45 protein-coding genes (1 of these 45 only partly in view) are annotated in these 44,202 nt (G+C 70.2%); 40 read left to right on the top strand and 5 right to left on the bottom strand.

Annotation, left to right across the window (positions count from 1 at the left end):
- The 11 genes from BGO45_RS16370 to dapF form a co-directional block, all read left to right on the top strand.
- On the top strand, positions 1 to 2,515 hold the 3' portion of the coding sequence (locus BGO45_RS16370) for a DNA translocase FtsK (RefSeq protein WP_292696271.1). The gene continues 179 nt to the left of window position 1, outside the view; 2,515 of the gene's 2,694 nt are visible here — the last part of the coding sequence; the start codon falls outside the window, past its left edge; the stop codon is at positions 2,513 to 2,515.
- Entirely contained in the window at positions 2,515 to 3,102 is a 588-nt protein-coding gene (pgsA, locus tag BGO45_RS16375; RefSeq protein ID WP_292696273.1) for a CDP-diacylglycerol--glycerol-3-phosphate 3-phosphatidyltransferase, read from the top strand. Before BGO45_RS16370 ends, pgsA begins: the two co-directional genes overlap by 1 nt.
- The gene (locus tag BGO45_RS16380; protein ID WP_076490832.1) at positions 3,099 to 3,626 is read left to right on the top strand and encodes a CinA family protein; all 528 of its coding nucleotides are present in this window, start codon (positions 3,099 to 3,101) and stop codon (positions 3,624 to 3,626) included. Before pgsA ends, BGO45_RS16380 begins: the two co-directional genes overlap by 4 nt.
- Before the next feature lie 161 nt (positions 3,627 to 3,787).
- Complete coding sequence (locus BGO45_RS16385; protein WP_076490831.1) at positions 3,788 to 4,096, top strand: helix-turn-helix transcriptional regulator; 309 nt, start codon at positions 3,788 to 3,790, stop codon at positions 4,094 to 4,096.
- Between the two features lie 9 nt (positions 4,097 to 4,105).
- Positions 4,106 to 4,330 (top strand): DUF3046 domain-containing protein, encoded by a 225-nt coding sequence (locus BGO45_RS16390; protein ID WP_292696276.1) that lies wholly within the window; start codon positions 4,106 to 4,108, stop codon positions 4,328 to 4,330.
- 309 nt (positions 4,331 to 4,639) lie between these two features.
- The gene (gene recA / locus BGO45_RS16395) at positions 4,640 to 5,692 is read left to right on the top strand and encodes a recombinase RecA (RefSeq protein ID WP_076490829.1); all 1,053 of its coding nucleotides are present in this window, start codon (positions 4,640 to 4,642) and stop codon (positions 5,690 to 5,692) included.
- The gene (locus tag BGO45_RS16400; RefSeq protein ID WP_292696279.1) at positions 5,692 to 6,456 is read left to right on the top strand and encodes a regulatory protein RecX; all 765 of its coding nucleotides are present in this window, start codon (positions 5,692 to 5,694) and stop codon (positions 6,454 to 6,456) included. The genes recA and BGO45_RS16400 overlap by 1 nt, the downstream gene beginning before the upstream one ends.
- Positions 6,457 to 6,530: 74 nt before the next feature.
- Positions 6,531 to 8,081: a tRNA (N6-isopentenyl adenosine(37)-C2)-methylthiotransferase MiaB gene (miaB, locus tag BGO45_RS16405; protein ID WP_292696281.1), complete on the top strand. Its 1,551-nt coding sequence runs from the start codon at positions 6,531 to 6,533 to the stop codon at positions 8,079 to 8,081.
- Entirely contained in the window at positions 8,078 to 9,010 is a 933-nt protein-coding gene (gene miaA, locus BGO45_RS16410; protein ID WP_292696282.1) for a tRNA (adenosine(37)-N6)-dimethylallyltransferase MiaA, read from the top strand. Before miaB ends, miaA begins: the two co-directional genes overlap by 4 nt.
- A complete protein-coding gene (locus BGO45_RS16415; protein WP_292696283.1) occupies positions 9,007 to 9,447 on the top strand; it encodes a GNAT family acetyltransferase in 441 nt (146 codons plus the stop codon). Before miaA ends, BGO45_RS16415 begins: the two co-directional genes overlap by 4 nt.
- Positions 9,448 to 9,493: 46 nt before the next feature.
- Positions 9,494 to 10,348: a diaminopimelate epimerase gene (gene dapF, locus BGO45_RS16420; RefSeq protein ID WP_292696285.1), complete on the top strand. Its 855-nt coding sequence runs from the start codon at positions 9,494 to 9,496 to the stop codon at positions 10,346 to 10,348.
- Positions 10,349 to 10,370: 22 nt separating this feature from the next.
- On the opposite strand, the gene BGO45_RS16425 is transcribed toward dapF, so the two are convergent.
- Positions 10,371 to 11,024 (bottom strand): methyltransferase, encoded by a 654-nt coding sequence (locus BGO45_RS16425; RefSeq protein WP_292696286.1) that lies wholly within the window; start codon positions 11,022 to 11,024, stop codon positions 10,371 to 10,373.
- Between the two features lie 90 nt (positions 11,025 to 11,114).
- Between BGO45_RS16425 and hflX the strand changes: the two genes are divergently transcribed.
- Complete coding sequence (gene hflX, locus BGO45_RS16430) at positions 11,115 to 12,632, top strand: GTPase HflX (RefSeq protein WP_076490824.1); 1,518 nt, start codon at positions 11,115 to 11,117, stop codon at positions 12,630 to 12,632.
- Positions 12,633 to 12,690: 58 nt separating this feature from the next.
- On the opposite strand, the gene BGO45_RS16435 is transcribed toward hflX, so the two are convergent.
- From BGO45_RS16435 to lexA, 3 genes are all read right to left on the bottom strand, one after another.
- Positions 12,691 to 14,577: a prolyl oligopeptidase family serine peptidase gene (locus BGO45_RS16435; RefSeq protein WP_292696289.1), complete on the bottom strand. Its 1,887-nt coding sequence runs from the start codon at positions 14,575 to 14,577 to the stop codon at positions 12,691 to 12,693.
- A gap of 99 nt (positions 14,578 to 14,676) precedes the next feature.
- A complete protein-coding gene (locus tag BGO45_RS16440; RefSeq protein WP_292696291.1) occupies positions 14,677 to 15,681 on the bottom strand; it encodes a hypothetical protein in 1,005 nt (334 codons plus the stop codon).
- 144 nt (positions 15,682 to 15,825) lie between these two features.
- The gene (gene lexA / locus BGO45_RS16445) at positions 15,826 to 16,515 is read right to left on the bottom strand and encodes a transcriptional repressor LexA (protein WP_292696292.1); all 690 of its coding nucleotides are present in this window, start codon (positions 16,513 to 16,515) and stop codon (positions 15,826 to 15,828) included.
- 260 nt (positions 16,516 to 16,775) lie between these two features.
- Between lexA and BGO45_RS16450 the strand changes: the two genes are divergently transcribed.
- From BGO45_RS16450 to BGO45_RS16475, 6 genes are read left to right on the top strand one after another with little or no spacing between them, the layout of a single operon-like run.
- On the top strand, positions 16,776 to 17,126 hold the full coding sequence (locus tag BGO45_RS16450) for a LysM peptidoglycan-binding domain-containing protein (protein ID WP_292696294.1): 351 nt from the start codon (positions 16,776 to 16,778) through the stop codon (positions 17,124 to 17,126).
- A gap of 24 nt (positions 17,127 to 17,150) precedes the next feature.
- Positions 17,151 to 18,245: a histidinol-phosphate transaminase gene (locus BGO45_RS16455; RefSeq protein ID WP_292696296.1), complete on the top strand. Its 1,095-nt coding sequence runs from the start codon at positions 17,151 to 17,153 to the stop codon at positions 18,243 to 18,245.
- Entirely contained in the window at positions 18,242 to 18,856 is a 615-nt protein-coding gene (gene hisB, locus BGO45_RS16460; protein ID WP_292696298.1) for an imidazoleglycerol-phosphate dehydratase HisB, read from the top strand. The genes BGO45_RS16455 and hisB overlap by 4 nt, the downstream gene beginning before the upstream one ends.
- Positions 18,853 to 19,500 carry an imidazole glycerol phosphate synthase subunit HisH gene (gene hisH, locus BGO45_RS16465; protein WP_076490818.1) on the top strand — a complete coding sequence of 216 codons (648 nt, stop codon included), beginning with the start codon at positions 18,853 to 18,855 and terminating at the stop codon, positions 19,498 to 19,500. Before hisB ends, hisH begins: the two co-directional genes overlap by 4 nt.
- Positions 19,501 to 19,545: 45 nt before the next feature.
- Entirely contained in the window at positions 19,546 to 20,292 is a 747-nt protein-coding gene (priA, locus tag BGO45_RS16470; protein ID WP_076490817.1) for a bifunctional 1-(5-phosphoribosyl)-5-((5-phosphoribosylamino)methylideneamino)imidazole-4-carboxamide isomerase/phosphoribosylanthranilate isomerase PriA, read from the top strand.
- Positions 20,276 to 21,055, top strand: coding sequence for an SseB family protein (locus BGO45_RS16475; RefSeq protein ID WP_292696302.1), 780 nt, complete (start codon positions 20,276 to 20,278; stop codon positions 21,053 to 21,055). Before priA ends, BGO45_RS16475 begins: the two co-directional genes overlap by 17 nt.
- A gap of 52 nt (positions 21,056 to 21,107) precedes the next feature.
- On the opposite strand, the gene BGO45_RS16480 is transcribed toward BGO45_RS16475, so the two are convergent.
- On the bottom strand, positions 21,108 to 21,503 hold the full coding sequence (locus BGO45_RS16480) for a DUF1844 domain-containing protein (protein WP_292696340.1): 396 nt from the start codon (positions 21,501 to 21,503) through the stop codon (positions 21,108 to 21,110).
- Positions 21,504 to 21,755: 252 nt separating this feature from the next.
- Between BGO45_RS16480 and infC the strand changes: the two genes are divergently transcribed.
- From infC to BGO45_RS16590, 22 genes are all read left to right on the top strand, one after another.
- Positions 21,756 to 22,382, top strand: coding sequence for a translation initiation factor IF-3 (infC, locus tag BGO45_RS16485; protein ID WP_076490814.1), 627 nt, complete (start codon positions 21,756 to 21,758; stop codon positions 22,380 to 22,382).
- Positions 22,383 to 22,428: 46 nt separating this feature from the next.
- On the top strand, positions 22,429 to 22,623 hold the full coding sequence (gene rpmI, locus BGO45_RS16490; protein ID WP_013583375.1) for a 50S ribosomal protein L35: 195 nt from the start codon (positions 22,429 to 22,431) through the stop codon (positions 22,621 to 22,623).
- Positions 22,624 to 22,652: 29 nt separating this feature from the next.
- Positions 22,653 to 23,036 (top strand): 50S ribosomal protein L20, encoded by a 384-nt coding sequence (rplT, locus tag BGO45_RS16495; RefSeq protein WP_063257942.1) that lies wholly within the window; start codon positions 22,653 to 22,655, stop codon positions 23,034 to 23,036.
- Positions 23,037 to 23,136: 100 nt separating this feature from the next.
- The gene (locus BGO45_RS16500; RefSeq protein WP_076491850.1) at positions 23,137 to 23,934 is read left to right on the top strand and encodes an RNA methyltransferase; all 798 of its coding nucleotides are present in this window, start codon (positions 23,137 to 23,139) and stop codon (positions 23,932 to 23,934) included.
- 77 nt (positions 23,935 to 24,011) lie between these two features.
- Positions 24,012 to 24,773, top strand: a complete 762-nt coding sequence (locus tag BGO45_RS16505; RefSeq protein WP_292696307.1) for an amino acid ABC transporter ATP-binding protein — start codon at positions 24,012 to 24,014, stop codon at positions 24,771 to 24,773.
- Between the two features lie 103 nt (positions 24,774 to 24,876).
- Entirely contained in the window at positions 24,877 to 25,788 is a 912-nt protein-coding gene (locus BGO45_RS16510) for a glutamate ABC transporter substrate-binding protein (protein ID WP_292696309.1), read from the top strand.
- A gap of 56 nt (positions 25,789 to 25,844) precedes the next feature.
- A complete protein-coding gene (locus tag BGO45_RS16515; RefSeq protein ID WP_292696310.1) occupies positions 25,845 to 26,501 on the top strand; it encodes an amino acid ABC transporter permease in 657 nt (218 codons plus the stop codon).
- The gene (locus BGO45_RS16520; protein ID WP_292696311.1) at positions 26,498 to 27,400 is read left to right on the top strand and encodes an amino acid ABC transporter permease; all 903 of its coding nucleotides are present in this window, start codon (positions 26,498 to 26,500) and stop codon (positions 27,398 to 27,400) included. Before BGO45_RS16515 ends, BGO45_RS16520 begins: the two co-directional genes overlap by 4 nt.
- Before the next feature lie 49 nt (positions 27,401 to 27,449).
- Positions 27,450 to 28,490 (top strand): phenylalanine--tRNA ligase subunit alpha, encoded by a 1,041-nt coding sequence (pheS, locus tag BGO45_RS16525; RefSeq protein WP_292696313.1) that lies wholly within the window; start codon positions 27,450 to 27,452, stop codon positions 28,488 to 28,490.
- Positions 28,490 to 31,015 (top strand): phenylalanine--tRNA ligase subunit beta, encoded by a 2,526-nt coding sequence (gene pheT, locus BGO45_RS16530; RefSeq protein WP_292696315.1) that lies wholly within the window; start codon positions 28,490 to 28,492, stop codon positions 31,013 to 31,015. The genes pheS and pheT overlap by 1 nt, the downstream gene beginning before the upstream one ends.
- Positions 31,016 to 31,418: 403 nt before the next feature.
- Complete coding sequence (gene argC / locus BGO45_RS16535; protein WP_292696317.1) at positions 31,419 to 32,468, top strand: N-acetyl-gamma-glutamyl-phosphate reductase; 1,050 nt, start codon at positions 31,419 to 31,421, stop codon at positions 32,466 to 32,468.
- On the top strand, positions 32,465 to 33,622 hold the full coding sequence (argJ, locus tag BGO45_RS16540) for a bifunctional glutamate N-acetyltransferase/amino-acid acetyltransferase ArgJ (RefSeq protein WP_292696319.1): 1,158 nt from the start codon (positions 32,465 to 32,467) through the stop codon (positions 33,620 to 33,622). Before argC ends, argJ begins: the two co-directional genes overlap by 4 nt.
- On the top strand, positions 33,619 to 34,521 hold the full coding sequence (gene argB / locus BGO45_RS16545) for an acetylglutamate kinase (RefSeq protein ID WP_076490805.1): 903 nt from the start codon (positions 33,619 to 33,621) through the stop codon (positions 34,519 to 34,521). Before argJ ends, argB begins: the two co-directional genes overlap by 4 nt.
- Positions 34,518 to 35,789, top strand: coding sequence for an acetylornithine transaminase (locus BGO45_RS16550; RefSeq protein ID WP_292696321.1), 1,272 nt, complete (start codon positions 34,518 to 34,520; stop codon positions 35,787 to 35,789). The genes argB and BGO45_RS16550 overlap by 4 nt, the downstream gene beginning before the upstream one ends.
- Complete coding sequence (gene argF, locus BGO45_RS16555) at positions 35,786 to 36,709, top strand: ornithine carbamoyltransferase (protein ID WP_292696322.1); 924 nt, start codon at positions 35,786 to 35,788, stop codon at positions 36,707 to 36,709. The genes BGO45_RS16550 and argF overlap by 4 nt, the downstream gene beginning before the upstream one ends.
- On the top strand, positions 36,688 to 37,827 hold the full coding sequence (locus BGO45_RS16560; protein WP_292696324.1) for a heparan-alpha-glucosaminide N-acetyltransferase domain-containing protein: 1,140 nt from the start codon (positions 36,688 to 36,690) through the stop codon (positions 37,825 to 37,827). The genes argF and BGO45_RS16560 overlap by 22 nt, the downstream gene beginning before the upstream one ends.
- 41 nt (positions 37,828 to 37,868) lie before the next feature.
- A complete protein-coding gene (gene argH / locus BGO45_RS16565; RefSeq protein WP_292696326.1) occupies positions 37,869 to 39,299 on the top strand; it encodes an argininosuccinate lyase in 1,431 nt (476 codons plus the stop codon).
- Between the two features lie 51 nt (positions 39,300 to 39,350).
- Entirely contained in the window at positions 39,351 to 39,998 is a 648-nt protein-coding gene (locus BGO45_RS16570; RefSeq protein ID WP_292696327.1) for a SatD family protein, read from the top strand.
- Positions 39,995 to 40,702: a hypothetical protein gene (locus BGO45_RS16575; RefSeq protein ID WP_292696329.1), complete on the top strand. Its 708-nt coding sequence runs from the start codon at positions 39,995 to 39,997 to the stop codon at positions 40,700 to 40,702. The genes BGO45_RS16570 and BGO45_RS16575 overlap by 4 nt, the downstream gene beginning before the upstream one ends.
- A 63-nt stretch (positions 40,703 to 40,765) precedes the next feature.
- Positions 40,766 to 41,689, top strand: a complete 924-nt coding sequence (locus BGO45_RS16580) for a DUF2510 domain-containing protein (protein ID WP_292696331.1) — start codon at positions 40,766 to 40,768, stop codon at positions 41,687 to 41,689.
- Between the two features lie 52 nt (positions 41,690 to 41,741).
- Complete coding sequence (gene tyrS / locus BGO45_RS16585) at positions 41,742 to 43,055, top strand: tyrosine--tRNA ligase (protein ID WP_292696333.1); 1,314 nt, start codon at positions 41,742 to 41,744, stop codon at positions 43,053 to 43,055.
- Positions 43,055 to 43,852 (top strand): DUF4184 family protein, encoded by a 798-nt coding sequence (locus tag BGO45_RS16590; protein ID WP_292696335.1) that lies wholly within the window; start codon positions 43,055 to 43,057, stop codon positions 43,850 to 43,852. The genes tyrS and BGO45_RS16590 overlap by 1 nt, the downstream gene beginning before the upstream one ends.
- The last annotated feature ends 350 nt before the right edge of the window (positions 43,853 to 44,202 follow it).

The following is a 44,202-nucleotide window of genomic DNA, read 5'->3' on the forward strand; positions in this document are numbered from 1 at the left end:
CGAGACCCTCGAGCGTGAGCAGCGCCGCGACGGGTTCCCCTTCTTCCTCGTCCTGCTCGCCGTCGCCGGTGCCGTGGTCGAGTGGTTCTTCATCGGCAACGACGTCGCCGCGACCATCAGCGCGTACAGCTTCGGCGCGATCATCGGCCGCGTCGCGTTCGTCTTCCCGGTGCTGCTGCTCCTGCTCGCGGGCTGGCTGTTCCGGCATCCTTCGTCCGTCCACGACAACGGGCGCATCGGCATCGGGTTCGCGCTGTTCGTCATCTCGATGGCCGGCTTCTGCCACGTCGCGGGCGGAGGGCCGGCACCGAGCGAGGGCCTGCCGCGGTTGAGTCTCGCCGGGGGCCTCGCGGGGTGGATGAGCGGCGAACCCCTGTCTCTGCTGCTCACCGACGTCGGCGCCTACGTCGCCCTGTCCGTCCTGACGATCCTCAGCGTTCTGATCCTCACGAAGACGCCGCCGAACCGGATCGGTCAGCGTCTCGGGGACCTGTACTCGTGGATGTTCGGTGCCGAGCGGGTCGAGAAGGACGCGACGACCGCCGTGCTTCCGACGGACGCCGACGACGACGCGCCGGCGGAGAAGTCGCTGCCGTGGTGGCGGCGCAACAAGTCCGGGCGCGAAGAGGACGTCGACGGCGACCTCGGCTCCGACGATCTGACGACCCTGCTCTCGCCCGCCGCGACGCAGGGGGGATTCGAGTCGGCGTTCGTCGCGCCGGCCGCACCCGCGGCTCCGCCGGCGCGACCCCCGATGCCGCCCGCGCCCGATGCGCTCACCGAGATCATCGACCCCGCGGCTCTGGCGGGCATCGCCACCGGTCGCGGACTCCACGACGACTCGCCGACGCTCGACGAGCCCGGCGACGACGACCTGCCCGGCATCTCCGGCCTCGGCGGCGACAACGCGGGGCTGCCGCCGTCGGCGAACTACCGCCTGCCGTCGGTGGCCGCCCTCGCGGCGGGCACACCGCCCAAGGAGCGGTCGTCGGCGAACGACGCGGTCGTCCGGGCCATCGAAAGCGTCATGGAGCAGTTCAAGGTCGACGCGCGCGTCACCGGATTCTCCCGTGGCCCGACGGTGACCCAGTACGAGATCGAAGTCGGCCACGGCGTGAAGGTCGAGCGCATCACCGCGCTCACCAACAACATCGCCTACGCCGTCGCGTCCAACGAGGTGCGCATCCTCGCCCCGATCCCCGGCAAGAGCGCGATCGGCGTCGAGATCCCCAACGCCGACCGCGAGATCGTCACGCTGGGAGACATCCTGCGCTCGGATGCCGCGACCACGTCGACGCACCCGATGACCATCGGCGTCGGCAAGGACGTCGGTGGCGGATTCGTCGTCGCGAACCTCGCCAAGATGCCCCACCTCCTCGTCGCCGGATCGACGGGCTCGGGCAAGTCGAGCTTCGTCAACTCGATGATCACGAGCCTGCTCATGCGGGCGAAGCCGTCCGAGGTGCGGATGGTCCTCATCGACCCGAAGCGCGTCGAGCTCACGTCCTACGCCGGTGTGCCGCACCTGATCACGCCCATCATCACCAACCCCAAGAAGGCCGCCGAGGCGCTGCAGTGGGTCGTGAAAGAGATGGACATGCGCTACGACGACCTCGCGTCGTTCGGCTTCCGCCACATCGACGACTTCAACAAGGCCGTGGTCGCGGGGGAGATCCAGTTGCCCGCCGGCAGCGAGCGCGTGCTGAAGCCGTACCCGTACCTGCTCGTGGTGGTCGATGAGCTCGCCGACCTCATGATGGTCGCCCCGCGCGACGTCGAGGACTCGATCGTGCGCATCACGCAGCTGGCCCGCGCCAGCGGCATCCACCTCGTCCTCGCGACGCAGCGTCCCTCCGTCGACGTCGTCACGGGCCTCATCAAGGCGAACGTGCCCTCGCGTCTGGCCTTCGCCGTGACGAGCGTCACCGATTCGCGCGTCATCCTCGACCAGCCGGGCGCCGACCGCCTCATCGGCCAGGGCGACGGCCTGTTCCTGCCCATGGGGGCATCCAAGGCTCTCCGCGTGCAGGGTGCGTGGGTGAGCGAGCAGGAGATCGAGCGTGTCGTCGCCCACGTCACGCAGCAGGCACGCCCCGAGTACCGCTCCGACGTCCAGGCGGCCGCCGAGAAGAAAGAGATCGACGCCGACATCGGCGACGACCTCGAACTGCTGCTCGCCGCCGCGGAGCTGGTCGTGTCGACGCAGTTCGGGTCGACCTCCATGCTCCAGCGCAAGCTGCGCGTCGGTTTCGCGAAGGCGGGTCGACTCATGGACCTCCTGGAGTCCCGTGAGATCGTCGGGCCCTCCGAAGGGTCCAAGGCGCGCGATGTGCTGGTCACGAACGAGCAGCTGCCCGCGGTCCTCGCCCGCCTGCGTGGCGAGGAACCGCCGGAGGGCGCCGCCGACGACGACAGGTACGGTCAGGACGCCGTTGCTGCCCAGTACGACGGGCTGCCCGTCGTCGAGGACGACGAGGGCTCCGAAGACGCCTGGCAGCTGACAGGACGCGACTGATGGCCGTGCACCCGCAACTCCCCAACGCGATCACGGTGGCGCGCATCCTGTGTGCGCCGGTGTTCCTCTGGATGCTCCTCGCCGACGGAGGCACCGGGGGAGGGCTGCGCTGGGCCGCGGCGATCGTGTTCATCGTCGCGATCGCGACGGACGGCGTCGACGGCTACATCGCGCGCCGATACGAGATCGTCAGCGACCTCGGGAAGCTTCTCGACCCGATCGCGGACAAGGCGCTCACGGGTGTGGCATTCGTCGGGCTGTCCATCCTCGGGGAGCTTCCCTGGTGGGTGACCATCGTCGTGCTCGTCCGCGAGATCGGCATCACGGTCTACCGTTTCCTGGTCGTCAGCGACCATGTGCTCGCCGCGGCCTGGATGGGCAAGCTCAAGACGGTCGCGCAGGCGGTGGCGCTCTCGATCGCGCTCCTGCCCTTCGCCGCCCTGTCGGATGCCACCGCCTGGCAGACGACCGTCTGGTGGGCGGGCGCCGTCACGATGACGATCGCGGTCATCCTCACGGTCGCCTCGGGGATCGACTACGTCGTCTCGGAGGTCCGCGGGTCCCGCGCGAAGCGGAGCGCCCGGTGATCGACGGCGTACCCGACGACCTCGACGAGACACTGGTCCGCGATCCGCGTGAGAGCGCGGCCGTCCTTCTCGATCGGCTCGTCGAACTCGGCTGGACGGTGGCCGTCGCGGAGTCCCTGACGGGGGGAATGGTCGTCTCCTCCCTGGTGGACGTGCCCGGAGCCTCCCGCGCCGTGCGGGGCGGCATCGTGGCCTACGCGACGGATCTCAAACACAGCGTCCTCGGGGTCGACCCGGCGCTTCTCGAAGCCCACGGGGCGGTCCACCCGCGCGTGGCGCGCCAGATGGCCCGTGGTGTGCGCGACGTCCTCGGTCAGGACGGCGTCCCGACCGATGTCGGCATCGCCACCACCGGGGTCGCCGGCCCCGACCCTCAAGACGGGCAGTCGGTGGGGACGGTGCACATCGCCGTCTCGACGCCCCTCGGCACGCGTGTGGACTCCCTCGTCCTGTCGGGCGACCGGGACCGCATCCGGCGGGAAGCCACGCACCTCGCCATCCGCCGGGCGCTCGCCGCGCTGTGAGCGATGCGCGGCGCGGCGAGGGGGAACAAATGATGACACATCCGCGTTGTTGTGGTCGATTCCCATCCAGTGCCCAGCGCGCGGCATTAGGGTGACCTGAAACGGTGTTGTACCGTTGTCCACCCGGGCAGCGGAGGAATCGGTAGTGAGGAGGGGTTCACATGATCCTGGTCCGTCAAGAGATCGGCGAGGTCCTGCGTGAGCTCCGCCAGCAGAAGGGTCGTACCCTTCGTCAGGTCGCCAGCCGTGCCAGCGTGGCGCTGGGGTACCTGAGCGAGGTCGAGCGCGGCCAGAAGGAGGCGTCCAGCGAGATTCTCGCGTCGGTCGCCGAGGCCCTCGACGTTCCTATTTCGACGATCATGCGCGAGGTCGGTGACCGTCTGTCGGTCCTCGAAGGCCTGCAGAGCTTCCCGGACGTCGTTCCCGACGACCTGGTTGCGGCGGTCGAGCCCGAGCTGTCCCTGCACTGACACCGCGGAATGCGACGGAGCGAGTTCGATCGCGCGGTATCCGATGAGTTCGGGGCGCGGGGAAGTTCGTTGCTGACCGACCTGGTGCTGACCTCCGTCGCGGGCCGTACGAGCGCCGATGCGCTTGCTGCCGGTGTCGACCCCCGTGACGTCTGGCTCGCGCTGTGCGAGGAGACGGACGTGCCCCGCGAGCGACGGTACGGCGTGGGGCGTCTCGACCCGCGGCGCCGCTGATCGGCCACCCCGCGCGGTGACCGCGGGACGGTTCGGGCGGCCCGTGCGTCCGTTCCGCGTCTTCGGGTGTCGCGGCGCGCCGTGCGGCGTGTCATCGAATCTTCGTTCGATTTGCGCGTAGGCTCCTGCACATCGGAGTTTCGGACGTCCTCGTCCACAGAAGCCGGGGTTTCCTCCGCCGATGTCGGAGGCCCTCCCTAACGTGATCGATGTCGAACGACACTCTGAACGCCTTGTCGGGCATCCCCTCCGTCGGAGGGGAGCGCGACAGCCTATAGGCGACCGGAACGCGAGAAGAAAGTAGACGTCATGCCCTCACCCGCAGAGCGCGAGAAGGCCCTCGAATCGGCCCTCGCCCAGATCGACCGGCAGTTCGGAAAGGGCTCGGTCATGCGACTGGGCAGTGACGAGCGCGCCCCGATCGAGACCATCCCGACCGGCTCGGTCGCCCTCGACGTGGCACTCGGCATCGGCGGCCTTCCCCGTGGCCGCATCATCGAGATCTACGGCCCGGAGTCCTCGGGTAAGACCACGCTGACCCTCCACGCCATCGCCAACGCGCAGCGCGCCGGCGGCATCGCGGCATTCATCGACGCCGAGCACGCGCTCGACCCCGAGTACGCGAAGAAGCTCGGCGTCGACATCGACGCTCTCCTCGTCTCGCAGCCCGACACCGGTGAGCAGGCGCTCGAGATCGCCGACATGCTCATCCGTTCCGGCGCCATCGACCTCGTCGTCATCGACTCCGTGGCCGCCCTCGTTCCCGAGGCCGAGATCAAGGGCGAGATGGGAGACTCCCACGTGGGTCTGCAGGCGCGCCTGATGTCTCAGGCGCTCCGCAAGCTCACGGGTGGTCTGAACACCACCAAGACGACGGCGATCTTCATCAACCAGCTGCGCGAGAAGATCGGTGTGTTCTTCGGTTCGCCCGAGACCACGGCCGGAGGAAAGGCGCTGAAGTTCTACGCGTCCGTCCGCCTCGACATCCGTCGCATCGAGACGCTGAAGGACGGTACCGAGGCCGTGGGCAACCGCACCCGCGTGAAGGTCGTCAAGAACAAGATGGCGCCCCCGTTCAAGCAGGCCGAGTTCGACATCCTCTATGGCGTGGGCATCTCGCGCGAGGGGAGCCTGATCGACTTCGGCGTCGAGCACGGCATCGTCAAGAAGTCGGGCGCGTGGTACACGTACGACGGTGAGCAGCTGGGCCAGGGCAAAGAGAACGCCCGCAACTTCCTGATCAAGAACGCCGACGTCGCCGCCGAGATCGAGTCGAAGATCAAGGGCAAGCTCGGCATCGGCGCTCCTGCCGCCGCCGCTGCTCCGGCCGCAGACGAGCTCGCCGCCCGCCGACCCGCCTGATGACCGACGACGCCAGCCGCCCGGGCCGCGTCTCCGCTGCGGCGGAGCGCGGTGCGGGCGGCCGCATGACCGGCGACGGCCTGGCACCGGTCATTCCGCTCTTCGGCGCGCGCTCTCCCGCCTCCGGGGCCCCCAGCGCCGACGACCACGGCTCGCCGCCGCGCGACGGCGAGACGCCGGACTGGTCCCGCCCGGGCAGCGGGTTCGCCGACTCGGCTCCGACCGAGACGCCGGACGAGATCCGCGACCGCGCCGAGGGGGTTCTCCTGCGCAAGCTCCGCGGCCGATCCCTGTCGTTGGCGGAGGCCCGCACGGCGCTCGGCGGAGTCGACGGTGTCGATGAGTCCGTCATCGAGGAGGTGGTGGCGAAGTTCGTCGACCTTGGCTACCTCGATGACGAAGCGTTCGCCGAGCAGTTGGCGATGTCGGCGATCGAGCGTCGAGGGCAAGGCCGGCGTGCGGTCGTGCAGACGCTCCGCAAGCGCGGCATCTCGCGTGAAGTGGCCGATGCCGCGATCGCCGAGCTGCCCGATGACGACGCGGAGCGCGCGTTGGAGTTCGCGCGTTCCAAGGCGCGCAACGTGGGCGGCAAGGATTACGACGCCAGCCTGCGTCGACTCGCCGGACAGCTCGCTCGTCGGGGCTATTCCTCTTCGGTCTCGCTCGAGGCCGCCCGGCAGGCCCTGGCCGAGGCGGGCATCCGGCGTGCGCCGTTCTCACGACCGGCCGCGTCGTCGGGAGTCCGGTTCACCCCCGACGAGTGACGTCCTGCGCCGGATGTGCGCGCTCGATCCCGACCCCGCCTCTCGTCTGACCGGCGCTTAGAATGGCACGCATCATGACGACCCCCGTATCGACACCGACGATCATCGCGCCCTCCGAGGCCGCCCTCACGGCCGACGGCCGTGCACGCACGTACGAAGTGCGCACGTTCGGCTGTCAGATGAACGTCCACGATTCCGAGCGCCTCTCCGGCTCGTTGGAGAGCGCCGGTTACGTGAGGGCGGAAGCGGGCACCGACGCCGACGTCGTCGTCATCAACACCTGCGCCGTGCGCGACAACGCGGCCGGCAAGCTCTACGGCACCCTCGGTCACCTGAAGTCCCGCAAGGACGCGCACGGTGGGATGCAGATCGCCGTCGGAGGCTGCCTCGCCCAGATGGACAAAGATGCCGTGCAGCAGAAGGCCCCCTGGGTCGACGTCGTCTTCGGCACCCACAACATGGGGTCGCTTCCGGGCATGCTCGAGCGCGCGCGCCACAACGGCGAGGCCGAGCTCGAGATCCTCGAATCCCTCGAGGTCTTCCCCTCCACGCTCCCCACGAAGCGCGACTCCGTGCACAGCGGGTGGGTGTCGATCTCGGTCGGCTGCAACAACACCTGCACCTTCTGCATCGTCCCGAGCCTCCGCGGCAAAGAGAAGGACCGCCGACCCGGCGACATCCTGAACGAGATCCGGCTGCTCGTCGACGACGGGGCGATCGAGGTGACACTGCTCGGCCAGAACGTGAACTCCTACGGTGTCGAGTTCGGTGACCGTCTGGCGTTCGGCAAGCTCCTGCGCGCCGCGGGTGAGATCGATGGTCTGGAGCGCATCCGCTTCACCAGCCCGCACCCGGCGGCGTTCACCGACGACGTGATCGCGGCGATGGCCGAGACTCCGTCGGTCATGCCCCAGCTGCACATGCCGCTGCAGTCGGGATCCGATCGGATTCTCAAGGCCATGCGCCGGTCCTACCGCAGTGAGCGGTTCCTCGGCATCCTCGACCGCGTCCGCGAGCAGATCCCGCACGCCGCGATCACGACGGACATCATCGTCGGATTCCCGGGCGAGACGGATGCCGACTTCGAAGAGACCATGCGCGTCGTGGAGGCCTCCCGTTTCGCGAGCGCGTTCACGTTCCAGTACTCGATCCGCGAGGGCACTCCCGCCGCGACGATGGACGACCAGGTGCCCAAGGCGATCGTCCAGGAACGGTACGAGCGTCTGATCGCCCTGCAGGAACGCATCTCCCTCGAGGAGAACCAGAAGCAGCTCGGCCGCCGGCTCGAGGTGCTGGTCTCGACGGGCGAGGGGAAGAAGGATGCCGCGACGCGACGCCTGACGGGGCGCGCCGAAGACAATCGTCTCGTGCACTTCGAGGTGTCCGAGGGCTCGGCGCTCCCGCGTCCGGGCGACGTCGTCTCGGTGGCGGTGACGCACGCCGCGCCGTTCTATCTCCTGGCCGATGCGGTGGCGGGCGAGCCGCTGCGCATCCGCCGCACGCGCGCGGGCGACGCCTGGGACCGCGCGCAGGCGGAGTCGTGCGGCGTGCCGGCGCCGAGCGCCGATGCGGGTGCCCCCCGTGCCGTGTCGCTCGGCCTCCCGAGCCTGCGTATCGGCGGGTGATCGCCGACGCCGCCCCGCGGGTGTGGGCGATCGTCGGAGCGACCGGGACCGGGAAGACCCGCCTCTCGCTCGATCTGGCGGATGCTCTGCGCGGTCGGGGACGCGCCGCGGAGATCGTGAACGCCGATGCGATGCAGCTGTACCGCGGCATGGACATCGGGACGGCCAAGCTTCCCGAGTCCGAGAGGCGTGGCATCCCGCACCACCTCTTCGACGCCCTCGCCGTCACCGACGAGGCCGCGGTGGCCTGGTATCAGCCGACGGCGCGGCAGACGATCAGCGCCGTGCTCGCGCGCGGGGCGGATGCGATCCTCGTGGGCGGTTCGGGGTTGTATGTCTCGAGCGTGCTGTGGGACTTCCGCTTCCCGCCGCGCGATTCCGCCGTCCGTGCGGGGCTCGAGGCCGAGCTCGAGCGCGTGGGGCCGGGCGTCCTCTTCGAGCGCCTGCGCACGAGCGACCCCGCGGCCGCCGCGCGTATCGATCCGCGGAACGGACGACGCGTCATCCGCGCGCTCGAGGTGCTGGCGCTGGGCGAGGACACTCACGGGGGTGCACTTCCCGCCGCACCCGATCCCTGGCATCCGCAGACGTCCATCCTCGCGACGCAGATCGAGCGCGAGACCCTCGTCGGTCTGCTGGACGCGAGGGTCGAGGGGATGTGGGAACAGGGTCTGCTCGACGAGGTGTCCGATCTGCGCGCCGCGGGGATCGAGCGCGGCGCCACGGCCGCGCGGGCGATCGGATACGCGCAGGCGCTGGCGGAGCTGCGCGGTGAGATGACGCGCGCCGAGGCGATCGCCGAGACCCAGGCGCTCACGCGGCGCTACGCCCGACGCCAGGTGTCGTGGTTCCGTCGGTATGCCGACGCCCGGTGGATCGACGCGCGCACCGTGTCCGCGGCCGCGCTGGCGGAGGAGATGGCGGGGTGAACGTGCGGATCAGGTCGTTCCAGACCGCGGACGAGGACGCGGTCGTGGCCCTGTGGGAGCAGGCCGGGCTGACGCGGCCGTGGAACGATCCGCGTGCCGACATCCGACGCAAGCTCACCGTGCAGCCCGAGCTCTTCCTCGTCGCGGTGGACGGCGACGCCGTGGTCGGTAGCGTCATGGCCGGGTACGACGGACACCGTGGCTGGCTGTACTACCTCGCCTCGGCTCCCTCGCACCGAGGGCAGGGGATCGGGCGAGCGCTCGTGGCCGAGGTCGAACGACTCCTGGAGGCCATGGGCTGTCCGAAGGTGCAGTTGATGGTGCGGCCGGACAACGCCTCCGCGCGGGGGTTCTACGACGCGCTGGGGTACGTCTCGTTCGAGACCTGGGCGACGGGGCGTCGCCTGATCGTCGACGGACCTGGCGGTCCGACCTGACGACGTGCACGACGGTCGTGCGGCGGTGATCCCTAGACTGGATGCCATGGCGACTCTCGCGTTCACCAAGGGCCACGGCACCGGTAACGACTTCGTGATCGTGTCCGACCCGGACGGCGAGCTCGACCTCTCCGACGACCAGGTCGCGATCCTCTGCGACCGCCACTTCGGGATCGGTGCGGACGGCCTCCTCCGCGTCGTCCGGTCCGCGGCGATCGACGAGGGGGCGGAGGCCGCCGCCGCGGGCGCCGAGTGGTTCATGGACTACCGCAACGCGGACGGTTCCAAGGCCGAGATGTGCGGCAACGGCACGCGGGTGTTCGCCCGGTACCTGACCGACACCGGTCTCGCGGACATCGCCGGCGGCTTGCGCATCGGAACGCGTGCGGGAGTGAAGACCCTGACCCGCAGCGACCGCGGCTTCGAGGTCGACCTGGGGGAGTTCGCCATCGAGCCCGGCGACGTACTGGTGCGCGCCAAGGGCCTGGCCGTCGCGCGGCCGGGGGTCGGTGTCGACGTCGGCAATCCGCACGTGGTCGTGGCGCTCTCCTCCGACGCGGAGCTCGAGGGCGCGGAGCTGGCCTATCAGCCGGTCCTGGACCCGGCGCCTCGGCACGGGGCGAACGTGGAGTTCGTGGTCCCGGCCGACCCGCTCGTGCGCGACGGCGTCGGGGCGATCACGATGCGCGTGTTCGAGCGCGGCGTCGGTGAGACCCTCAGCTGCGGGACGGGTGTCGCGGCCGCGGCCCTCGCCGTACGCCACTGGGCCGGATCCGCGGCGCCCGACGCGTGGGTGGTCGAGACGCGAGGCGGAACTCTGGGCGTGCGCGTCGCCGAGGGGCGCGTGTTCCTCTCCGGCCCGGCATCCCTGGTGTTCACCGGAGAAGTCGCCCTCGCCTGAACCGCCGCGGGATCCCGGCGCCTCAGATCGCGTCGGTGATGACGTCGATCGGTTCGCTCGGCGGCGAGCCGTGACGACGTACGCGCAGGACCCGGTACCCGCGCCCGGTCGCGGCGCGGTGCACCGAGAATCCGCTCGTGAACGTCGCGGTCAGCCACCGCTGCAGTGAATCCGAGCCGAGGTTCCGCTGCACCACGAACCATCCGTCGGAACGCTCCGCCAGACGGGGGATCCAGTGCTCCAGCATGCCGTGGAGCTCGTTCTTCCCCACTCGGATGGGCGGATTCGACCGGATGGTCCGGAAGGAGATCCTGTCGGGAACATCCTCGGGGCGGACGGCGTTGACGTTGGTGAGTCCGAGGAGTTCCGCGTTCCGTCTGACGAGGTCGAGAGCACGCTCATTGACGTCGACGGCCCAGACGGTGGCGTGCGGAGCATCCAGCGCCAGGCTCAGCGTGATCGGACCCCAGCCGCTTCCCAGGTCGAGGAAGTGCCCACCGGCGGGTGGGGCCGGGGTGTTGGCCAGGAGCACCGAAGTACCGGCATCCAGTCGGTCCGGACTGAACACACCGCCGGCGGTCACGACCTCGAGCTCACGCCCGGCGAGGGTGACACGGAGGCGGCGGAACTGTTCGGGACTCGACGGCGACGCGCTGAAATAGTGGTCGCTCCCCATGCCATGGAAGCGTAGCGGACCGGAGCCTCCGCCGTGGGGGCGACTAAAGTGCGAGGATGCCGCGGCACCGCCCGCGGTCGAAAGGAACACATGACCGAACAGACCACACCCCCGAGCATCGACGAGACGCCGGTCGACCCGGTCGACCGTGTGCTCGCGCGCGCCGATGCGCATCGCGGGGTCCGGGTCTTCGGCGCAGCTCAGGCGCTTCAGGACGCCGCCACCGCCTACGGCGGATCGGCCGACGGAGATCAGTGGGATCGCGAGGAGCGCGCGGCGCTTCGGCGTGTGCCCGGACTGTCCACGGAGCTGGAAGACGTCACCGAGGTCGAGTACCGACAGCTGCGTCTCGAGAACGTGGTCCTGGTCGGCGTGCACCCGCAGGGCGAGCAGACGGATGCCGAGAACTCGCTGCGCGAGCTGGCCGCCCTGGCGGAGACGGCCGGTGCGGTGGTGCTGGACGGCGTGCTGCAGCGTCGCCCCCACCCGGACCCCGCGACGTACGTCGGGCGCGGCAAGGCGCAGGAGCTGCGCGACATCGTCGCCGCGGTCGGTGCCGACACCGTCATCGCCGACACGGAGCTCGCCCCCAGCCAGCGGCGCGCCCTCGAGGATGTGGTGAAGGTCAAGGTGATCGACCGGACGACGGTGATCCTCGACATCTTCAGCCAGCACGCGAAGAGTCGCGAGGGCAAGGCCCAGGTCGAACTCGCGCAGCTCGAGTACCTGCTCCCGCGCCTGCGCGGCTGGGGCGACTCGATGTCTCGTCAGGCGGGTGGTCAGGTCGGTGCCGGCGGCGCCGGCATGGGATCCCGTGGACCCGGTGAGACGAAGATCGAGCTGGACCGCCGCCGCATCCGCACCAAGATGGCGCTGCTGCGCAAGCAGCTGCGCGACTTCGCTCCCGCCCGCGAGGCCAAGCGCGCGGAGCGCAAGCGTCACACGATCCCGTCCGTCGCGATCGCCGGGTACACCAACGCCGGCAAGTCGAGCCTGCTCAACCGGCTCACCAGCGCCGGGGTGCTGGTGGAGAACGCGTTGTTCGCGACCCTGGATGCCACGGTCCGCCGGTCCGAGACCTCCGACGGCCGCGTGTACACCCTCACCGACACCGTCGGCTTCGTCCGCAACCTTCCGCACCAGCTGGTCGAGGCGTTCCGTTCGACGCTGGAGGAGGTCGGCGATGCCGACGTCATCCTCCACGTCGTGGACGCGTCGCACCCGGACCCCGCGGCACAGCTTTCGACGGTGCGCGACGTGATGGGAGACGTGGACGCGGACTTCGGCCACGAGATCGTGGTCTTCAACAAGGCCGATCTGCTGAGTCCCGACGATCGGCTCGTCCTGCGCGGGCTCGCCCCCGCCGCCCTGTTCGTGTCGTCCCGTACCGGCGAGGGCATCGACGAGCTGCGGGCCGCGATCGAGGAGGCGCTGCCCCTCCCCGCGGTGGAAGTGCGGGCGGTCGTGCCCTACGACCGCGGTGACCTGGTCTCGGCGGTCCACGAGACCGGCCTGATCGTGGCGCAGGAGCATCGCGAGCAGGGAACGTTCCTGCACGCGCACGTCGGTGCGCGACTCGCGGCCGAACTCGCTCCGTTCGCAGCCTGATCGACTTCCGCTACGACGACGCCCCGCTGCCCGGCGGGGCGTCGTCGTGTCCGCCCGGTCAGTCGAGGGTGAACGGAGGGATGCCGGGGGTGTCGAACCCGAACACCGCGCCGAGGAAGCCGAGCTCGCGCTGAAGGGAGTCCACCACGGTCTCCGCTCGACGGAAGCCGTGACCTTCGCCCTCGTACAGGACGTACGAGTGCGCGACTCCGTGGGCGGCGAGGGCATCGCGGATCGCTTCGGCCTGCGAGGGCGGGACGACGCGGTCTTCCGCGCCCTGCAGGATCAGGAGAGGGACACGGAAGCGCTCCGGGTGCGTCAGCGGTGACCTGTCGAGGTAGACCGCTTCGGCTTCGGGGAGCGGCCCGATGAGACCGTCGAGGTAGCGCGCCTCGAAGTCGTGGGTGTCCTCCGCGAGCGCCCGCGCATCGCCGACGCCGTAGCGGGATATCCCGGCCGAGAACACGTCGGTGTTCGTCACGGCGGCGAGCACGGTCCAGCCGCCCGCGGATCCGCCGGCGATCGCGAGGCGTCGGGGGTCGGCGAGGCCGGCGGAGGCGAGAGCGGATGCCGCCGCCGCGACGTCGTCGACATCCACGACCCCCCACTGACCCCGCAGTCGCTCGCGATAGCCGCGGCCGTAGCCCGTGGAACCGCCGTAGTTGACGTCGAGCACGCCGATCCCGCGGCTCGTGAAGAAGGCCGTCTTCGGCGAGGGGGCGGGGCCGACGTGAGAGGTCGGACCGCCGTGGACGAGGACGACGTACGGTGGGCGTTCGCCCTCCGGAGCCGTCACGTCGGGGTTCGTCGGCGGGTACGCATAGGCGTGCACCGGGCCGTGGGGGCCCTCGGTGGTGAGCGCGCGGGCGGTCGGCATCCATTCGGCACCGGGATGGTCGCCGCCTCCGACCCGCTCGATCTCCCCGGTGTCGAGGTCGATGGACCACAGCCCCGACAGTCCCGTGGCGTCGGAACCCGAGACGAGGGCGCGTGCGCCCCGCACATCGTCGATCGAGGCGCCTGCGACCACCGGCACGTCGAGCAGGCGGATGCCGCTGGGCGCGATCTCGACGATCTCGTCGCCGCCGTCCGTGCGCACGGCGATGATGCGCCCGTCGGGGGTGGCGCCGAACCACCGGGTACCGAGGACCCAGACCGGTCCGCCCGTGTCGGCGTCGGCCGGGGCGACGGGCTGCGGATCGCCCTGGAGCGGACGGCGGAAGAGATTCCACCGGCCTTCCGGATCGTCGGCGTAGAGCAGCTCGTCGTCACCGATCCAGACCGGCTGGAGCGGCGCGCGCCGATCGCCCCCGGCGAGATCGCGCACGGCTCCGGTGGCGAGATCCGCGACCCGCAGGACGGTGGCGTCCCACGGCATGTCCGGGTGGTCCCACGCGATCCAGGCCAGGCGTCGTCCGTCCGGGGAGAGCGCGGGGTGGGCGAGGAACGCGCTGCCCGCGGCGAGCACCTCCGCGGCGGAGCCGTCGAGCGGGATCCGCACGATTGCACGCGCGGGGACCCGCCCGGTTCCGTGGGTCTCGCGGACCGCGAGGAGGGCGTCGTGCTGCCAGGACAGGCCGCCATGCCGGACGTTGCCGTCCGCGGGGGTCAGAGCGCGCGGCTCTCCGCCCGGCCGGAGCGCGTAGACGCGCTGGTCGGACTTCTCGACGTAGAACAGCTCGCCGTCGTCGGACGCGGTCCACGCACCGCCCCCGTACTCGTGGACGGAGGACCGCGCGTTTCCGGGCGCGGGCAGCACCGTCTCGATCGATCCGTCCGCACGTCGCCGCCGCACGGCGACGCGCCCGCCCTCGCTCGGGACCGATTCGCCCCACCAGACGTCGCCGCCGACGAGGCGCGCACCGTCCAGCCGCGGCGACGATCGGGAGACCGTCTCGGGCGTCAGGGGAGAGGGCCAGGATCCGTAGGGGAGCGTCTGCGGCATGGCATCCACCCTACGGACCGGGTCGGACATGCCGCGCCGTGCGTCGGTCGCCGCGGGGACGCGACCTTCCCGGTGCGTCCGCCCGCGGGCGAGGGCCTCTCAGCCGCCGACGACCTGACGCGTCACGCCCAGGCGACCGACCCAGTCGCGGATGACCTGACGCTGGTTCGCGTCGCACGTGTAGCCGTACCCGACGTTGACCTCGTAGTACGAGTAGGCGTCGATCGCGACCTCGTGATCGAGAGACCAGCCGTCCAGGAACGTCAGTGCGTAGCAGTCGGCCATCGTCTCGACGTCGCCGCCGAAGGAGGCGAGGGCGTCGTCCGTCGGCTGGGGGTTGGTGAACTGCAGGACGTGGGCGTACTCGTGATAGGCGGCGCCCGTGCGGATCCAGTCGGTCATGGTCGGGTCCGTGCGGGAGCCGGCCCGGACGTGCACGGTGAACGGCTCCGCGCCGGAGACGCACGCCAGAGCGGTGGCACCGCAGGGCGTGGCGTCTTCGAAGACGGTCGAGACCCAGCCCCGTCCGAGGCTGTCGAGGGTCGCCTCCCACGCGGTCCCCGACGCGTTCGAGGCCGCTTGCGCCGCCACCGCGGCCGAGTGGACCGAGATCTCCGATGTCAGTCTCCGGAGATCGGCGACGTCCTGATCGAGCGCAGCGGGGTTCCGCCGGTGGATCCACGCGCGATCAGCGAGATCCTCCACGCGGTACCACGGCACGATCGTGGCGTAGGGGAGGCCGACGAGAGGATCGACTGTCGCGTACAGGTCGTTCATCGCCGCACCGAACTGCTCCTTGCGGTCGATCATCTCCTGCTGCTCGTCGAGGCGCTGCTGCTGGTCGTCGATCTGCTGCCGCTGATCGTCGATCTGCGTGCGGGCTTCCTGCAATTGAGTGGCCAACCACAGGAATCCGAGTCCGACGGCGGCGACGAAGACGGTCAGCAGAACCGCGAGCACCACGACGCTCGCGCGCGGACGCCGACCCCCGGCCGACGGTGGGAGCGGGGCGGCCTGCTCCGCGGGCGGCGCTCCGACGGCCGGATCGGCCGGAACGCCGGGCACGTCGGAGGGCGGAGGTGCGGCGGCGCTGGGAGACGACACGGGACTCGCTCTCTCGAGGTGTCCTTGTCATGTTAGGGGTGTCGACCGGCCGCGATCAGACGCCTGTGGACACGGGCCCGGAACGGCGGAGGCCGGATGCGCGCCGAGAAGCGTGCATCCGGCCTCCCGCGGCGCCGTCACATGTCACACCGTACGCAGGACCGCCACGACGCGGCCGAGGACGATGGCCTCGTCGCCCAGGATCGGTTCGAACGCGGAGTTGCGGGGGAGGAGCCACGTGTGGCCGTCGCGGCGACGGAAGGTCTTGACGGTGGCCTCTCCGTCCAACATGGCCGCAACGATCTCGCCGTTCTCGGCGGTGGACTGCGTCCGCACGACCACCCAGTCGCCGTCGCAGATCGCCGCGTCGATCATCGAGTCGCCCGAGACCTTGAGCATGAACAGTTCGCCCTTGCCGACGAGCTGGCGGGGAAGGGGGAAGATCTCCTCGACCTGCTGGTCGGCGGTGATGGGCACGCCCGCGGCGATCCGGCCGACGAGCGGGACGAGGGCGGCGTCGCCGACCGCGGGTGCCGTGTCGGCGGGGTTCTCGGCGGCGGTGCCGGGCAGGTCGATCAGCACCTCCATCGCGCGCGTCTTCCCGGGGTCACGGCGGAGATATCCGCTGAGCTCGAGCTGGTTCAGCTGGTGGGTGACGCTCGAGAGCGACTTGAGTCCCACCGCGTCGCCGATCTCCCGCATGCTCGGCGGGTAGCCGTGCCGGGCGATCGAGCGCTGGATGACCTCGAGGATGGCGAGTTGCTTGTCGCTCAGGCTCTTCCGGCGCCGGGTCTGCGGCCGTTCGCGGCCGGCTGCGGTCGTCGCGTCGGTCATGTGTGCTCCCCTCGCGCCGCGTCGTGGATGCGGCGGAAATTCGAATGTCGGAGGTCCGTGGTGAGGTCTCCTCGTCGAAACCGTATCCGGTGGATCACTCGATCGCTGCGGAGCTCTCCGCGTGTCGCGTTCGATCGTTCTCCGACTGACCCGGTGTTGACAGGTTCACAGTATCGAAGATAAATTCGGAATACAGATTCGCACCACCGCCCTCCCGGCCGAGGGTGGGGTGCGAATCTCTCCCCACTGAGGAGCACACCATGACCAGCATCGTCGTCACCGCCCCCGCCACCCGCCTGCGTCTGACCGCGCGCGGACGTCGCGTGTTCGCCTTCCTGGCCGCGCTCCCCGTGGTCGTCGCGCTCGCACTCGCCGTCGTCGGCGGCGGGGCCGCCCTCGCCTCGAACGAAGCGGGTGCGTCCGCCGGAACTTTCACCGAGATCACCGTGATGAGCGGCGAGACGCTCTGGTCGATTGCCGAAGACGTCGCCCCCGGGTCCGATCCTCGCGACGTCGTCGCCGAGATCGCACGCCTCAACGCTCTCCAGAACGGTTCGGTCACGGCGGGGCAGCGCATCGCGATCCCCACCGCCTACGCGCCGGGGCGGTGATCTGCGGGAGCGTCGCCGCCTACCATGGGTGAGGTGACCGTGCGCCTCGACGACCTTCCTCTTCGCGATGACCTCCGGGGAATGATTCCCTACGGGGCGCCGCAGGCGGCCCTGCCTGTCGCCCTCAACGTGAACGAGAACACGCATCCCGTGCCGTCCGAAGTGGCGGACGACATCCTGGATGCCATCGCGCGGGCGTTGCGCGACGTCAACCGCTACCCCGACCGCGAGTTCACCGCCCTGCGTGAGGCCTTCGCGGATTATCTGGGCCACGGTCTCGTCCGCGAGCAGATCTGGGCGGCCAACGGGTCGAACGAGGTTCTGCAGCACGTTCTGCAGGCGTTCGGGGGTCCGGGTCGTCGGGCGATGGGCTTCGCTCCCACCTACTCGATGTATCCGATCCTCACGCGCGCCACGGGTGCCGAGTGGATCGCGGGGGAGCGCGAACACGACTTCACGCTCAGCCCGGCGTTCGCCGCCGAGCAGGTGGTGCGCGAGAACCCCGACATCGTGTTCCTGTGCGCCCCGAACAACCCCACCGGCACTCCGCTGGGACTCGACGTGATCGAGGCCGTCTACGCGGTCACCGACGGCATCGTGATCGTCGACGAGGCGTACCAGGAGTTCGCCCCCCACGACGAGCCCTCCGCGGTCACACTGCTCCCCGGACGCCCGCGTCTGGTGGTGTCCCGCACGATGAGCAAGGCTTTCGCTTTTGCCGGGGCCCGGGTCGGGTACCTCGCCGCCGACCCCGCCATCGCCGACGCACTCCGACTCGTGCGCCTGCCGTATCACCTCAGTGCGCTCACTCAGGCCGCGGCGACCGCGGCGCTGGGGCACGCCGACACGATGCTCTCGATGGTCGACGAGATCGTCGCCCAGCGTGACCGGATCTCCGCCACCGTGGCGGCGCTGGGGTACACCGCGCACGAGTCGTGGACGAACTTCGTGCTCTTCGGCGGCGTCGACGAGCCCGCGGTCACGTGGCAGGCGCTCTACGACCGCGGCGTGCTCATCCGCGACGTCGGAATTCCGCACCACCTGCGTGTGACCGCCGGAACGGCCGACGAGACCACCGCGTTCCTCGACGCCCTGGCGTCGGTAGGATCGCGAGCATGACCGGCCCCGTCACGCCCCGTACCGCCACGATCGTCCGCGAGACGAGCGAGTCCCGGGTAGAGCTGTCCCTCGATCTGGACGGAACGGGTGCGAGCCACATCTCCACGAGCGTGCCGTTCTTCGACCACATGCTGACGGCCTTCGCCAAGCACTCGCTGACCGACCTGCGTGTCACCGCGACGGGCGACACGCACATCGACGCGCACCACACCGTCGAGGACACCTCCATCGTGCTCGGACAGGCGATTCGTCAGGCGTTGGGCGACAAGGCCGGCATCTCGCGCTACGGCGACGCGCTCGTCCCCCTCGACGAGGCTCTCGCCCAGGCGGTCGTCGACATCAGCGGGCGCCCCTACCTGGTCCACACCGGCGAGCCCGCCGGCTTCGAGCACCACCTCATCGGCGGGCACTTCACGGGTTCGCTCGTGCGCCACTCGTTCGAGGCGATCTCGATCCACGCCGGACTCACCGTGCACGTGCGTGTCCTCGGCGGCCGCGATCCGCACCACATCGCCGAGGCCGAGTACAAGGCCCTGGCGCGCGCGTTCCGCCAGGCGAAGGCGCTCGACCCGCTCGTCGACGGCATCCCCAGCACCAAGGGCGCCCTGTGAGCAGGCCCGTCGTCGCGGTCCTCGACTACGGTTCGGGCAACGTCCACTCGGCCGTCAAGGCTCTCATCGAGGCGGGTGCGGACGCACGTCTCACCTCCGACCGGTCGCTGCTCCTCGACGCGGACGGGCTGCTGGTACCCGGTGTGGGTGCGTTCAGCGCCGTGATGGGCGCCCTGAACGCCAGCCGCGGCGGCGAGATCATCGATCGCCGCCTGGCCGGCGGCCGGCCCGTTCTCGGGATCTGCGTGGGCATGCAGGTGATGTTCGGGCGCGGAATCGAGCGCGGCACCGACACCGAGGGACTGGGCGAATGGCCCGGTACCGTATCCGAGCTCTCGGCCCCCGTCCTCCCGCACATGGGATGGAACACTGTTTCGGCGGGAGAGGGCTCGCGCCTGTTCGACGGGATCGCCGACGAGCGCTTCTACTTCGTGCACTCGTATGCGGCGCAAGAGTGGTCGCTCGAGGTCACGCCACCCTTCCCCGAGCCGGTTCTCACCTGGTGCACGTACGGCGAGCCCTTCTTGGCGGCTGTCGAGAACGGCCCGCTCGCCGCGACGCAGTTCCACCCCGAGAAGTCGGGGGAGGCCGGCATCCGGTTGCTCGCGAATTGGATCGACGGGCTGCGCGCGACTACTGTGTGACCTCGTGCCCGGGCTGGCGAGAGGCGCCTGCCGGCACGAGGAGCCATGAACGATTTCGCGTCCACGCCCGAGCTTGTCCTTCTCCCGGCGGTCGACGTCGCCGACGGCAAGGCCGTCCGACTGACACAGGGGGAGGCGGGCACCGAGACCAGCTACGGCGACCCGGTGGATGCCGCGATGGATTTCGCACGGCAGGGCGCGGCGTGGATCCACCTCGTCGACCTGGATGCCGCCTTCGGGCGTGGCAACAACACCGCGGTGATGCGCAAGGTCATCAAGCAGGTCAAGGGCGTGCAGGTCGAACTCTCCGGTGGCATCCGTGACGACCGTTCGCTCGAGGCGGCTCTGGAGAGCGGTGCGAGTCGTATCAATCTCGGCACCGCGGCGCTGGAGAACCCGGAATGGGCCGCCGACGTGATCAACCGGTACGGCGAGGCCATCGCTGTGGGGCTCGACGTGCGCGGCACGACGCTCGCGGCGCGCGGATGGACCCGTGACGGCGGCGACCTGTGGACGGTGCTGGAGCGCCTCGAGGATGCCGGGTGCAGCCGCTACGTCGTCACCGACGTCACGAAGGACGGCACGCTCCGCGGCCCGAACCTGGACCTCCTGCGCGAACTGACCCAGCGCACGCCGAAGCCGATCGTGGCCTCGGGTGGCGTGTCGAGCCTGGACGACATCGCGGCGCTGCGCGAGCTGGTGCCGCTGGGCGTCGAGGGTGCGATCGTGGGCAAGGCGCTCTACGCGGGCCAGTTCACCCTGGCCGAGGCGCTGGATGTCGCCGGACACTGACGACCATCGCGCCGATTCGGCGGGAGTTCCCTGGGAGGGTCGCCGGTTCGAGGCGAATCCGCACTCCGGCGACGACGGCTCCGCCGATCCCGCTCTTCTGGTCGCGTTGGAGGCGTTCGCCGCGGGCGGGGGTGACGCCGCGGCGGTCGTCGAGGCGTATCGCACGGCGCGTCTGCTGATCCCGCTGGTGGCGGAGAAGGGCGATCACGGCATCGGCGCCCACGGGCTCGAGGTCGACAAGACCCAGGAGCTGTCGATCGTGACGGTCGCCGCGCCGGACGGTCGCAAGGTGTTGCCCGTGTTCACTTCGGTCGCTGCGATGCAGCGCTGGGATGCCACGGCCCGGCCGGTCCCCGCGGACGGCCGCCGCACGGCTCTGGCAGCGGCGTCCGAGGACACGGAACTGATCGTCATCGATCCGGCCTCCGAGACGGAGTTCGTGCTGCGCCGCCCCGCGGTGTGGGCGATCGCCCAGGGCGAGTCGTGGGAGCCGGCGCACAGCGCCCCCGCCGTCTTCACCGGGCTGCAGGAGAGCATCGCGGGCGAGCTCGCGGTTCTCGACCTCGCCGTGCAGCCGGGCGACCCGACGGGTCGATTGCGGGGCCCCGAACTGATCGTTCACCTGCAGCTGATGTCGGGACTGGAGCAGGACGAGTTGGATGCCGTGCTCGCGCGCCTCGCGCGTCGCTGGGCGGCCGACGATCGCGTCGCGGTCCTGGTGGATTCTCTGACGGTCAAGCTGCACCGCAGCACCGACGCCTGACCGGCGCGCCCCCGAGCGACGGCTTCCGTGGCCGGTACCCCGAACGCGAGACCTAGTTGACGGGACCCGTCCACTTCTCGCCCGGACCCTTGCCGATCGGGTCGGGGATGACGGAGGCTTCGCGGAAGGAGAGCTGGAGAGAGCGAAGGCCGTCGCGCAGCGATCGGGCGTGCATGTCGCTGATCTCGGGCGCGCCGGCGGTGATGAGCCCGGCGAGGGCGTTGATGAGCTTGCGGGCCTCGTCGAGGTCGATCTGCTGCTGCGGGTCGTCGGCGAGTCCGACCTTGACCGCGGCGGCGCTCATGAGGTGTACGGCCGTGGTGGTGATGACCTCGACGGCGGGCACGTCGGCGATGTCGCGGGTGGCGGAGGCGGAGACACGCTCCTGCTCCTCCCACCGGGCGAGGCGCTCGGCATCCTGGGGGGAAAGGGCGTCGTCGGGGGGAATCGTGTCCACGTGTTTCTCTCTGCTAGACTATGGCGGGCTTCGGAGCGTTCTGCTCCGTACGAAAGAGGATCACATCCCACCCGCGCTTGCCGCTCCAGGCTACCGGGTTCCCGCACTCCGCTCCGTCCTGCACGGGGTCGCCTGGGTGCAGAAGCCGGTGTCATGAGCACCGTGCCGGGTGGGTCGTCTCCTCTTCGCCCGTGATCCGTCAGGATCGCGGCGGCCGTCATCAGCAGACAAGAGGAGTCCCGCATCAGCGATCCCCGCACCAACGAGCGCATCCGAGTCCCGGAGGTCCGTCTCGTCGGACCCAACGGCGAGCAGGTCGGCATCGTCCGAATCGAAGCTGCGCTGCGCCTGGCCCAGGAAGCGGACCTCGACTTGGTCGAGGTCGCCCCGAGCTCCAAGCCGCCCGTGGTCAAGATCATGGACTACGGCAAGTTCAAGTACGAGGCCGCTCAGAAGGCCAAGGAAGCGCGTCGTAACCAGGCGAACACGGTCCTCAAAGAGGTTCGTTTCCGTCTGAAGATCGAGGCGCACGATTACATCACCAAGCTCAAGCGCGCCGAGGGCTTCCTCCAGGCCGGCGACAAGGTCAAGGCGATGATCCTCTTCCGCGGTCGTGAGCAGTCCCGTCCCGAGCAGGGTGTGCGTCTGCTGCGCAAGTTCGCCGAAGACGTGGCCGAGTTCGGAACCGTCGAGTCGAACCCGACGATCGATGGTCGCAACATGGTCATGGTGGTCGCGCCGCACAAGAACAAGTCCGAGGTCAAGACCGAGCAGAACGCGCAGCGCGCGGCGAACCGCGAGGCGGCACGCAGCGCCGCCCGTGGCGACTCGGCCCCCGAGGGCACCGCTGAACCGGCACCCGCCGAGTAAGCTCCCCGACTCCCGCTCCGCCGGGAACCCCAACGAAGGAAGACAGATGCCGAAGCAGAAGACCCACTCGGGCGCCAAGAAGCGTTTCAAGTTGACCGGTAGCGGCAAGCTCATGAAGCAGCAGGCCGGCATGCGGCACAACCTCGAGGGCAAGGCCTCCAAGCGCACCCGTCGCCTGAACCAGGAGCAGGTCCTGGCCAAGGGCGACTCGAAGGTCGCCAAGAAGCTCCTCGGCCTCTGAGCGCCGACGCACGTAAGGAAGAATGAGAAATGGCTAGAGTCAAGCGGGCCGTCAACGCCCACAAGAAGCGTCGCGTCATCCTCGAGCGCGCCTCCGGTTACCGGGGTCAGCGTTCGCGCCTGTACCGCAAGGCGAAGGAGCAGGTCACCCACTCGCTCGTCTACGCGTACCGTGACCGTCGCAAGCGCAAGGGCGACTTCCGCCGTCTGTGGATCCAGCGCATCAACGCCGCGAGCCGCCAGAACGGCCTCACCTACAACCGCTTCATCCAGGGCCTCGGCCTCGCGGGTGTGCAGGTCGACCGTCGTATGCTCGCCGAGCTCGCGGTGAACGAGCCCGCCGTGTTCGCGTCGCTCGTCGCGACCGCGAAGGCTGCGCTTCCCAGCGACGTCAACGCCGCCAAGACCGCGTAAGCACCGGTTCCACGAACGGGCGTCCTCTTCGGAGGGCGCCCGTTCGGCGTTTCACCGCGGATTCCCGCGGTGCATGCCGGTCGCGCCATACACTGGGGACGTGCTGGAGAACCCCCGTTCGCCGCGGGTGCGCGCCGTGGCCAAGCTGAGCAAGCGCGCCGCCCGACAGGAGACCGGCCTCTTCCTCCTCGAGGGCCCGCAGGCCGCGCGTGAGGCGCTCGCCTGGGCCTCCGAGTCGGTGCTCGAGCTGTACGCCACCCCGAGTGCGCTCGAGAAGCACTCCGATGTGCGCGACGCGGCCGTCGATGCGGGTGTCGATCTCCAGTACACGACCGAGGCGGTTCTGGATGCCATGGCCGATACGGTCACGCCGCAGGGGATCGTCGCGGTGGCGCGGCAGTCGCCGACGGCGCTGAAGGACATCCTGGCGGGGGAGCCGACGCTGCTCGCGATCTGCGAGGAGGTACGTGACCCGGGCAACCTGGGCACGATCATCCGGGCGGCCGACGCCGCCGGCGCGGACGCGGTGATCCTGACGGGGCGCACGGTGGATCTCTACAACCCGAAGGTCGTGCGCTCGACCACGGGGTCGTTGTTCCACCTGCCGGTCGCGGTCGATCTCGATCTCGCCGATGTCGTCGAGCGCGTGCACGACGCCGGCCTGAGGGTGGTCGCCGCCGATGTCGGGGGTGAAGACTTCGTCGCCTCCCGTGGGCTTCTCGGCGAGCCCACCGCGTGGCTCTTCGGGAACGAGGCGCGCGGGCTCGACGAGTCCGCGTTGGCGCATGCAGACCTGTCTCTGCGGCTCCCCATCTACGGCCGCGCGGAGTCGTTGAACCTGGCCACCGCCGCGAGCGTCTGTCTCTACGAGACGGCGTTCGCGCAGCGCGCGGGCTGATTCACCCGCGGTTACAGCACCGTTACGGCCTGGGCCGGGGTGTGGTCACCTCCTCATCATTCTCATAGGGTGTCGGAATGGCATCCGTTCCCCCGGCGGGCCCCGAGCCCCTTGTCGTCCTCTCCGACGTGCAGAAGCACTACGGCCAGTTCCAAGCGCTGAAAGACATCGATCTGACGGTCGACCGCGGCGAGGTCGTCGTCGTCATCGGGCCGTCCGGGTCGGGCAAGTCCACCCTGTGCCGCACGATCAACCGCCTCGAGACCATCACGAGCGGGACCATCACGATCGACGGTGAGCCGCTGCCCGAAGAGGGCAAGGGCCTCGCGAAGCTGCGTGCCGATGTGGGCATGGTCTTCCAGTCGTTCAACCTGTTCGCGCACCTCACGATCCTCGAGAACGTCACGCTGGGCCCGATCAAGGTCCGCAAGCTGAAGAAGGCGGATGCCGAGAAGGAGGCGCGGGCGCTGCTCGACCGCGTCGGCGTCGGCCACCAGGCCGACAAGCTCCCGGCGCAGCTCTCGGGTGGCCAGCAGCAGCGCGTGGCGATCGCCCGCGCCCTGGCGATGAAGCCGAAGGTCATGCTGTTCGACGAGCCGACGTCCGCCCTGGATCCCGAGATGATCAACGAGGTCCTCGATGTCATGGTCGGTCTCGCCGCCGACGGCATGACCATGATCGTCGTCACCCACGAGATGGGCTTCGCGCGCAAGGCCGCGAATCGCGTGGTCTTCATGGCCGACGGTCAGATCGTGGAGCAGGCGACCCCCGAGCGCTTCTTCACCCAGCCCGAATCCGACCGTGCGAAGGACTTCCTCTCGAAGCTGATCACGCACTGACTCCGCGGCGGAACGACGGTGTTCCGCTGCGCGCATCGCCTCCGGCCCACGTGCCATTCCCCCGTATCCCTCCGCACAGCACACGTAACCAAGGAGACATCACATGCACAAAGCACGCTTTCTGACCGGCGCGGGCATCATCGCCGCCGGGATTCTGGCTCTCACCGCCTGCAACAGCGGCAGCCCCGGTGCGGCTCCCGGCGCCGACGGCACGGCCGGTGGTTCGGACTCCTCCGCTCAGCTCTGGGAGGTCGCCTCCGACGTCTCGCTCGACGGCAGCCCGACCTTCGAGCGCATGGTCTCGGCCGACAAGGTCGTCGTCGGTGTGAAGGAAGACCAGCCCGGCCTCGGCTTCAAGGACCCGATCAGCAACGAGCGGGGCGGCTTCGACGTCGAGATCGCGCAGTGGATCGCCGCGTCGCTCGGATTCGACGCCGACAAGATCGAATACAAGACGATCCCCTCGGCCAACCGCGAGCAGGAGCTCGTCAACGGCAACATCGACTACTACGTCGGCACCTACTCGATCACCGACAAGCGCAAGCAGTCGATCGACTTCGCCGGCCCGTACCTGATCACCGGCCAGGGGCTCCTCGTCGCGGCCTCGGACGATTCGATCTCGGGGCCGAACGACCTCGCGGGAAAGATCGTCTGCTCGGTCACGGGTTCGACGCCGCTCCAGCGGATCCGCGACGAGTACTCGCCCGGTGACACCGTCGAATACGACACCTACACGCAGTGCCTCGAGCAGCTGCGTGCCGGCTCGGTCGACGCGGTGACCACCGATCAGGCGATCCTCGCGGGGTATGTCGCGCAGGAGCCCGAGACGTTCAAGATCGCCGGTGACACGTTCAGCGAGGAGCGCTACGGCGTGGGCCTCCCCAAGGGCGACACCGTGCTCAAGGACCACATCAACACCCTGTTCAACGACGGCGGCGACGTCTGGACCGCGCTGTTCGACAAGAACCTCGCGCCGGCCGGCATCGAGGGTCAGCAGCCCACCGCCGACGAGTGATCCGTTCGGGGGCGGCGCACGCCGCCCCCGAACCCCTCCCGAGACAAGGACCACGCATGGGTGTCATCACCGACAACCTCGATATCTGGAGCCAAGCGCTCGTCGGCACTCTCGTGCTGTTCTTCGCCGGCGGGGCCCTCGCGCTCGTGCTGGGCATCATCGTGGGGGCGATGCGGGTGTCGCCCGTGCCGATCGCGCGTGGCGTCGGCCTGTTCTACGTCAGCGCGATCCGCAACACGCCGCTCACGTTGGTGTTCTTCGCCTTCGTGTTCGCGCTGCCCCCGCTGCTCGGCCTGCGTCTGACCGGCGACGTGTCCCTGATCCTCGGCATCTGCGCGCTCGGCATCTACACGGCCACTTACGTCGCGGAGGCGATCCGCTCGGGTGTGAACACCGTCCCCGTCGGTCAGGCGGAGGCGGCGCGTGCCCTGGGTCTCAGCTTCGGCCAGGTCATGTCGCTCGTCGTCCTTCCGCAGGCATTCCGGTCGGTCATCCCGCCGATGATGAGCGTGTTCATCGCGCTGCTGAAGAACACCACCGTCGCCGCCGGCTTCTCCATCCTGAATCTCGGGTCGGTGCGCCCCTACCTGAGCGAGCGGGGCGAGAACGCCTTCGTCGTCATCCTCTGGCTGATGGTCGTCTTCGTCGCGCTCGTCCTCCTCCTGTCCTGGCTGCAACGAACGCTCGAGAACCGATGGAGGGTCGCCCGATGAGCAGCGTCCTGTACGACGTCCCCGGTCCCCGTGCCGTCCTCCGGAACCGCATCCTGGGCGTGCTGACCGTGCTGGTGGTGCTCGGTATCGTCGGATTCTTCGTCTGGCGTCTCGCGGACACTGGTCAGTTCACGGCCAAGAAGTGGTCCGCTTTCACCTACACGAACGTCTGGATGAGCATCCTCGACGCGACGCTCGCGACGCTCGCCGCATTCGGTGCTGCGGCGTTGGGCGCGCTGGTGCTCGGATTCCTCCTCGCGATCGGCCGTCTCTCCGATCACGCGTGGGTGCGGCGCCCGTTCACGGCGATCATCGAGGTGTTCCGTGCCATTCCGGTGCTGGTCTTCATGTTCTTGCTCTACTACGGCTTCCCCGTCATCGGCATCCGCATGGAGCCGTACTGGGCGGTGGTCATCGCCCTCGTCTGCTACAACGGCTCCGTCCTCGCGGAGGTCATCCGCGCCGGCGTCGAATCGCTGCCACGCGGCCAGACGGAGGCCGGTTATGCGGTGGGACTCCGCAAGGCCGGGGTGATGCGCCTGATCCTGCTGCCCCAGGCCATCCGCGCGATGATGCCCGTCATCATCGCCCAGCTCGTGGTGACGCTGAAGGACACCGCGCTCGGGTTCATCATCACCTACCCCGAGCTCCTGTTCTACGCCAAGTACATCGGGGCGCAACCTGTCGTCGGTTCGCCGATCGTGCCCGCCACGATCGTGGTCGGTGTGATCTACATCTCGCTCTGTCTCCTGCTGTCGTTCGTCGCGACGCTCGTTGAGAAGCGACTGCGCCGCTCGCCCCGCGTCACGGAGGTCGCGGCCGCCGCGCCGATGGCACAGCAGGGTGGGACCGATACTGCGCTGATCGTCGCTCAGCGCGGCGGATCGGGCCAGAGCTGACCTCTGACGGGCGGGGGAGTGCCCCCGCCCGTCGGTAGACTCGGTTCTCGTGTCTGACGCACCCGAGATCACCCCCGAGGCCGTCGCCTCCGCCGTCGATGCCGCGGTCGCGGCGGTCGCCGCCGCCGCGACCACGGCCGACCTGAAGGCCGCCCGCTCCGCACATGCCGGGGAGCAGTCGCCGCTGTCGCGGCTCAACGCCCAGCTGCGCAACGTCGCCCCCGAGAAGAAGGCCGAGTTCGGCAAGCTCGTCGGTCAGGCCCGCGGCCGCGTGAACCAGGCGTTCGCCGCCCGCGAGGGCGAACTCGCCGAGGCCGAGACCGCGGCGCGGCTGGAAGCCGAGCGCATCGACGTCACGGCCCTTCCGCAGCGCGCGCGCGTCGGTGCGCGGCATCCCATCTCGCTCCTCCAGGAGCAGGTGTCCGACATCTTCGTCGGCATGGGATGGGAGATCGCCGAAGGACCCGAACTCGAGCACGAGTGGTTCAACTTCGACGCGCTGAACTTCGACGTCGACCACCCGGCGCGGCAGATGCAGGACACGTTCTTCGTCGACCCCGTCGCACGTCACCTCGTGATGCGTACCCACACGAGCCCCGTCCAGGTGCGCTCGATGCTCGAGCGCGATCTGCCGATCTACGTGCTCTGCCCGGGCCGGGTCTACCGCACCGACGAGTTCGACGCGACCCACCTCCCGGTCTTCACGCAGTTCGAGGGCCTGGTCATCGACAAGGGCATCACGATGGCGCACCTCAAGGGCACGCTCGACCACGCGGCGCGTGTCCTGTTCGGTCCCGAGGCGAAGACACGCTTCCGTGCCAACTTCTTCCCGTTCACGGAGCCGAGCGCCGAGCTCGACCTGTGGCATCCCACCTTCAAGGGCGGGGCGCGCTGGATCGAGTGGGGCGGCTGCGGGATGGTGAACCCCAACGTCCTGCGGGCCGCCGGCATCGACCCCGAGGAGTACTCGGGCTTCGCCTTCGGCATGGGCATCGAGCGCACGCTGATGTTCCGCAGCGACGTCCAAGACATGCGCGACATGGCCGAGGGCGATGTCCGCTTCAGCGAGCAGTTCGGAATGGTGGTCTGATGCGCGTCCCGCTCTCCTGGTTGCGCGAGTACGTCGACGTACCCGCGGACGCCACACCCGAGGACGTCCTCGCGGCACTGGTGTCGGTCGGTTTCGAAGAGGAGGACGTCCACCGCTTCGAGCTGTCGGGTCCGATCGTGGTCGGCGAGGTGAAGGAGTTCACCCCGGAGCCGCAGTCCAATGGCAAGACGATCCGGTGGTGCCAGGTCGACGTCGGCGAAGAGCACGGCGGCGTCCGCGGCATCGTCTGCGGCGCGGGCAACTTCTTCGAGGGCGACAAGGTCGTCGTGACGCTTCCGGGGTCGGTGCTGCCCGGTCCCTTCCCCATCGCCGCCCGCAAGACCTACGGGCACGTGTCCGACGGCATGATCGCCTCGGCGAAGGAGCTCGGCCTCGGCAGCGAGCACTCCGGCATCCTCCGCCTCGTCGACCTCGGGATCGACGCGCCCGTCGGCTCCGACGCCATCGCGCTCCTCGGCCTCGACGACATCGCCGTCGAGATCAACGTGACGCCCGACCGGGGGTATGCGCTGTCGCTGCGCGGCGTCGCCCGCGAGTACTCGCACGCGACCGGTGCCGCTTTCCGCGACCCCGGCGCGGGATACGATGCCGCCCGCGATCGGACGCCGCAGGGCTTCCCGGTCGCCGTGGACGACGCGGCGCCCATCCGCGGACGTGTCGGGGCCAGCCAGTTCGTGGCGCGCATCGTGCGCGATGTGGACCCCTCCCGCCCCACGCCCCCGTGGATGATCACGCGCCTGTCGCTGGCCGGCATCCGCTCGCTCGGCATCCTGATCGACATCACCAACTACGTGATGCTCGAGCTCGGCCAGCCGATCCACGGCTACGACCTCGACCGCCTGCAGGGCGGCATCACCGTGCGACGCGCGACGGCGGGCGAGAAGCTCGAGACCCTGGACGGTCAGGTGCGCACCCTGCACCCGGAAGACCTCGTGATCACCGACGAGTCCGGGCCCATCGGGCTGGCCGGGGTCATGGGCGGCGGCCCGACCGAGATGAGCGATGCGACCCGCAACGTCCTCATCGAGGCCGCCACCTTCGATCAGGTCTCGATCGCGCGGACGGCGCGTCGTCACAAGCTGCCCTCCGAGGCATCCCGTCGTTTCGAGAGGGGTGTCGACCCCCTCGTGGCCTTCGTCGCCGCGGAGCGCGTCGCGACGCTGATGGTGGAGCTCGCCGGCGGAACGCTCGACGTCTCGCTCGGCGGCTCGCTGACCGACGCGTATGTCCGCGAGGCGATCGTGCTGCCGCACGGGTTCGTCCCGGGCCTCATCGGCGTCGACTACACCGACGACGAGGTGGAACGCGCGCTGCGTCTGATCGGTGCGACGGTCGAGGCGAACGGCAGCGGCTGGAACGTCGTCCCGCCGTCCTGGCGCCCCGACCTCACCGACAAGTGGACGTTGGCCGAAGAGGTCGCCCGTATCGAGGGGTATGACCGCATCCCGTCGGTGCTCCCGACCCCGCCGTCGGGCCGCGGGCTGACCTCCGCGCAGCAGGGCCGCCGTCGCGTGGCCAACGCTCTGGCCGCCGCCGGTTTCGTCGAGACCCCGTCGTTCCCGTTCACCACCGCGGAGCAGAACGACCTGCACGGCTCACCCTCGGGGGAGTCGCTGCCCAGCGTGAAGCTCGCGAACCCGCTCGACGGGCTCGCCCCGTTCCTCCGCCGCTCCCTCGTTCCGGGGCTGCTGCAGGTCGCGCATCGCAACCTGTCGCGGGGCATCGTCGACCTCGCGCTGTTCGAGACGGGCACGGTGTTCCTGCCGAAGCCGGGGGTGCAGTACGGCACGTCCTCGGTCCCGCCGCTCGCGGTGCGTCCGGATGCGGCCACCTTGACGGCTCTGGATGCCTCGATCCCGCCGCAGCGTCGTCACGTCGCCGTGCTGCTGGCCGGGCACCTCGTGGCCAAGCAGCCGGGGCAGGTCGCGGTCGCCGCCGATCTCGCCGATGCGGTGGACGCGGTCCGTGTGCTCGCCGGGGCGGCCGGTGTCGATGTCGAGTTGATCCAGGCCCAGCGCGCCGCGCTCCACCCGGGTCGCACGGCGCGGGTGCTCGTCGCCGGCGTCGACGTCGGATACGTCGGCGAGCTGCTGCCGACGGTCGCGGATGCCGCGGACCTGCCCGGTCGCGTTCTGGTGGCCGAGCTCGATCTCGACGCGCTCCTCGAGCGTGCTCAGGCGCGTGTGGTCGCGGCATCCCTCTCGGGTTTCCCGGCCGCGACCCAGGACGTCTCCGTCGTCGTGCCGAAGGAGGTCGCCGCGGGCGCGGTGCGCGCCGCACTGCGGGAGGGCGGTGCTCCGCTGATCGAGGGCGTGCGCCTGGTCGACGACTACCGCGGGCCGGGCATCGCGGAGGGCGCGAAGAGCCTGACGTTCGCGTTGCGTTTCCGCGCGGCGGATCGGACGCTGACGGCCGCGGAGGCCACGGATGCGAAGCTGGCCGGCGTCGCGCTGGCGGGGGAGCGTTTCGGGGCCGTCATCCGCGACGGCGACCCGGGCGCCTGATCCCCACGGCGCGGACGACGGGGACATGTGCCTGCCCTCATCGCCGACGAGGGGGCAGTCGGAAGTGGTCGGCGATGAGGGCAGGTGCGATGAGCATACTCCTAAGTTGTCCCCCAAATGGGGGACAAGCTGAAAGAATCCGATGGATCCTCCCCCCGCGCACTCGGAGGCGCGACACGGACGGCGGATTTGCTCCCGTCCCGCCGCGGCGGATACTCTCGCGGGATGTCGTCGATCGTCGTCCGCAACGAGGAGCTCTCCGTGAGCACCGTTGCCGTGCGTCGACGTCGGGTCGCACGCCGAGTTTCGGCGACCTCGTAACCCGCCGTCGGTCGGGCATACGGGCGTCGCCGCCCCGGTTCACGCTGATCACAGCAACAGCCCCGACTCCTAAGGTGGATCCATGACCCTCTCGGTCGCCGTCTCCGGCGCCTCCGGCTATGCGGGCGGCGAGATCCTTCGCTTGCTCGCCGATCACCCCGACGTCGAGGTCCGCACCGTCACCGCTCACGCGAACGCGGGCCAGGCGCTGATCTCCCACCAGCCGCACCTGCGGTCGCTCGCGCACCTCGAGCTGCAGGCGACCACGCCGGAGGTGCTGGCCGGACACGATGTGGTGTTCCTCGCGCTGCCGCACGGTCAGTCGGCGCAGTACACCGACGCTCTCCGCGACACCCCTCTCGTCATCGACGCCGGGGCCGATCACCGGCTCACCTCCGCCGCCGACTGGGCAGCCTTCTACGGCGGGGAGCACCCCGAGCCGTGGGCGTACGGGGTTCCCGAGCTCCCGGTCGCCGCAGGGAAGCAGCGCGACCTTCTCCGGGGCGCGACGCGGATGGCCGCTCCGGGCTGCAACGCCTCGACCGTCGCCCTCTCGCTGGCCCCCGGCGTCGCCGCCGGGGTGGTCGACCCGGGCGACATCGTGTCGGTGCTGGCGGTGGGGCCCAGCGGCGCGGGAAAGTCCGCCAAGACGAACCTCCTCGCGAGCGAGATCCTCGGCACGGCCAACCCGTACGCGGTCGGTGGCACTCACCGGCACATCCCCGAGATCCGGCAGGCGCTCGCCGCCGCGGGCGCCCCGGCCGATGGCATCCGGATCTCTTTCACCCCCGTGCTCGTGCCGATGGCCCGCGGCATCCTGGCCACCTCTTCGGCGCCGATCCGCGAGGGGGCCACGGACGCCGAGATCCGCGCGGCGTGGGAGCGGGCGTACGCCGACGAGCCCTTCGTCGAGCTCCTCCCGGCCGGGACGTTCCCGCGGACGGCCGACGTCCTGGGCGCCAACGTCGCCTCGCTCGGCCTCGCGATCGACCGCGCGGCGAATCGGGTCGTGGTCGTCGCCGCCGTCGACAATCTGGTGAAGGGCACCGCGGGCGCCGCGGTGCAGTCCATGAACATCGCGCTGGGTCTTCCCGAGACCACGGCGCTCCCTCTGAACGGAGTCGCCCCGTGAGCGTGACCATCCCCGCCGGTTTCGAAGCGGCCGGTGTCGCCGTCGGCCTGAAGTCCACGGGCGCCCGCGACGTCGCCGTCGTCGTCAACCGCGGCCCGCAGAAGGTGGGCGCGGCCGTGTTCACCTCGAACCGCGCCAAGGCCAACCCGATCCTCTGGTCGGAGCAGGTCGTGAAGGACGGTGTCGTCGAGGCCGTGGTGCTCAACTCCGGCGGGGCCAACTGCTTCACCGGCGCGTTCGGCTTCCAGACCACCCACCAGACGGCCGAGCGGGCCGCGGAATTGCTGGGCGTGGGGGCGGGCGATGTCGTGGTGTGCTCGACCGGTCTCATCGGCACGGGCGACGAGGTCTTCCGTGCCAAGGTGCTCGACGGCGTCGAGAAGGGCATCGCCGAGCTGTCCGTCGACGGCGGCGAGGATGCGTCGCTGGCGATCATGACCACAGACTCACGACCCAAGCGTGCGGTGCGCACCGGCGAGGGCTGGAGCATCGGAGGAATGGCGAAGGGCGCGGGCATGCTCGCTCCGGGCCTGGCCACGATGCTCGTCGTCCTGACCACCGATGCGGTGCTCGATGCGGCCGAGGCCGACGCCGCGCTCCGCGCCGCGACGCGCGTGAGCTTCGACCGGCTCGATTCCGACGGGTGCATGTCGACCAACGACCAGGTCACGTTGCTGTCGAGCGGAGCCAGTGGCATCCGGGTGGATGCCGAGGAGTTCGCCGCCGCGTTGACGGCGGTGTGCGACGACCTCGCCGCTCAGCTGCAGGGTGATGCCGAGGGGGCGAGCCACGACATCACCATCCGGGTCGTGGGGGCGGCCTCCGAGGACGACGCGGTCGAGGTCGGCCGCTCGATCGCCCGGAACAACCTGTTCAAGGCCGCGATCTTCGGCAACGACCCGAACTGGGGCCGCGTTCTCGCCGCCATCGGCACGACGCAGGCGGCCTTCGACCCGTACGACGTCGACGTGTGGATGAACGGTGTGCGCGTGTGCTCCGCGGGCGGACCCGATCGCCCGCGCGAGGAGGTCGACCTGACCCCCCGCGCGACCGACCTCGTCGTCGACCTCCGCGTCGGCGACGCCGCCGCGACGATCCGCACCAACGACCTCACCCACGACTACGTCCACGAGAACAGCGCCTACGCCTCATGAGCGACATCGACATCCAGGACACCGATCCGGCCGAAGCCAGCGAACGGGCGGTCACGCTCGTCGAGTCGCTGCCGTGGGTCCGCAAGTACCGCGACCAGGTCGTGGTCGTGAAGTACGGCGGCAACGCCATGGTCAGCGACGAGCTGCAGGACGCCTTCGCCGCCGACATCGCCTACCTGCGCTACGTGGGGGTGAAGCCCGTGGTGGTGCACGGGGGCGGTCCGCAGATCTCCTCGATGCTGAACCGTCTAGACATCCCGAGCGAGTTCCGCGGCGGCTACCGCGTCACCTCGACCGAGGCGATCGGCGTCGTCCGCATGGTGCTCACCGGGCAGATCAACCCGCAGCTGGTCGCCAAGGTCAACGCGCACGGACCGCTCGCGACGGGTCTGAGCGGCGAGGACGCGGGCCTGTTCGGCGGACGTCGGCGCGGTGTCGTCGTCGACGGGGTGGAGCACGACCTCGGGCGCGTGGGCGACGTCGTCACGGTCGACCCGCAGCCGGTGCTCGATCACCTGGCCGCGGGCCGCGTGCCGATCGTGTCGTCGATCGCGCCCGATCTCGACAACCCGGGCACGTCGTTGAACGTCAACGCGGATGCCGCGGCGGCGGCGCTGGCGACGGCGCTCAACGCCAAGAAGCTCGTCGTGCTGACGGACGTCCCCGGGCTCTACGCGGACTGGCCCAACCGTGACTCGCTCGTGTCGCACCTGACCTCGACGGAGCTGCGCGCGATGCTGCCGAAGCTCGAGTCGGGGATGATCCCGAAGATGCAGGCGTGCCTCGACGCCGTCGACGGGGGAGTGCCCACGGCGGCGATCATCGACGGTCGCGTGCCGCACTCGGTGCTCGTCGAACTTTTCACCAGCAAGGGAATCGGAACGGAGGTGGTCGCGTGAACGCGGACACGACTCAGGAGACCGCGGCGCCGCGCGCCGCCTGGCAGGAGGATGCCGGGCGCGACCTCGTCCGCAGTTTCGGCGACCGCATGGCGCTGTTCGTGCGCGGGGAGGGGGCGTACGTCTGGGACGGCGACGGCAAGAAGTACCTCGACTTCCTCGCCGGCATCGCCGTGGACGCCCTGGGGCACGCGCACCCCGCCTTCGTCGAAGCGGTCTCCACCCAGGCCGCGACCCTCACGCACGTCTCGAACTACTTCGCCACCCCGCCCCAGCTCGCGCTCGCCGCACGGCTGAAGCGTCTCGCGGGCACCGGCGAGTCGGGCCGCGTGTACTTCGCGAACTCGGGCGCCGAGGCCAATGAGGCGGCGTTCAAACTCGCGCGACTCCACGGTCGGGGCACCGAGCGCACTCGCATCCTCGCGCTGAAGAACGGTTTCCACGGGCGCACGATGGGTGCGCTCGCCCTCACCGGCAAGCCCGCGCTCCAGGCCGACTTCCTGCCCATGGTCCCCGGCGTCGAGCACATCGACGCCACGATCGATGCGCTCGAGTCGGCCGTCGACGACCGCGTCGCGGCCTTCATCGTCGAGCCCATCCAGGGCGAGGCCGGCGTGGTCGAGCTGCCCGAGGGCTATCTCGCCGCGGCCCGGGAGATCACAGCGCGCCACGGCGCCCTGCTGATCGTCGACGAGATCCAGACCGGTGCGGGGCGGACCGGTGAGTGGTTCGCCTTCCAGCACGCCGGCATCGTCCCGGATGCCATCACGGTCGCCAAGGGCATCGGCGGCGGCTTCCCGATCGGCGCCCTGATCACCTTCGGGGCCGCCAGCGACCTGTTCTTCCCCGGCACCCACGGCTCGACCTATGGCGGCAACGCCCTGGGCACCGCAGTCGCGGGCGCCGTGCTGGCGGAGATCGAGGCATCCGGTCTCGTCGACAACGCGGCCGCGCGCGAGGCGCAGGTGCGCGACGGGATCGCCGCGCTCGGTTCACCGCTCATCGGCGGTGTGCGTGGCCGCGGTCTGCTCCTCGGCGTCGCCCTCACGCACCCGGTCGCGAAGGCCGTGGTGGCCGCGGCCCAGGAGCACGGCCTCATCGTCAACGCCGCCAACGACGAGACGATCCGTCTCGCCCCGCCGCTGATCATCGGGGACGCCGAGATCGCCGAGTTCCTCACCCTCTTCGGCGCGGCGCTCCAGACCGTCGCCGATGCCCTCATGATCGACCAGTCCGCCACGCCTGCGGCCGAAGGAGTACCCGCGTGACCCGCCACCTGCTGCGCGACGACGACCTGACCCCCGCCGAGCAGGCGGAGATCCTCGACCTCGCGATCGAGCTGAAGAAGGATCGCTGGGCGCAGAAGCCGCTCGCCGGGCCCCAGACCGTCGCGGTGATCTTCGACAAGTCCTCGACCCGCACGCGGGTGTCCTTCGCGGTCGGCATCGCCGATCTGGGCGGCTCCCCGCTGATCATCTCGACCGCGAACAGCCAGCTCGGCGGCAAGGAGACGCCGTCCGACACGGCGCGCGTCCTCGAGCGCCAGGTCGCGGCGATCGTGTGGCGCACGTACGCCCAGGCGGGGCTCGAGGAGATGGCGCGCGGAACGCGGGTCCCGGTCGTGAACGCGCTCAGCGACGACTTCCACCCGTGCCAGCTGCTCGCCGACCTGCTCACCATCCGCGAGCACAAGGGCGAGCTGAAGGGGCTCACGCTGTCGTTCTTCGGCGACGGGCAGAGCAACATGGCGCACTCCTATGTCTTGGCCGGCGTGACGGCCGGCATGCACGTCCGGGTCGCGTCGCCGGCGGACTACGCGCCGCGCGCCGACGTCATCGCCGACGCGCAGCGCATCGCCGCCGCGACCGGCGGATCGGTGACGTTGACGACCGACCCCGAGGCCGCGGCATCCGGAGCGGACGTCGTCGTCACCGACACGTGGGTGTCGATGGGCAAGGAAGAGGAGAAGATCGCGCGGATCCGCGATCTGGGCGGCTTCAAAGTGACCTCCGCGCTCATGGCCCGCGCCGATGACGCGGCGATCTTCATCCACTGCCTGCCCGCGGACCGCGGATACGAGGTGGACGCCGAGGTCATCGACGGCCCGCAGAGCGTGGTCTGGGACGAGGCCGAGAACCGACTGCACGCGCAGAAGGCGCTGCTGGTGTGGCTGCTGCGCCAGGACTGATCCCGCCCACGAGCCGGGCGTGGCACCGTTTCGACGGACCCGCCCGGCTCGTCGGCATCGATCTGGCGCGCGGTCTCGCGGTGCTCGGCATGCTCGCGGCGCACCTGCTGACGATCGACTCCTTCGTCCTGGACGATCCGGACACGTGGCTCGACGTCGTCAACGGACGATCCTCGATCCTCTTCGCGACGCTCGCGGGCGTCTCGATCGCCCTCGTCACCGGCGGCGCACGCCCCTTGGCCGGTCCGGCTCGCGCCCGTGCCGCGGCGCGCCTGGCCCTGCGCGGAGCCCTTCTCTGGGGGATCGGCATCCTGCTGGTGCTGACCGGCGTCCCGGTGTACGTGATCCTCCCCGCCTACGCGCTGTTGTTCGCCCTGTCGCTGCCGTTCCTCGGGCTCCGCGCGGGGAGGCTCCTCCTGGCCGCGGTGATCGTCGCCGCGGTGATGCCCTGGGTCTACCCGTTCCTGGATGCCGCCCCGATCTGGGGCGGGCTCGGGGGAGAGGATCTGCAGGCCTTCGTGGGGTGGGCTTATCCCTTCCCGGTGTGGATCGCCTTCCTGCTCGCGGGGATGGGAGTCGGCCGACTCGATCTGCGGCTGCTCCGCGTGCAGGTCGCCCTCACGATCACCGGGGGCGTCCTCGCGGCGCTCGGGTACGGTGTCGCGATCGCGACAGCTCCGGCGATCGCTGACTCCGGTCCCTACCTCGCTGCGGTCTGGACGGCCGAGGCGCACTCGTCGGGTCTGTGGGAGGTCGTCGGATCGGGGGGATTCGCCGTCGCGGTGATCGGGCTGTGCCTGCTGGTCTGCCGTACCCCGCTCCGGTGGGTGGCGATTCCGCTCCGAGCGGTCGGCTCGATGCCCCTGACCGCGTACGTCCTGCAGATCGTCGTCTGGGCGGTGTTCGCCGCCGTCGCCCTGGGCGACACGTCCGACCTGGCCGGTGTGCGGGACGCGGGGCTGTTCCTCCCGCTGACGCTCGGAATCGTCGTCGGGTGCACGCTCTGGGCGCTGCTCGCGGGCCGTGGGCCGCTGGAAGCGGTCATCGACGGGGTCGTCCGTCGCGTCGTCGGCCCGGGCTCCCGAACGGATGCCGCGCCCGCGGCGTCGGCGAGTTGAGCGGCGGGGCGGTGTCCGCGGGCCTCGCTAGGCTGGGACGCATGAGCAGCGACACCGGCCAGAGCACGAACGAGGGCGCGTTGTGGGGCGCCCGTTTCTCCGGCGGGCCGTCTCCCGAGTTGGCGGCGCTGAGCCGTTCCACCCACTTCGACTGGGATCTCGCGCTCTACGACATCGCCGGGTCCCACGCGCACGCCGCGGCTCTCGAGGCCGCCGGGTACCTGTCCGCCGACGAGGGGCGTGACATGCACGCCGGCCTCGACGAGATCGCCGAGCGCGTTCGTTCCAGCGCCCTCGTGGCCGCCCCGGGCGACGAAGACGTCCACGGGGCTCTCGAGCGGGTGCTGATCGAGACGGTGGGTCCCGCGCTCGGGGGCAAGCTGCGCGCGGGTCGCAGCCGCAACGATCAGATCGCCACGCTGGTGCGCCTGTACCTGCTCGACCACGCCCGCACGATCACCCGCGAGCTCCTCCGGCTGATCGATGCGCTGGTGTCGCAGGCGGAGGCGCACGAGTCGGCCATCATGCCGGGCCGCACCCACCTGCAGCACGCGCAGCCCGTGCTGCTCGCCCACCACCTCCAGGCCTACGGCTGGGCCTTCGTCCGCGGCATCGAGCGCCTCCGTGACTGGTCGGTGCGCGCGTCCGTGTCGCCCTATGGCGGGGGCGCCCTCGCCGGAGCAACTCTCGGCCTCGACCCTCAGCTCGTCGCCGACCGTCTGGGCCTCGCCCGGCCGGCCGAGAACTCGCTCGACGGCACGGCGTCGCGCGACGTGGTGGCGGAGTTCGCCTTCATCGCGGCGATGATCGGTGTCGACCTGTCCCGTCTGGCCGAGGACGTGATCCTCTGGAACACGCGCGAGTTCGGGTTCGTCACGCTGGACGACGCGTACTCGACCGGGTCGAGCATCATGCCGCAGAAGAAGAACCCCGACATCGCGGAACTGGCTCGCGGCAAGGCCGGACGACTGATCGGCAACCTCTCCGGTCTCCTGGCGACGCTGAAGGGGCTTCCGCTGGCCTACAACCGCGACCTGCAGGAAGACAAAGAGCCGGTGTTCGATTCCGTGCGCACGCTCGAACTCGTGCTCCCGGCGTTCTCGGGAATGATCTCGACCCTCCGATTCCACACCGACCGCATGGCTGAGCTCGCCCCGCAGGGCTTCTCGCTCGCGACCGATGTCGCCGAGTGGCTCGTCCGCGGGGGCGTGCCGTTCCGCGACGCCCACGAGATCTCCGGTGCGCTGGTCCGGGCGTGCGAGGTGCGGGGGATCGGTCTCGAAGATGCCGATGACGCACTGCTGGCCTCGGTGTCTCCGGCCCTGAATCCGGCGGTGCGCGAGGTGCTGACGGTCGAGGGCTCTGTCGCCAGCCGCACCGGAGTCGGCGGAACCTCGCCGGCGCGGGTGGGGGAGCAGCGGGAGGAGCTCGTCGTTCGCGCGCAGGCGGCTGCGCGCTCGCTGGTGTCCTGAAGATCAGCTTTTCGCTTATCAATCTCGCTTTATAAGCGTTAGGCTTATCGCATGAGCGTTGCCGTCATCGCCGACATCGTCGCCTCGCGTCGCCTGAGCGACCGCGCGGGGGCGCAGCGCGTCATCTCTGAGACCGTCGCCGAGGTCGAGGAGGCGCTGCCGGTCGCGACGTCACCGCTCACGGCCGTGGTCGGTGACGAACTGCAGGGGGAGTATCCGACGTTGGCGGCCGCCCTTGCGTCGCTTCTCCTGATACGTCTCGCTCTTCCCGAGGGGATCGACTGCCGTTTCGGCGTCGGGGTGGGCGAGGTGCGTCCCATCGCGATCGAGGGACGCGAGCTGCCCGAGGGGCCGGCGTGGTGGGCGGCGCGCGCGGCGATCGAGCAGGTCGAGCGACTGCAGCAGCGCGCCGCGCCGCTCGCGCGCACGTGGATCGAGCTGGCGGAGGGAGAGGATGCCGGCATGTCCGAGACCATCGCGCTGGCCACCGCCTACGCCCTGAGCCGCGACCAGTCCGTCTCCGCGATGAGCGACCGCGCGCGTCGCCTCACGTACGGGCGCTGTCTCGGCCGGTCGCAGCGCGAACTCGCCGAGCAGGAGGGCATCAGTCAGTCCGCGGTGTCGCAGGCGCTCGCCTCGGCGGGCTCAGCCGGCATCGTCGAGGGCTACGAGGTGCTGGTCGCGCGGGTACGCGCATGATCGCGGCGGGGTTGCTGCTCCTCGCGGTGGGCGGGGTCGACCTGCTGCGCCAGATGATCCGCACCCGCCGTTGGGTCGCCTTCGCCGTCGCCGGCGTGCTGCTGGTCGTCGCCTCGGCTGGTCTCGACGCCCTGATCGCCGGTGTGCTCGCCGTCGCCGTCGCCGCGATCTGGACCTGGGTGCTCCCCGAGAAAGGACCTGCCCGCGCGGGGCTGTGGCCCGTCGCGCTGCTCGCGCTGGGGGCCGCCGCGTGTGTGGTCGTCGCGCCCGGCCGGACGCGTCCGGGCCTGATCGGCGCGGCCTGGGCGGCCTACCGTCCCGGCGACGCGGTGTCGATCGACGTGGTGGTCCTCGTGGTGGGATGCCTGGTCTTCCTCCTCGAGTCGGGCAACGCCGTCGTGCGCATCGCCCTGCGCTCGGAGATGGGCGGGGCCCCGGGCGACCAGGACGCCGCCCCGACGCTGAAGGGCGGACGGCTCATCGGCCCGCTCGAACGCATCCTCGTGTTCGTGCTCACCCTCGCCGGCGCCTACACGCTGCTGGCTGCGGTGCTCGCGGCGAAGGGCATCGTGCGCTTTCCCGAGATCTCGCGCGATCGTGACGACGGCGACCGCGCCGAGTACTTCCTCATCGGCAGCCTCGTCAGCTGGGTGACCTCGCTCGCCGCGGCGTTCCTCGTGTGGTGGGGTGTGCACGCCGGCTGACAAGCCCCCGAGGCGCCCCATCGCCGCGGGGTAGGTTCGGAGCGGCGAGACAGGGGGGTCGAGATGGGCGACGCGCAGCCGGGGTGGTACGACGCAGGCTCGCCGGGACGTGTCCGCTGGTGGGACGGCACCCGGTGGACGGCGCACGAGGCGCCTATCCCGGCGCTGGGGGCCGCATCCGCGGCGAAGTCGCCCGCGCCATCTCCTCACGTGGCGAACCCGCCCGTGGTTCTCCGCCCCGAACCGACCGCTGCGCCGGCCGGGTGGTATCCGGCACGAGCGGGAGAACTCCGCTGGTGGGACGAGAAGATCTGGACGGGTTCGCGCGTGCGCGACGGACGTCCCGGAATCGACTGGGCCACGATCGACCAGCCGGCGCTCGCGTGGGCGATGGGGGCGGTCTTCTTCGGCCTCGCGATGATGCAGGCGGTTTCGAGCATCGCGTTCGGGGGAGTGTCGTACATGCCCCTGCTGTGGATGGCGCTGTCGGGGCTGTGGTTCGCGATGGCCGTTCAGACCACCCGTGTGCGGAGCATCCCGGCGCCGAGCGGAGCGTCGGACGCGCCCGCGATCGTCCGCCCCCTGCCCGGAGCGACGGAGGGACCGGGTGCCGGCTGGTTCCCGATCAGTGGCCAGGCCAGCAGGTGGTGGACCGGTACGCGATGGGCGGATTACGTGACCTCCCGTTTCGGTGTGCGACCGACCTTCCACGCGTCGCAGGCGCTGACGACCCTGCGCATCCTCGCGTGGGCCCTCGCCGTCCTCGCCACCCTCGTGCTCATCGGGGGAGTCGTGATGCTCGTCGTCGCCGACGGGGACACGCTTCAGCGCGTCGTCGGATGGGTGTTGGTGGGAGGTGCCGTCCTGTTCGCCGCGCTCAGCGCCGCCGTCCTCGTCGCGGCCCGCGCGCAGACCCGCCTGCTCCTACTGCCCGGCGACCCGCCGGCGGGCCCGCCCCACGCTGACGGGGCGCATCGTCCCGTCTGAGCGGCGGGTCTCGGCATCCGGAGGTCCTCGAGCCCGCTGGTAGCCTGAACCGGTGTCTGCCTCCACCGATGCGGCGCCCGTGAGCGCCCTCGCACCCGCCAACGACCCGACGTTCGACAACGTCTGGGACGAGCTGGTCTGGCGCGGCCTGGTCCACGTCTCGACCGACCAGGACGAACTGCGCGAACTGCTGTCGGGGGAGCCGATCGTCTTCTACTGCGGGTTCGACCCGACCGCGCCGAGTCTGCACCTGGGCAACCTGGTGCAGCTGCTGACCATGCGCCGCCTGCAGCTCGCCGGACACCGCCCCCTCGGGCTCGTCGGCGGCTCGACCGGGCTCGTCGGCGACCCGCGCCCCACGGCCGAGCGCACGCTCAACACGCGCGAGACCGTGGCCGAGTGGGTGGCGAGCCTGCGCGCCCAGGTGGAGCGCTTCCTGAGCTTCGAGGGCGATAACGCAGCCCGCATGGTGAACAACCTGGACTGGACTGCCCCGCTCAGCGCGATCGATTTCCTGCGGGAGATCGGAAAGCACTTCCGCGTCGGAACCATGCTGAAGAAGGACGCGGTCAGCGCGCGCCTGAACTCCGAGGCGGGCATCAGCTACACCGAGTTCAGCTACCAGATCCTCCAGGGCATGGACTACCTCGAGCTGCACCGGCAGTACGGATGCGTGCTGCAGACCGGCGGGAGCGACCAGTGGGGCAACCTCACCAGCGGCACCGACCTGGTGCGCAAGGTCGAGGGCGTCTCCGTGCACGCGATCGGCACACCGCTGATCACGAACAGCGACGGCACCAAATTCGGCAAGAGCGAGGGCAACGCCATCTGGCTGGATGCCGACATGTGCAGCCCGTGGACGATGTACCAGTTCTGGCTGAACACCGATGACCGCGACGTCGTCGATCGGCTGAAGGTGTTCACGTTCCTCACGCGCGCCGAGATCGAGGAGTACGCGCGTCTGGTCGAAGAGGAGCCGTTCCGTCGCGCCGGGCAGAAGCGCCTCGCGCGCGAGGTGGTCACCACGGTGCACGGGCCGGATGCCGCGGACGCGGTCGTCGCGGCGACCGAGGCCCTGTTCGGTCAGGGCGACCTGACGGCGCTGGATGCCGCGACCCTGCGCAGCGCCCTGGACGAACTCCCGCACGCGTCTTTGCCCGCGGGCGCGACGGTGGTGGACGCCCTCACGGCGACAGGTCTCGTGAGCAGCTTGAGCGAGGCCCGGAGGGCGATCGCGCAGGGCGGCGTGTCCCTGGACGGTCAGAAGGTGGTCGCGGACGACGCCCCGGTCACCGGCGCGCTGCCGGGCGGGGTCTCCGTGCTGCGGCGGGGCAAGAAGACACTGGCCGGCGTGTTCATCGACTGATGCCGTTCACGCCGAGCCATGCCGTCGTCGCGCTTCCTTTCGTGCGCACGCGGCTGGTGCCGGCGGCCGTGGCGATCGGGGCGATGACGCCGGATCTTCCGCTGTTCTTCCGGGGGATGTGGCCGGATTACTCGACGACGCACGACCCGGTGTGGATCGTGCCGACGGCGATGTTGGGGCTGGTGCTGCTGCTCGTGTGGCGTTGCGTGCTCCGGCCCGCCGCCCGGGAACTCTCGCCTCGCTCGATCGCCGATCGGCTGCCGGTCGCGTGGGATGCCGGCTTCCGCGCGGGGGTGCGCGAGACCTTCGCGGGAGGGCCCGTGGCCTGGCTGCTGCTCTTCGCGTCGCTGGCGCTCGGCGTCCTCACGCACATCGCGTGGGATCTGCTCACGCATGAGGGACGTCTCGGCGTCCAGCTCCTGCCTGTGCTGGAGCAGCAGTGGGGCCCACTGCCGGGGGTCAAGTGGCTGCAGTACGGCTCGGGACTCTTCGGCCTGATCGTGCTCGGGGTCTTCGGGGTCGTGTGGTGGTCGCGCCGGAAGACCGAGACGGCGAGACGGGCGTTTCCGGATGCCGTGCGGATCGTGTGGTGGCTGTCGCTTCCGGTCGCGTTGGTCGTGGCTGCCGTGATCGCGCTCGCCGTGAGCTCGGCCGCAGGTACGCCGATGAGTCCGACCGCGCTGGTCTACGCCGTGCTGACGCGCGTCGCTGCGGTGTGGGCGATCGCGACGGTCGCGCTCGCTGTGATGGTGTCACTCCGCCGTCGGCGCGATTTCCGCGTTTTTCCGCGGTTGTGAGGGTGCGACACGCCCGGGGTGCGGTGTGGATTGGACGAGTGGGCCGGATCCGCGTAACTTATTACTTGTTCGCCCCACAGGGGAGAGCGGAGCGGCCGAAAGGCCCCGCGTCCTCTCAAGCGGTGAACCACCCCGATCAGAACTTGCGAGCTTCGGCTTCAAGGTCTAACATCGGATTCTGCCACTCGGCGCTTGTCTTCCATGACTGAATCCTCGGATTTTCGTGCGATTTTTAGCGCGGTGGCACATATAGAAGTGAACTGCCTCACGGTTACGGTCTAGGGACTGGTTCTGTGGGTGCGTCCGTTCCTTGAGAACTCAACAGCGTGCACTTGTCAAATGCCAATTTA

Source organism: Microbacterium sp. 71-36 (assembly GCF_001898305.1).
In the GTDB taxonomy this organism is placed as follows: domain Bacteria; phylum Actinomycetota; class Actinomycetes; order Actinomycetales; family Microbacteriaceae; genus Microbacterium.

Bases quoted from the DNA above. Each gene is read 5' to 3' on its own strand.
- pgsA (WP_292696273.1), top strand. From the start codon at position 2,515: ATGGCCGTGCACCCGCAACTCCCCAACGCGATCACGGTGGCGCGCATC.
- BGO45_RS16385 (WP_076490831.1), top strand. From the start codon at position 3,788: ATGATCCTGGTCCGTCAAGAGATCGGCGAGGTCCTGCGTGAGCTCCGC.
- BGO45_RS16390 (WP_292696276.1), top strand. From the start codon at position 4,106: ATGCGACGGAGCGAGTTCGATCGCGCGGTATCCGATGAGTTCGGGGCG.
- recA (WP_076490829.1), top strand. From the start codon at position 4,640: ATGCCCTCACCCGCAGAGCGCGAGAAGGCCCTCGAATCGGCCCTCGCC.
- BGO45_RS16400 (WP_292696279.1), top strand. From the start codon at position 5,692: ATGACCGACGACGCCAGCCGCCCGGGCCGCGTCTCCGCTGCGGCGGAG.
- miaB (WP_292696281.1), top strand. From the start codon at position 6,531: ATGACGACCCCCGTATCGACACCGACGATCATCGCGCCCTCCGAGGCC.
- dapF (WP_292696285.1), top strand. From the start codon at position 9,494: ATGGCGACTCTCGCGTTCACCAAGGGCCACGGCACCGGTAACGACTTC.
- BGO45_RS16425 (WP_292696286.1), bottom strand. From the start codon at position 11,024: ATGGGGAGCGACCACTATTTCAGCGCGTCGCCGTCGAGTCCCGAACAG.
- hflX (WP_076490824.1), top strand. From the start codon at position 11,115: ATGACCGAACAGACCACACCCCCGAGCATCGACGAGACGCCGGTCGAC.
- BGO45_RS16435 (WP_292696289.1), bottom strand. From the start codon at position 14,577: ATGCCGCAGACGCTCCCCTACGGATCCTGGCCCTCTCCCCTGACGCCC.
- lexA (WP_292696292.1), bottom strand. From the start codon at position 16,515: ATGACCGACGCGACGACCGCAGCCGGCCGCGAACGGCCGCAGACCCGG.
- BGO45_RS16450 (WP_292696294.1), top strand. From the start codon at position 16,776: ATGACCAGCATCGTCGTCACCGCCCCCGCCACCCGCCTGCGTCTGACC.
- BGO45_RS16455 (WP_292696296.1), top strand. From the start codon at position 17,151: ATGGGTGAGGTGACCGTGCGCCTCGACGACCTTCCTCTTCGCGATGAC.
- hisB (WP_292696298.1), top strand. From the start codon at position 18,242: ATGACCGGCCCCGTCACGCCCCGTACCGCCACGATCGTCCGCGAGACG.
- priA (WP_076490817.1), top strand. From the start codon at position 19,546: ATGAACGATTTCGCGTCCACGCCCGAGCTTGTCCTTCTCCCGGCGGTC.
- BGO45_RS16475 (WP_292696302.1), top strand. From the start codon at position 20,276: ATGTCGCCGGACACTGACGACCATCGCGCCGATTCGGCGGGAGTTCCC.
- rpmI (WP_013583375.1), top strand. From the start codon at position 22,429: ATGCCGAAGCAGAAGACCCACTCGGGCGCCAAGAAGCGTTTCAAGTTG.
- rplT (WP_063257942.1), top strand. From the start codon at position 22,653: ATGGCTAGAGTCAAGCGGGCCGTCAACGCCCACAAGAAGCGTCGCGTC.
- BGO45_RS16505 (WP_292696307.1), top strand. From the start codon at position 24,012: ATGGCATCCGTTCCCCCGGCGGGCCCCGAGCCCCTTGTCGTCCTCTCC.
- BGO45_RS16510 (WP_292696309.1), top strand. From the start codon at position 24,877: ATGCACAAAGCACGCTTTCTGACCGGCGCGGGCATCATCGCCGCCGGG.
- BGO45_RS16515 (WP_292696310.1), top strand. From the start codon at position 25,845: ATGGGTGTCATCACCGACAACCTCGATATCTGGAGCCAAGCGCTCGTC.
- BGO45_RS16520 (WP_292696311.1), top strand. From the start codon at position 26,498: ATGAGCAGCGTCCTGTACGACGTCCCCGGTCCCCGTGCCGTCCTCCGG.
- pheT (WP_292696315.1), top strand. From the start codon at position 28,490: ATGCGCGTCCCGCTCTCCTGGTTGCGCGAGTACGTCGACGTACCCGCG.
- argC (WP_292696317.1), top strand. From the start codon at position 31,419: ATGACCCTCTCGGTCGCCGTCTCCGGCGCCTCCGGCTATGCGGGCGGC.
- argB (WP_076490805.1), top strand. From the start codon at position 33,619: ATGAGCGACATCGACATCCAGGACACCGATCCGGCCGAAGCCAGCGAA.
- argH (WP_292696326.1), top strand. From the start codon at position 37,869: ATGAGCAGCGACACCGGCCAGAGCACGAACGAGGGCGCGTTGTGGGGC.
- BGO45_RS16570 (WP_292696327.1), top strand. From the start codon at position 39,351: ATGAGCGTTGCCGTCATCGCCGACATCGTCGCCTCGCGTCGCCTGAGC.
- BGO45_RS16575 (WP_292696329.1), top strand. From the start codon at position 39,995: ATGATCGCGGCGGGGTTGCTGCTCCTCGCGGTGGGCGGGGTCGACCTG.
- BGO45_RS16580 (WP_292696331.1), top strand. From the start codon at position 40,766: ATGGGCGACGCGCAGCCGGGGTGGTACGACGCAGGCTCGCCGGGACGT.
- BGO45_RS16590 (WP_292696335.1), top strand. From the start codon at position 43,055: ATGCCGTTCACGCCGAGCCATGCCGTCGTCGCGCTTCCTTTCGTGCGC.